We start from the raw sequence: 56328 nt of genomic DNA, 5'->3' as shown, positions 1-56328 counted from the left end.
TGCCGTGCTCGTGGATGCACTCGTAGGCGCCGTGCGACAGGCCGGGGTACATGGTCCAGGCCTGGTTGGCCGAGTTCAGCATCTCGTAGAAGCAGTTGTTGACCACCAGCGGCAGGCCCTGGCCGCCGTATTCCGGGTCGCAGGACAGCGAAGGCCAGCCAGCCTCGACATACTGCTTGTAGGCGGCTTCGAAGCCTGCCGGGGTCTTGACCTTGTGGGTTTCCTTGTCGAGCGAGCAGCCCTCGCGGTCACCGGAATGGTTCAGCGGGAACAGCACCTCGGACGCGAACTTGCCGCCCTCTTCCAGCACCTGGTTGATGATGTCCTTGTCAATCTCTGCGTGCGCAGGCAATTGCTTGAACTCATCTTCCACCTTGAGCAGTTCGTGAAGGACGAACTGCATGTCACGCAAGGGAGCGACGTATTGACCCATGTTATTTCTCCTGACGGCTAGAACGGATTAGGCTGATTTCTTAACAGCGGTTTTGGGGTTCGTTTTTGCAGCCGGCTTGTCGGCCGTTTGCGGATTCGTGTAACTCTTGATCAGGCGTTCGAACCCGACTTCGGCGCGGTTCACGCTGCCGGGCAACTTCAGGAAACGGGCGTCATGGTGCAGGGCGAGGATCAGGCCGTACATTTCGAAGACGAGCTGGTCCGGATCGGTTTCGGCGGACAGGTGCCCCATCTCGACGGTCTGTACCACGCAGCGGCGCAGGGCGTTCTTCCATGCGCGCACCATGCCGGCGAGTTCTTCGCGGATGGCGCCGGGACGGTCGTCATACTCGACCGCGCCGCTGATGTAGATGCAGCCGGACGCAATTTCAACCGACACGCGCTTGACCCAGCGGGCAAACATGGTTTGCAGGCGGGGCAAGCCTCGCGGTTCTTTCATGCTCGGATAGAACACTTCCTGTTCGAAGTGGTGGTGGTACAGCTTGACGACCTCGATCTGCAAATCTTCGCGTGAACCGAAATGCGCAAACACCCCCGATTTGCTCATGTTCATCTTGTCTGCAAGCAGACCGATGGTGAGCCCTTCCAGCCCGTCACGGCTGGCCAGGTCGAGTGCCACGTCAAGAATCGCGGCGCGGGTGAGTTCGCCTTTACGCATCAATTTGGGTGTCGAGTCAGTCATGTTTGTAGCCACAGTAGTGCCCCATCAAAGAATCAAAAAACAGCGCGGTCGAACTGAAGCGAACGCTCGTACTATTATCTACCGCAGTATAAATGTCAAACGGGAACTTAGAGGGTCGATTCTAGTGGCCTCCCAAGGACAACCAGCAGGGAAAGATCGCCTTGTGGAAAGGGCTGGAGAGTGTGTGCACCCCTTTAATAGCGGGGCATGGAGCGCTCTAGAGCTTGTCGATTTGCCGCCTGTCGCGTTTGGTTGGTCGCCCCTTGATCGCTTCGCCTGGCTCCCGGAACAGCTTTCTTTGTTCTGCCTTCTTCTGCCGCTCCGCAATGCTGCGTTCGGTCTCCGTATACAGTGCTTGCGCCACAGTTGCCGAGCCGCGCGTATCCGACAGTCCCTCGACCGTCACTTCCCATTCGGTCGAGCCGTTGTCGATTTCGAGCAGGTCGCCTGTCTTTACGCCGCGTGCGGGTTTGATGCGTTCGCCGTTCAGGCGGACCTTTCCACCATCCACAGCGTCGGTTGCCAACGAACGGGTCTTGAAAAATCGCGCGGCCCACAGCCACTTGTCGATGCGGACGGAATCAGTGCTCATCTGTCAATTTCTGTAACAAGCTCCATTTTATAGTCTGACCGTGCTTTTTCTATCATGCGGTGCAATATAAGTCGTTGTTTTTTCAATTCTCTTGAATGCGGAAGCGAAAAAACTTTCCCGAATTGCAAGCAATTTTCGGTATGGGAATGCACGGCCGTCATGGACAGCGCTGGGCAGCGCTATCGGCGTCATTGTGTCAGGGGGATGGCTGGGGAGAGATGAAGTGGCGCGGTCGCCAGGTGGGAGGACAGCGACCGGGCCTTGACGGGAAAATTCAGGCGCGGCCGGCGCTGTGTCGCGCCGGCCCGTTCTCGCTAGAACTCTTCCCACTCGCCGCCGGAGCCGGCCGGCACTTTCGGCACGCGCCTTTCGGAGGGAACCGTTGCAGCGGGTACCTGCGGCGTCTTCCGCTTCACCGGGGCCGGCGCGCGCACCGGGCTTGGCGATCGGACGACCGCAACGGCGTGCGCGCCCGATATCCGGAATACGCCCACCATCTGCGCCAGATTGCCGGCCTGCTCCTGCATCGATTCCGACGCGGCGGCGGCCTCCTCGACCAGGGAGGCGTTCTGCTGCGTCACCTGGTCCATCTGCGCAATCGCCAGGTTGATCTGCTCGATGCCCGCGGTCTGTTCGTTACTGGCTGCGGCAATCTCGGCCATGATGTCGGTCACGCGCTTGACGCTCTCGACGATCTCTTCCATGGTCGTGCCGGCGCGGTTCACCAGCTCGGCGCCGGTATTCACCTTTTCAACGGAATCGTCGATCAGTGACTTGATTTCCCGCGCCGCCGCGGCCGAACGCTGGGCAAGGGTGCGCACTTCGGCGGCCACGACCGCGAAGCCGCGGCCCTGTTCGCCTGCGCGCGCCGCTTCGACGGCGGCGTTCAGCGCGAGGATATTGGTCTGGAAGGCGATGCCGTCAATGACGCCGATGATGTCGACAATCTTGCGCGACGAGTCATTGATGGCGCTCATCGTGTCGACCACCTGCGCCACGACCGCCCCGCCGCGGCCTGCGACCTCGGATGCGGATGCGGCCAGCTGGTTGGCCTGGCGCGCGTTGTCGGCGTTCTGCCTCACGGTAGAGGTCAGTTCTTCCATCGACGACGCGGTTTCCTCGAGCGAGCTGGCCTGCTGTTCCGTGCGCGAGGACAGGTCCATATTGCCTGCGGCGATCTGGCCCGACGCCGTCGCAATCGTCTCGGTGCTGTTGCGGACTTCGGAAACGATTTTTTCGAGACTGCCGTTCATGTTCTTGAGCGCGGACATCAGACGACCGGTCTCGTCGCGCGTTTCGACGTCGATGCGTTGCGTCAGGTCTCCCGCTGCGATGCTGCCGGCAACGTCGATCGCCTTTTCCAGCGGGCGCGAAATCGAGCGGACCAGCCATGCGCCGACAATCGCCCCGGTCAGGACGCCGAGGAGAATGCCGGCAATCGACAGGTTCCGGATGAAGACGTAGGACGCCTGCGAAGCTTCGTACTCCTTCTTGCTCACTTCAAGCTGCAGCTTGATGAGGCTGTCGATATCATTGCGCACCGGCTGGAAAAGCGCGTTCATCGGGCCATTCAGCAGCTCCGTGGCGCGGCCGGTGTCCTGCGCGCGCAGCGCGGCAATGGCGGGCTGGAGTCCGTCTGCGACGAACTTCTTCCGGCTCTCCGTGAAATGGTCGGCAAGCTGCTTTTCCTCAGGCGTCAGCATGGTGCCCATGTACGCGTCCCACACTTTGCCGAGCTGCTCGATGTTGGCCTCGGCCTCGGCAACCTGCTGTCCGATCTGTTCAGCCTTCCCGGACACCGCCTTGGCGACGGCAAGCTGGTTGCGATTAAGGAGGCGGACGACCTGGTCGAGCTGGCCCAGTGCGACGAGACGGTCGTCGTACATCGACTTCATCGCGTCGTTGGCCGAGCCGAGGCTCGAAATGCCAAGGATGCCGCCAGCGATCAGCTGCACGGACAAGAGGCCAATCACAAAGACCAGCCGGGTTTTGATGGATAAGTTCTTCAGCATTTTCTTTTCCCGAGGATTGGTATGGGCGCCTGTCGGATCGACATCGATCGATGGACGCTTGTTATTGTTGAAATCTGTCTCGCTTCACCCTGCTTCATGCGGCGCCGGGTGAGCGCGCACCCTCCGGGAGGTGGGCTTCCGCCGGGAGCGAGAGCACCGAGCGGTAACTTGCAACGGCAGCGACACGGTTGCGCACGCCGAGCTTCTTGAAGATCGCGTGCACATGGTTCTGCACGGTCAATTCACTACGCGATAATTTTTCCGCAATCGCACGGTTGGACATGCCGGTCGACATCAGGGCAAGAATCTCCTGTTCGCGGCGCGTCAGGCTTGCCGAACGCCGCGTCTCACCGGCGCGATGGAAGACCCGGGTAAAGGTCATGTGCAGGTAAGGCATGAGCATTTCGAGCTTGAATGCATGCCTTCCCGTCAGCCGTCCTGGAATGCCGCCGAAGCTGAAATAAGTGCCGCCCTGTCCTCCGCCGTCCAGGCAGCCGAAGGCCGCCAGATTGGTGACGCCTGCCGTCGCCGCATTCTCGTGCTCCTGGGGCGACAACTGTTCCTGCATGTCGGCGGCGTTGATGATCTGCGCGCGATACTGCGACAGCCAGCGCTTCACGATGCTCCGCTCGCGGCAACTGGTGATTTTGTCAAAACGTTCGATGCAGGCTTGCGGGCAGTTGACGCCAAGAAGATGACGCACACGGATTTCCTCGCCGAAGAGCTGGCCGATGGCGGCGATCATGCTCTGGTGCGGAAAGTAAGCTTTGACGGGACCGGAAATCCAGTCCTCGAAATCGGGAACCGACACGACATTGACGCCGCTCTCCGCTGCGTTCAGCAGGGCGTGTTTTTCAATGTCGTCGAGGGAAAACTGCGCGTAAATCATGTCGAGGAGTGTTGAGGATAAGTTACCGAGCGACAATGAATGGAATCATCTATTTTCGGCGCCGTGTTGCGCGCGCGCGTCGTGCCGTTAGCAAAGGGAAAAGACAGCCTGTTAAAAGGCGTGGCGCAAGGCGAGGTGCGCGCCGAGCAGCAGCAGTCCGGCGAAGAAATAGACACGGAACTGCTCGGCCCGCACGCGCGACCGCACCCACTGCCCCGCCAGCATTCCGGCGATGGCGGGAGCGAGCGCGAACAGTGACGAAGCAGCAACGGCCGGCTTGAAGAAACCACCGGCCAGAAGCACGCTGCCCAGCGCGACCGTTGATACCGTGAATGACAGCCCCAGGGCCTGCACGAGATCGTCCTTGTTCAAGCCCAGCGCCTGCAGGTACGGCACTGCCGGCACCACGAACACACCCGTGGTCACCGCAACGAGGCCGGTTGCGATTCCAACCACCGGCGACCACCAGCGCTCGGCCGAGGGTGGAACGGAAAACTGCTTCGCGCTCAATCCCAGCAGCGCATACGCAATCAGAGCCACGCCCAGCAGCGTTCCCGCATGCGACATCGAACCATGGTTAAGACCGCCGGCGCCGGCCCAAGTTCCAATACAGAAACATAGAAGCATCGGCCACAGGCGCCGGACGAGGGGAAGGAAGGCGGGACCGGCAGCAAGCTGCCAGATATTGGTGACGAGGGAAGGCACGACGAGCAGCGCAGCCGCCTCCGTGGGTGTCATGAACAGCCCGAGCAGGCCAATGGCGACGGTAGGCAGGCCAAGACCGATGACACCCTTCACGAAACCGGCGAGCAGGAAGGTCAATGCGGCAGTCACCGCCAGCACGATGCCAGGCTCGCCCATCGCCGCGCTACCTTTGTGCGCCTGCGGGCTGCGCCGCAGGCGATGCCGTCGTTGCGGCGGGCTTCGCCTTCAGGCGCATCACGCCGAACATAACCAGCGCCAGTCCTGCCAGTTGAAGCAGTGACATCGACTCTCCGAGCAGCAGCCAGGCCGCAAAAACCGTCATGACCGGCCCGAGCGTGCCGATGGCCGCCGCCTGGCCGGCGCCGAGGCGCTGGATCGCGAGCGAGAGCCACCAGACCGGCAGCACCGTGGAGAAGACCGCCATCATCAGCGCATGGCCCCAGACGGCGGCAGGTAGCGCTGCCAGCGAGTGCGGCTGCCCGAACAGAAGGAAGTGCGCGAGGACGAGCACGGATGAGGCGCTGCCGGCCAGTCCGGCAAGACGCGTCGATCCGATGCGCCCGACCATGCTGCCGGTGCCGTGGTAGTACATCGCATAGGTCACGGCGCTGGCAAACACCCATGCCGCCCCCAGCGCCACATCGGAACCGTTTCCACGCTGGCTGAAGTCGTGGACGAACGCAATGGCCAGCCCCGCATAGCAGATCGCCATGGCCTGCCACGCCCGCTTCCCCGGAGGCTGGCGCATCAGCCACGCCTGCAGGAGCAGCACCAGGGTCGGGTAGAGATACAGGATCATGCGTTCCAGGCCGGCGGTAATATAGGTCAGGCCGTAGAAATCGAACAGGCTGGACAAGTAGTAGCCGACACAGCCCAGCATCAGGATGCGAAGCGCATCTGCGCCGCCCAGGCGGGGAGCGCCCTCGCCGCCCGTACGCAGGATCAGCCAGGCGAACAGCGGCAGCGCGAATCCCATCCGCATGGCCAACAGGGTCAGCGCATCCACCGGCGCTGCCGCATAGGCAAGCTTGACGAAGACCGCCTTCATCGAAAACCCGGCGGCGGCGAGCACGGCATACAGCCGTCCGTCGTGCAGCCAGCGCGTGAAATGATCGGAGAGGGTGCGGGTCATGGTGTGGCTTGGATGAAATGCGTTCCTTATTCTGCCGCGAAGTCAAAATGGTTAAAATGCTTACTTCGTGTACTTAGCCTTCGCGAATGGAGAAACCTTGCATTTCGACCTCACCGATCTGCGCCTCATTGTCGCGGTTGCCGACTGCGGGAGCCTGAGCCGCGCGGCGGCGGAATTCCCCATCGCATTGTCAGCGGCCAGCAACCGCTTGCGACTGCTGGAGCAGCGGCTGGGTGTGCGGCTGTTCGAGCGCCACGCCGATGGCATGGCGCCGACGCCGGCCGGCCGGATCGCGCTCGACCATGCGCGCCGCGTTATTGCGGAGGCGCAGCAACTGACCCAGGCGCTGGATGGCCTCGCAGGACGGCAGCGGGTCAGCGTCAGGCTGGCGGCCAATACGGTCGCCAACAGCACCTTCCTGCCGCCGGCGCTCGGCCCTTTCCTCAATGATTACCCGGAAGTCGACCTGCACGTGGAGGAGCGCCCCAGTCAGGACATCCTGCGGGCGGTGCAGGATGGCGACATCGACATCGGCGTCCTGGACGGCAACCTGGCGATGCCGGACGTCGTGTCCTTGCCCTTCCGGCATGACCGGCTCGTCCTGCTTGTGCCGAACGGGCACGCGCTCGCCGCACGCGGACACTGCCTGTTCCGCGACGCGCTCGGCTTTGCCTTCGTCGGCATGCCGTCGGAGCGAGCGATGCAGCGCTTCGTGGAAGAGATGGCCACCCTGCTCGGCAAACCGCTCACGGTGCGCGTGCGCGCACCGAGTTTCTTTGCCATCTCGCAGCTGGTGGCGCAGGACGTGGGCCTCACCGTCCTGCCCGAAGCGGCCGCACAGCGCCACAGCGGCACGCTGCCCGTTTCGATCGTGACGCTCGACGACGGCTGGGCGACGCGCGAACTGCGGCTTTGCGTGCGTTCGCTCGAAGGCTTGACAGCGCAGGGCCGCCAGCTCGTCGCTTACCTTACTGGAGCTTAATGTAGCTGCGAGGGATTGGCGTCCCCGATGTCGTCGATTAGCGCGCCGTTCGAGATCACTTCGCCTATCGTCGCCTCCTGGAACCATGCCTGCACCTGCTGCAGGTGCACCCGCTCTTCATCCAGCGCCACGGAAAAATCCGTGATCAGGGAATTTTGATTCTGGTCTTCCGCCAGCGCGATCAGGAGTTCCCAGCCGGCGTTGTCGGTCATCTCGGCAACGAGAATGGCGTGCAGCGATTGTGCGATCGTGGTGCGCGGATCGGTCACCACCTGCATCAATCCCATCGACTCCACGCCCACCAGGTCGGCGCACGGCGTCTGCGACGTCGGATCGCCGCCCAGCGTCTGGATGGCGTCGGCCACAATGGCGAAGTGTCGTGCTTCGTCCTGCCGGATCTTCTGCAGGTCGGCCAGCGTCATGCTGGTCGACTGGTCCTGCATGGTCTCGAACTTGGTAATCAGCGCATCGTACAAGCGCGTGCCGGTGCGTTCGAAGGCGAGGCGTTCGCCCAACTTGTCCAGCAGCAGTTGCGGCTGGTCGCCGGTCAGCATCGACACGCCGGTGGTCAGCGCACCGCGCACCGTGCCCGGCACAGGGACCGAACCGATCGGATCGGATTCAGCGATATAGGCGCTGCGGATTTCCGCCAGCGCGCTGTCGTCGCCCGGTGTCGCGGGCGTCATCGATGCGGGCGTCCCCGTCATCGCGTTGGCATCGAACGGCGACATTTGCATGCCGGTGCGGTTCATGCCCATGGGGGTCTGCTCTTTCATTGCTGCTCCTTGCTTTCGATTCGATTGCATCACACCGCGACTGCCACTTTGCGGTTGAGTTCGGTGCCGGGATTCCAGACGTAACCGCCGGCGACGGATTCACTGGGAGAACCGTCGGAGTTGATGTGCGTGCGGTAGTCGATCGAGGCCTGGCTTTCCTGCGACTTGTTGACGAACTGCGTGCCTTTGGCGCGCAGGTCGACTTCCTGCGCCAGCACCTGCCGTACGAAATCGCGCTGGCTGGCAAATTGCACCGGTTCCGGCAGGTCGGTCGGGAACAGTTCGGCGGGATCGCGCTTCTCATGCTGCTTGAACAGCTCGGCGACGGTATGGAAATGGCCGAGCTCGTAATCGAGGAAACGTTCCCAGATCGCCTTGATGCGCGGGTTGGTCTCCTGCTGCACGCAGCTGTAATAGTTGTACACCTCCATTGCCTCGTGCATGAGCCATTGTTCGAGCAGCGTTTCATCGGGACTGATGATCGAACCGTATTGCGTCACGTGCTGCTCTTCGATCGAGGCAATTTCCGCATAGAGCTGGCGTGCAACCGGGTCGGCGAACAGCGGACCGATATTCATGTAGTAATCGTGCGTCTGGAACTCCGCCGCGGTGATCATGATGGCGTGCAGCTTGGTCAGCGGCGCAGCCGTCTTGCGGTCGTAAGACTCGCGCACGTCATCCTGCGGATGGCGATGTTCGTCCACGGTCGGACGGCCGGGCAGGATGTCGGTATAGCTCTGCAGGATGTTGTTCGCATCCTTGCCCTCCAGCCGGTCCAGCAGTGCGGAATAGCGGTACAGGTGGTCAAAGTCTTCCAGCAGGCCGAAGCGGTATGCCTGGGCGAAATAGGGGTCGGGTTCGCGCTGTGCAACAGCGGCGGTCACTTCGATTGCCACCTGTTCATAGGCAATCGTCGTTTCCAGCGGCGAATGGTCCGGCCCGAGCAGCCAGTTGATCATCGTGGCCTGGTGCTGTTCGGTCCGGCGGATCTGCGCCAGCTTCAGCCGCAGGTCGCGGCTCATGCGTGCGGCAATGTGCTGGAAGCGCAGGGAATCGAGTTCGATGCCGTTCATGAGGATGATGCGGACACGGGTGAAGGCGTCGTCGTCGAGCTTGCTGATCGGCTTGCCGACCATGTCGCGCCAGGTAAAGCGCTGCTGCTCAAGCGCGCAGCCTTTCGCACTGAATAGATTGAGGGACATTGCGGTACTCCTTTCATGCCTGTCTGGGGGATCGCCCGCGGGGAGCGTGAAGGGGGAGATGTCGCAAATACCGTGCCGGTCGCGGCAGCATGAAGGCGCCGTTATTGACAGCGCCGCCGCGCACATTCTTACATCGGCGCGGTAAGCCTTACAGTCCGTCGCATCCTCACATGACGATCTTGCGGTTGTCGCCGAGTGCGTCGGTATTCCCCGTCAACATGCCCTTGGCAAGGCCATACAGGCGCACCACCGCGCTGCCCGGCGCGGTCCAGTATTCGGCTTCGGTGATCGTCACTTTCAGGAGCACAAGATCGGGATCGTCGACGCCATTCGGGAACCATGGCTTGACCCACGGCGTCCACAGGGCGCGCATCTTTTCCTTGTCGCGCACGATTTCGCAGGTGCCGGAGATGGAGAGGTAATCCTGCTTGTCGGTGCGCGCATAACTGAGGTTGACCTGGTGGTGCTGTTCCGCCTCTTCAATCTTAGGCGACGACAATGCGGTGAAGAACCACAGCGTACCGGATGCATCCATCTGCATCGTCGCCATCGGACGGCTGCGCAACGTACCGTCGGGTTCCTCGGTGGTCAGCATCGCGAACTTGATTTCCTCGACGAGGTCCGCGATTTTCTGCAATTGGTCGAATGCCTGTTCCTGCACGTCCATGATTCCTCCTCGGTCAAAAAAGAAGGGAGGAAAGACGACAAGGAAAGTTCCGGAGCGGCGCTACGTGGGAATGGAAACCGGTTCGGGCGTGAGCATGTTGGCGTCGCGCACGATGACCCAGCCCGACTCCGGATTTTTGCGCAGGATGGAGAGCGCATTGCCCGAGCGGCGCATGGGCAAGCCTTCCCGGTGCGGCGTGACCGTGACGGTCAGTTGCGTCCAGCAATAGGCGAGGTCGTTTGCGATCTGCAACTCCTTGATTTCGCCCCGCGATTCGATGCGGTAATGTTTCATGCCTTCCCGGAAGGCATCCATGTAGGCTTGTCTTCCGCGCATGGGCGCTTGCCCCGGCATGAGGAAGATGACGTCTTCCGCCATCAGTTCGGCCAACCGTTGCAGGTTGCCTTCGGCGGACGCGGTCTGCCATTCGTGGACCAGCATGCGGATCACCTGTTCATCGTTTTGCATGGAAGTACTCCCTCCAGGGCGGACGTGGATGCGGCCAGGCTCAACCAACCTGCGGCCAGGCCGCCTTCAGCAGCGCGGGCAGGACCTCGCCCGCCTTGCCGCGCAAGACGTACTGCGCAATCTCATCATGACTGGTGAGTTCCGGATTGATCTGAATCACAGTGCGGCCGCATGAGCGCGCATAACGCGGCAGGCTGGCGGCCGGTTCGACCAGGCTGGAGGTGCCGATGCAGAAAAACACGTCCGCTGTTTCCAGGACCTCCGCCGCGCGCGTCCATGCCTGCGTCGGCAATGCCTCGCCGAACCAGACGACGCCGGGACGGATCTTGCCCTTGCAGTGGGGGCAGACCGGCGGAGTGTCTGCACTCAGTTCAGACTCCGGAACAGATGTGGCGCAATCCGTGCACCGGTTGTGCCAGATATTGCCATGCAATTCGATGACTTCGCTGCTGCCGGCCTGGACATGCAGGCCGTCCACGTTTTGGGTGATCACCGTCACTCTTCCAACCAGCCGCTCCATGGCGGCGATGGCGAGATGGCCTGGATTCGGCCGCACCGCTCGCATCAGGTCGCGCCGCCATGCATACCAGTTCCAGACGGTGACCGGATCGCGGCGGAAGGCTTCGGGCGTTGCCAGGTCTTCCGCGCGGTACTTCGCCCACAGCCCGGTTTGCGCATCCCGGAAAGTCGGGATGCCGCTTTCGGCCGACACGCCTGCCCCCGTGAACGCCGCGATATGGCGCGCGTTGCGCAGGATGTCCAGCAGTTCGGGATCGAAATCCATGTCGGCGCGATTCTGCAGGGAGCAATTTTTCAGTATAGCCGCCAATCAGAAAAGCGAAACGCCGCGGCTCCCGGCGAACAGGAAGACCGCGCCGGCGACCAGCGGCGTCACGGCATAGGCGAGCAGGTGTACGGTGTCGCCGGTCTTTTCGCCGAACAGGTCTTTCATGGCCTGCAGCCGCGACAGTTTCTCGGGGGCGGTACGGCGCAAGGCGATGTTGTAGAGGCCGAACGCGAGCGCGACGCCGCCTACGGCCATGGTGATGGTGTTCATTGGATTCCCTGGCAAGCGTAAAAAGCGGTCATCTTGCCACGGATGGGATTGCTCAGGAAGCAGGCTGGGCGCAGCCTTGATCCGCGATAGCTTCCTGCTTCGGCTTCCTGGCCAGCAGGATGACGGCGGCGAGCACCATCGCTCCGCCGACGAGCTGCCCGGCGCTCGCCGATTCGCCCAGCAGCGCGATGCCCAGGCAGAGCGTGATGACCGGTTCCAGCGTGGAGATGATGGATGCCTGCGATCCGCCGATATGCTTGATCCCGACGAGGAAGCAGGCAACCGCCACCAGGGATGCGAAGGCAATGGCGAGGATCGCCAGCCAGGTCGTCGTATCGACCGGCATCGCGGCGCCACCGGCAAGCGCGAACCCACCATTGCCGATTGCCGCAGCCGCCATGACCACCAGTGTCGCCGAAAGCGGATCGGTACCTTGCGTCAGCCGGCCACCGATTGTGATGTACACAGCATAGATCGCTGCGGCCAGCAGGCCGAGCGTGATGCCCAAGGGCGTTCCCTGCAGGTCACCGCCCAGCATGACAACCATCCCCGCAATCGCCAGCGCCAGCAAGGCGAAGGTGCGACGGTCCAGCCTTTCCCAGCCGATCGCCACCGCCAGCAACGTCACCAGCACCGGATACACGTACAGGAGCAGGCCGACCAGTCCGCTGCTGGCATGCATGAGCGCCGTGAAATAGCTTTGCGACTGGGCGGTATACAGGGCGCCCATCAGTGCAAAACCGGCAAGCGTCCGTCCGCGCGGCAGGCGCACCCTCTTCCACCAAACCACCGGCGCGAGCATCGCGACGGCCAGTGCAAAACGCAGCGTCAGCAGCATGCTCGGCGAGAGGCCGGACGCGTACGCGACTTTCGCGAAGAGCGCCATGCTGCCGAAGCCGAGGGCGGATAGCAACACAAGGACAATGGCAGTGCGGCGGGAAATCGTCATGGCGGCGAGAGCAAAATGGATTGAGGGTAAAAGCAGTGTATTTCCTTGCCCTCATGGTCACAAATCAATATTCTTGGCGGATTGCCCCAATATTATTGAGCCATGACACCCTTTCGCCTGCCGCCGCTTCCTGCCGTTCGTGCCTTTGAGGCTGCAGCACGCCACGGAGGCTTCCAAAGTGCGGGCGAAGAGTTGCACGTCTCGGCCGGTGCCGTCGCGCACCAGGTGAAGCAACTGGAAAACTGGCTGGGCGTCACCCTCTTCCAGCGCCTCGCGCGCGGCGTCGTGCTCACGCCCGCGGGCAGGCAGTACGCCGAGGCATTGCGTCCCCTGCTGAACGGCTTGGCGGAGGCGTCAGAAGCGGTCAAGCGCCATGGCGACGAGCGGGTGGTCACTGTCACCTCCGTCCCCTCGCTCGTCGCGCGCTGGCTGATGCCGCGTCTCGGCCGCCTGCAGGAACAGCATCCGGAAATCGACATGCGCGTGCTGGCGTCGCTGCATCCGGCCGATTTCGCGCGCGAAGGCGTGGACGTGGCGATCCGCATGGGCACAGGTCCTTATCCCGGGCTGAAGGCGGATGTGCTGCTGGAGGAATGGTTTTCGGCGGTATGCAGCCCGGCATTCAAGGCATCGGCCCGGGACTTGCGCGAGCCCGCGGATTTGCTGCGCTATCCGCTTCTGCATGATGAAGTGGAGATGCGCATTCCCGACGAGATCAGCTGGGCGCGGTGGCTGGCGGCGTTCGGCGTGCATTACAACGGAACGGCCCGTCCCAGCTTTTCACACACCTACCTGACACTGGAAGCGGCCGCCAACGGCCAGGGCGTGGCCATCGCGGCGGAACCCTTCATCGAGGAAGATTTGCGCAGCGGCAGGCTGGTCAGGCTGTTCCCGCAACGGGTCCTCGGCCCCTACCGCTTCCACCTGCTGCGCCTGCCGGATGCGGAAACACGTCCGGCAGTGAAGGCCTTCTGCGACTGGATCAAGGCCGAAGCGAGCGCGGTGTCGAGAAACGCCACGTCACAGTAATCCAGGACCCGGTCAGCAACCGCAGAGAATTTCGCTGTTGCCCTGCGTCCCCTTCTCGCCCGCAGTCGGATAACCGTCGCGCTTCCACCAGTCGAGCCCGCCCATCAGCTCCTTGACCTTGAAGCCCAGCTTCGTCATGTTCAGCGCCCCCTTGGTCGATGCGTTGCAGCCGATGCCGTCGCAGTACGTGACGATCACGGCGTTGCGGTCGATATGGCTGGTCGTCTCTTCGCTCATCGTGCGATGAGGGACATTGATCGCACCAGGAATATGTTCGATCGCATAGACTTCCGCCGAGCGTGCGTCGATCACAACGATGTTCTCGTTGGCCGCCAGTGCCGCCTTCAGGTCCGACGAATCGGTTTCATACGCGAGCTTGTCGAGGTAGTGCTGGAGTTGCGCTTGCATCTTTGCTTCCTTTTCCTTTTAGTGATCAATCTGACAAGAAGAATGGTATCGTTGAATGGTTTGCAGAAACAGACCATTTCAAGCGATCCGAACAGACCATTCATGAACACATTGCCCCGCACTGTGACCGGCGCCCTGCTGACCCTGCTGGAGCGGGACGGCGTCCTCCCTGGAACGCTTTCGACGCGCGTCTACCGCGCGATCCGTGCCGCAATCCTAGATTCCACCCTGAAGGCCGGCGACCGGCTGCCTTCCACGCGCACGCTTGCCGCGGACCTGTCGATTTCGCGCAGCACGGCGGAAGCCGCCTATGCCCAGCTCGAAGACGAGGGTTACCTGACGCGCGGTGTGGGCAGCGGCAGTTATGTCAGCGCCGACGCGTCGGCCGGAAGGCACGCACGAAAATCGCGCCTGAATGCCGCTGCTTCCCCCGCCCTGTCGAAGCGAGGTACGCAAATCGCCAGCATGGGCGGCTGCGTCGATGCCCGCGTAGTCCGCGCCTTCTCCGCCGGCATGCCGGCCCTGGAATCCTTCCCGGTCGAACCATGGCAAAAACTGCTTGCCCGCCACGCCAGGCACGACGCATCACGGTGGATGATGTACGGCGACCAGCAGGGTCTTCCTGCACTGCGCGAGGCGATTGCGCAATACCTCTCGCTGTCGCGCGGCGTGCATTGCGACGCGTCCCAGGTCATCGTGCTGACGAGTTCGCAGCAGGCGCTCGGCCTGATCGCCATGTTGATGCTGGACGACGGCGACCCTGTATGGCTGGAAGAGCCTGGTTATCGCGGCGCGCAGACCGCCTTTTCCGGCGGCGGCGCAAGCATCGTCCCCGTGCCGGTCGATAACGAAGGACTGCGCGTGGACGAAGGGCTGCGCCTCCAGCCGCGTGCCCGGCTCGCCTACGTCACGCCCTCGCACCAGTACCCGCTCGGCGTCACCCTGAGCCTGGCCCGGCGGCTGCAGCTGATCGAATGGGCGCGACAGTCCAACGCATGGATCGTGGAGGACGACTACGACAGCGAGTTCCACTATGACAGCCGTCCGGTGTCCGCCATCCACGGCCTGGACCAGCACGAACGCGTGCTGTACGTGGGTACCTTTTCCAAGGTGCTCTTCCCCGGACTGCGCCTCGCTTACCTGGTCGTGCCAAGACAGATGGTGTCCGCCTTCGTGACGGCGCGCAGCCAGGTCGACGGCCATGCTTCCCCCCTGATGCAAGCTGTCCTTGCCGATTTCATGCAGGACGGACACTTCATGGCGCATGTACGCCGCATGCGCGAGCTGTACCGCGCCCGGCGCGACATCTTCATGGAGGAAATCGACCGACATCTTCGCGGACGACTGGTGCCGCTTGCCGCACAGGGCGGAATGCAGACATCCTGCCTGCTGGCCGACCAGCGTCTCTCGGACCAGCGCCTGGCGGGAATCGCCGCGGACGTGGGGATCGATTTGCCTCGTCTGTCGCGGCTTTACCTTGGCGCGGACAAGCGGAATGGTTTCGTGATGGGCTACAGTGCGCTGGCGCCGGCAGACATACGCGAAGGTATCCGGGCGCTCGCCAGAATCCTGTAGCTATTCGGTGTACCTGCCCAGGGTAATGATGCGCAGGATGCCTTTGTAAAGCATCGAAGCGGCCCCGTACCAGGCGCGTTCGTACCACGGGATGTTCACGTAGTCTTCCATCCGCACGACCACGCCTTCGGCGACCGCCGCCTCGATCGTCTTGCGCAGCGTGCGCGCGAATGCGGCATCCTTCACCACAACGTTCGCTTCGTGGTTGATCAGCAGGCTCAAGCCATCCCAGTTGCTGGAGCCGACCGTCGACCATTCGTCGTCGATCACGGCTACCTTGCCGTGCAATTGCGTCTTGCGGTATTCCACGATCCGCACGCCACTTTTCAGTAACTTGGGATAGAACGAATGCGCCACCGCGTCCTGGATGCGGAATTGGCCGACACCGATCAGCAGCGTGACCTTTACCCCGCGCGCGGCAGCCGCAGCCAGCCCGTCGCGCAGCTTGCGTCCCGGCGCGAAGTACGGATTGGCCAGCATCGCCGTCCGCCGCGCATTGCCGAGCGCCTTGAGATAGGTCTTCTGGATGGTGCGCCGGTTGCGCAGGTTGTCGCGCACCACGTAGGCGGCCATGGCCGGACCTTCGCCAAGCGTGTGGCCGGTCTTGCGGCGCTCACGGAACAATTCCCATCGATGACGCAGGCTGAGCCCCTTGAGCATCAGCCATTGCGCCTGCACGTCATGGTAGATCGACGACACGAGCGGCCCGCGAATGCGCACGGCCAGGTCCCAGCGCGGCGCTGGCAGCGGCTCGTTGAAGCCGTCGTCGGAGATGTAATCGTGATTGATATTGAGTCCGCCGAGGAAAGCCACTTGGCGATCCACGACGCAGATCTTGCGATGGCTGCGCGCCAAACCGCGCCTGAACCAGGAATTGAACACGCGGTGGTTGACGCGCCCCGCGTTCAATACTTCGTTGAGGAGCACCGATTGCCGGTGTCCGGTGCCCAGCCAGTCGGTGACGACGTTGACCATGACGCCGCGCTCGGCGGCGCGGACAAGGGCATCCTTGACCGCCTCGCCGGTCAGGTCGAGGGCGAAAATATAGGTTTCGAGATAGAGCTCAAAGCGCGCCTCATCGATGGCGGCAATCAGCGCCGGAAAGAATTCGGCGCCGCAATGAAGAAGCGTGACGTGATTGTGGGCGGTAAACGTTACCGGACGCATAACCGGGAGCACACTCCAGCGATGGTGAAGCTGCCAATTCTACATTGCCGCGGCGAGCTCCCGCGTTTTCATGTCTAGGGAGGCGACGATGGGCGCATGGTCCGACAGGCGGGCCCACATCGGACCGTGCAGGACTTGCGCACTCTCGATCTGAAAGCCGCGGACGTAGATCCGGTCCAGCCGCAACCAGGGCAAGGCGGCAGGGAAGGTGCGGGCGGGTTTCAGCTTCGGCCCGCGTCCGCTCAGGGTACGCAGGTAGGTGCCGAAGCCGCGCGACGGCAGGTTCTCGTCGAACACCTCCGTGACGCCCAGTTCATTGCGCAAACTGTCGCTCAGCTGGTTGGTCCAGTCGTTGAAATCTCCAGCGATGATCAGCGGCGCGCCGGGCGGCGACGAGGTGGTGACCGCCTCGATCAGCGCCTCGGTCTGGCGCTTGCGGCTGCGTGCGAAAAGCCCGAGGTGGATCACGTAGCAATGGAGGTCGCAGGCCGGCGTCTGCACGATACAGTGCAAAATGCCGCGCGACTCGTAGGCATGGTCGGACACGTCACGATTGCTGGACGACAGAACCGGATAGCGGCTGAGCAAGGCGTTGCCGTGGTGGCCGTGGTCGTACACGGCATTCATGCCATATACCGCCTGATGGGAATCACCGGCCAGGAACTGGTGCTGCGCCTGTTCCGGCCAGAGGTTGGCATGCTTCATTGCGTACTTGTCATGCCGGCCCTGCACTTCCTGCAGGAACAGGATATCCGCCTCCATCGAGGCAAGTGCCTGTTTCAGTGCGTGGATGCGCGGCATGCTGCGCAAGGAGCTGACGCCTTTATGGATGTTATACGTCGCGATGCGAAGTTTCATGAATTCATTCTAGACGCTGCGCAACAGATGCGGAAGGCGCGCTTACGAAGTGAGAACACTGACTCTGAGAAGATTGTCGCAGGATAAGTTTCAGGGCAACTGCAGATATTTCGGGAGTTGCAGGACCGCTTCCGCGTTCGATGGCGAAAAGCACTTGTCGGCGGCCTCGCGGTAGTGCAGCCATACGTAATCGACATGCTCGCGCGGCGCGAGCTTGATCGGGACGTCGCGCGGAACCAGCAGGCCGAAGACATGCTCGGTATTCTTTGTCACGCCGGGGGCGTAGCGGTGACGCCAGACCGGATAGATTTCGTAGATATTCGACAGGTGCCAGTCCGTCAGGTTTCGAATCGGGACGGCGTGCCCGATTTGATCAATGTCATCCGAGACGACAATGCCGGTTTCCTCGAACACCTCGCGCACGGCCGTGAGGGCGAACGGTTCATCGGGCGTGTCCTTCGAGCCGGTCACCGATTGCCAGTAACCTGGCTTGTCGGCACGTTCGATCAGCAGGACATCCAGGTCCGCGGTATGAATGACGACCAGGACCGATTCGGGAATCTTGTAGGGTTTGTTCATGGGGCGTGGCAAAACGCAGGGCATGGACATGATAACCGAACGCCGAAAACAAAAAGGGCGCGGAAAACCGCGCCCTTCTCACTCCGTTCAAACGGTTCAAGCCTTGACAGCCGGCTCCACGTTGCGCAGGCGGATGTGCAGTTCGCGCAACTGCTTCTCGTCGACTTCCGACGGCGCTTGCGTCAGCAGGCACTGCGCGCGTTGCGTCTTCGGGAAAGCGATCACGTCGCGGATCGATTCGGCACCGGTCATCATGGTGACGATACGATCGAGGCCGAATGCCAGGCCGCCGTGCGGAGGCGCGCCGTACTGCAGCGCGTCGAGCAGGAAGCCGAACTTCAGTTGCGCCTCTTCCGCGCCGATCTTCAGTGCGCGGAACACTTTGCTCTGCACGTCGGCACGGTGGATACGGACGGAGCCGCCGCCCAGTTCCCAGCCGTTGAGCACCATGTCGTAGGCCTTGGCCAGCGCCTTGCCCGGATTGGTTTCCAGCAGGTCTTCGTGGCCATCCTTCGGCGAGGTGAACGGGTGGTGTGCAGCGACGTAGCGCTGGCCTTCCTCGTCGTACTCGAACATCGGGAAGTCGATCACCCACAGCGGCTTCCAGGTGTCTTCGAACAGGCCGTTCTTCTTGCCGAAATCGCTGTGGCCGATCTTCACGCGCAGCGCGCCGATCGCGTCGTTGACGACCTTCGCCTTGTCGGCGCCGAAGAAGATCAGGTCGCCGTCCTGCGCGCCGGTCTGCTCGATGATGGCTGCGAGCGCGGCGTCATGGATGTTCTTGACGATCGGCGATTGCAGGCCGTCGCGGCCCTTCGCCTTTTCGTTGACCTTGATGTAGGCCAGGCCCTTGGCGCCATAGATGGCGACGAACTGGGTGTAGGCGTCGATCTCGGAACGCGGCATCGCACCGCCGCCCGGCACGCGCAGGCCGACCACGCGGCCGCCTTCCATGTTCGCAGCGCCGGAGAATACCTTGAAATCGACATCCTTCATCACCGCAGTGAGGTCAGTGAACTGCAGCTTGACGCGCATGTCCGGCTTGTCGGAGCCGTACAGGCCCATCGCTTCGGAATACTGCATGACCGGGAACGGGTTCGGCAGGTCGATGTCGAGCGCGTTCTTGAACACGCCACGGATCATGCCTTCGAACATGTCGCGGATTTCCTGCTCGTTCATGAACGAGGTTTCGCAGTCGATCTGGGTGAATTCCGGCTGGCGGTCAGCGCGCAGGTCTTCGTCGCGGAAGCACTTGGTGATCTGGTAGTAGCGGTCGAAGTTGGCCACCATCAGCAGCTGCTTGAACAGCTGCGGCGACTGCGGCAGCGCAAAGAAATTGCCGGCGTTCACGCGCGACGGCACCAGGTAGTCACGCGCGCCTTCCGGCGTGGACTTGGTGAGCATCGGCGTTTCGATGTCGATGAAGCCGTTGGCGTCGAGGAACTTGCGCACTTCCATCGTCACCTTGTAGCGCAGGCGCAGGTTGTTCTGCATCTGCGGACGGCGCAGGTCGAGCACGCGGTGCGTCAGGCGGGTGGTCTCGGACAGGTTGTCGTCGTCGAGCTGGAACGGCGGCGTGACGGAAGCGTTCAGCACTTCGAACTCGTGCGCGAGCACTTCGATCTTGCCCGACTTCAGGTTGGCGTTGGTCGTGCCTTCCGGACGGTTGCGCACGACGCCGGTGATGCGAACGCAGAATTCATTGCGCACGGCTTCCGCGGTCTTGAACACATCGGCGCGGTCCGGGTCGCACACCACCTGCACCAGGCCTTCGCGGTCGCGCAGGTCAATGAAGATCACGCCGCCGTGGTCGCGGCGACGGTGCACCCAGCCGCACAGGCTGACGGTTTGACCGAGAAGCGCCTCAGTGGTGAGGCCGCAATAGTGAGTTCGCATAGACATGATGGATTCCAGTTTCAGATTCTTTGTGGTGACCCCGTTGCCTGCATGCTGTCCGGGTCGGGGCCCTGGTGATTGAAGGACGTTGTCAGACTGGCGGAGGAACGGCCTTCAGGTTCTTTGATGCGGCGACGACATACTCGGGCGCGACGACGCCCATGGAGACGATGTACTTGAGAGCTTCATCGACCGACATGTCGAGCTCGATGGCATCGGCGCGCGGCATCATCAGGAAGAAGCCGGAAGTCGGGTTCGGCGTGGTCGGCACGTAGACGCTGATGTAATCGCCGGTGAGGTGGTTCTTGACGTCGCCGCCGGGCGTGCCGGTCAGGAAGGCGATGGTCCAGGAACCTTGACGCGGATACTGCACCAGCATCGCCTTGCGGAACGCATTGCCCGACGACGAGAACAGCGTGTCCGACACCTGCTTCACGCTCGAGTAGATCGAGCTGACGATGGGGATGCGCGTCAGCGCCTTTTCCCACAGCAGCACGATCTGGTTTCCGATGAAGTTGCGCGTGAGCAGACCAACCAGGAACACGAACAGCACCGTGATGAGCGCGCCCATCCCGGGGATATCCAGGCCGATCAGCACCGCCGGCCGCCAGCGTTCTGGCAGCAGCAGGACCGACTGGTCGAGCGTGCCGATGATCAGGTTCAGCACCCAGAGGGTGATCGCCAGGGGAACCAGGACCAGCAGGCCGGTGACGAAATATTTGCGCATGGTTTTCTTCGGACTGGGAACGTGCTCGTTCGTCGTTACGCCGCGTTGGCCGCGCAACCGCCGGCGCCGCAACCCTCGGCAGCCGGGCAGCTTTCCGCCGCAGCCGTCTTGGTCGCCGGCGCGGACGTGCCGCCGTTGCGGAAATCGGTGGCATACCAGCCTGTTCCCTTCAACTGGAAACCGGCTGCGGTGAGTTGCTTCTTGAAGCTGCTCTTCCCGCAGGACGGGCAGTCGGTCAGCGGCGCGTCGGACATTTTTTGCAGTACATCCTTGGCGAAACCGCATGTCTCGCAGCGATAAGCATAAATCGGCATGGGAAACCTCTCGCAAAAATCATCCAAAACCCTGAATTATAAAGGGTTTCAGGCGAATTTTGCGTGAGTGCAGGAAAGCCGGCGGCGGGAAAGCGAAACGGCCGGCCTCGAAAACGGAAGCCGGCCGCCCAATATTGCAATCAAGTCAATAATTAGCCGTGTGCGCCTTGCACGGAATGATGCGGCTCGTGGCGGTTCTTGAAGATTTGCGGCATCAGCGAACCAACGATCATGCCTGCAAAACCGGCAATCAGGCCCGCGAGCTGCCCGGGGAATTGCTCGCCAAGGTTGGAAATCTGGGGGAAAAACAGGATCCAGGTAGCGATACCGGCACCGACCGAGAAGATGGCGCCCTGGGTGGTCGCGCGCTTCCAGTACAGCCCTATGACCAGCGGTACGAAGGCACCAACCAGTGTTACCTGATAAGCGGTGGAAACCAGCTCATAGATGGAGGTCCCCTGCATGGCGATGGCGTAGGACAGCACCAGCGCGGCAAACACGACCAGCGTGCAGCGCATCGCGAACAGCTGCTGGCGGTCGCTCATGTGCGGTCGCAGGTTCTTCAGAATGTTTTCCACGAAGCTGGTCGAAGGCGCCAGCAGCGTCGCCGACGAAGTGCTCTTGATTGCAGACAAGAGCGCACCGAAGAAGAGGATCTGCATGATCAGCGGCATCTTCGTCATGATGAAGGTCGGCAGCAAGCGCTGGTAGTCGTCCTTGGCAATCGTCAGGGCGCTCTCGCCCATCACGACCACGGCGCTGGTGACGATGAACATCGGCACGAAGGCAAACAGGATATAGCTTGCGCCGCCGATCATGGCGCCGGCGCGCGCAGTGGGCGCGTCCTTGGCTGACATCACGCGCTGGAATACGTCCTGCTGCGGGATGCTGCCGAGCATCATGGTCAGCCCGGCGCCGATGAAGAAGGCGATTTCCTTGAAGCTCGGCTCGGGGAAGAATTTCCAGAGGTCGGTTTGCGCCGCCACGGCGAACACCTTGTCGGAACCACCGGCGAGATCCGCCGAGAACAGTGCAATGATGCTCAACCCGACCACCAGCACGATCATCTGGATGAAGTCCGTCCATGCAACCGCGAGGAAACCGCCGATGACGACATAGATCAGCACGGCCAGCGTGCCGACGATCATGCCCGCGGTCTCGGACATCGCACCGTTCGTCAGCACCGAGAACACGAGGCCGAGCGCGGTGATCTGCGCGGCCACCCAGCCGAGGTAGCTCAGGATGATGGCGACCGAGCAGAACACTTCAATGCCCTTGCCGTAGCGGTTGCGGTAGAAGTCGCCGATGGTCAGCAGGTTCTGCTTGTACAGCTTGGTCGCGAAGAACATGCCCACCAGGATCAGGCAGGTGCCGGCGCCGAAGGGGTCTTCCACGATCGCATTCAGGCCGCCCTGCACGAACTTTGCCGGAATCCCCATGACCGTCTCGGCGCCGAACCAGGTCGCGAACGTCGTCGTGATCACCATGATCAGCGGCAGGCTGCGTCCGGCGACGGCGAAATCCGTGGTGTTCTTGATGCGCGTACCCGCCCATACCCCCAGTGCGAGCGTGCCCAGCAAATACAGCACGACGAAGGTAATCAGTGTGAAGTCCATGAAAGTCTGCTCCGGACGGCAAATGGCCTGTTGAATGAAGATCGTCAGGGGCGCGGCAGGCACTGATTTAGTGCAGGTTTGACCACCCTCCCGGCAAATTTTTCGCGATTATAGCCGCAGAATTCCGCCGGAATACCGCCTGAAAGGAAAAAAGCAACGTCTGTGCGAACTACGCACAATTTCGCCGGCGCCACACCTGCCAGCGCTCTTTTCCGGCAAAAACAGGCAGGGAATCGGCGACGGCCTCATCCGCGATGCGTTCGAAAGAAGGCGTGAGCAACGCATCGAGTTCGGCGGAGGAAATGCCGAAGGGCGGGCCTTTGGGCGCGTCGTCGAAAAAGAAGAAGCCTGCAAGCAGGCCGCCCGTCGGAAGTAGCGCCGCCCAGCGGTCGACGATGGCCTGGCGCATGCGCGGCGGCAATGCGCAAAAGAAGGCGCGTTCGTAGATCAGCTCGACCGGTTTCGCGGGGGAGAAAGTGAAGAAGTCGGCCTCGACGACCCGGTTGCCCAGGGGGCCGAGCACTTTCTGCGCGGTCTCAACGGCGGAGGCGGAAAAGTCGATGGCGGTCACGTCCCAGCCAGCCTGCGACAGACAAGCCACTTCGTAGCCGGTCCCGCAGCCGGGAATCAGGGTGACATAAGGGCGGCCGGATTCCGCGACGAACTGCAGCAGCCTTGCCGGCACGCCGCCACGGTCCCAGGGCATGAATCCCTGCTCGAAGCGCTCCGACCAGAAGCCGGGTGCGGTTGGATCGCGGGTTTCAAAGCTGGGCGTGGAGGACATGGATTTACCACCAGTTGACGAGCTTGTACCAGCGCAGCATCACCTGCGCAAGAATGATTCCCCCGGCAAGGCCGAGGCCGAAGAAGACGATGAAGCCGAGCATCCTGTTCGTGCGCCGCTGTTCATCGACCAGTTGCTTCAGCAAATCGGCATTCTGGCGCGGCTCGTGCGCCTGCATGGACAGTGCGTCGTGCAGCAGGCGCGGGATTTCAGGGATGATCTTGTTGTAGTGGGTAGCCTCTTCCTTGAAGCGCGCGATCATGCCGCGCCAGCCGACCTGCTCGTCCATCCAGCGTTCGAGGTAGGGTTTGGCGGTCTTCCACAGGTCGAGGTCGGGGTCGAGCTGGCGTCCGAGGCCTTCGATATTGAGCAGGGTCTTTTGCAGCAGCACCAGTTGCGGCTGCACCTCCACGTTGAAGCGGCGCGAGGTCTGGAACAGGCGCAGCAGCACCTGGCCGAACGAGATGTCGCGCAACGGGCGGTCGAAGATCGGTTCGCAGCAGGCGCGCACTGCCGCTTCCAGCTCATCGACACGCGTCTCTTTCGGTGCCCAGCCGGATTCGATATGCGCTTCGGCGACGCGCTTGTAATCGCGGCGGAAGAAGGCCAGGAAGTTCTGCGACAGGTAATCCTTGTCGTAGTCGGTGAGCGTGCCGACAATGCCGAAGTCGAGGGCGATGTAGCGCCCGAAGGTCGCGGGATCGATGGACACGAGGATATTCCCGGGGTGCATGTCGGCATGGAAGAAGCCGTCGCGGAATACCTGGGTAAAGAAAATCTCGACGCCGTCGCTCGACAGCTTCTTGAGGTCCACACCCGCTTCGACCAGCTTGTCGAGGCGGGAGATGGGAATGCCGTGCATGCGCTCCATGACGATCACGGAGGTCGAGCAGTAATCCCAGAACATCTCCGGCACGATCAGCAGCTGCGACTGCAGGAAGTTGCGGCGCAATTGACTTGCGTTGGCAGCTTCGCGCATGAGATCGAGCTCGTCGTGCAGGTATTTGTCGAATTCGCCGACGACTTCCTTCGGCTTCAGCCGACGTCCATCGGCCCACAGGCGCTCGACCCAGCCGGCTGCGATTTTCATCAGCGCGATGTCTTCCTCGATCGAGCGCTTCATGCCCGGGCGCAGCACTTTGACGGCAACTTCGGTGCCGTCCTTCAGCTTGGCAAAATGGACCTGCGCGATCGATGCGGAGGCGACCGGCACGCGGTCGAATTCGGCGAACAGCCGATCGGGATGCTCGCCCAGCGATTTGACGATCTGCTCGATGGCGAGGTCGGTGGGAAAAGGCGGTACGCGATCCTGCAGTTTCGCCAGTTCGTCGGCGATATCCGGCGGCATCAGGTCACGGCGAGTGGACAGCACCTGGCCGAACTTCACGAAGATCGGTCCAAGATCCTCGAGCGCCTGTCGCAGGCGCACCCCGCGCGGCGCGGAAATATCGCGCCAGAAGAAAAGCGCGTCGATCAGCCGGCTGATGCCCGGCCGGTCCAGCGTGGAAATGGCGATATTGTCGAGGCCGTAGCGGATTGCAACACGAGTGATCTTAAAGAGCCGCAGGAACTTGAATAACATTTAGCGGCTTTCCTTCAGTTTTTCGATGCGTTTCGCAAGACGCTCGACATCGTCGCGCAGTCGTGTAACGTCGCTGGAAAAATCGGCCACCGCCTGCGGCCTGACCAGCACGGGATTTTCTTCGAGGAAGTACTCGGCAACGTTCTCGATGATCTTTTGCTGCGTCGTTTTTGCCGCATCGAACGCGTTGCGCGCCGTGCCGACGAGACGTACCGCCGCCGCATCGCCGACCAGCGTCGCAAGATCCTCTTCCGCCTCCCAGCGCAGCGTTTCGCTCAGTTGGGAAATCGTATTGGCGAAATCGGCGTCGCCGTCGATCTTCACGTAAGAAAAGGCGTGTTCGCGGTTCTGCAGGATGAGCGGCAGGTCGGACAGATTGACGCGGATGGTGACGTTCTGCGGCTCGTCCGCAGTAGCGGCCTCGACCATGCCGTCGGCGGCTGCCTTGAGTCGCAACGACATGACGCCGGCATCGAAAAGCGCAACTTTTCCGGCGTGGCGGGCGAGCTTTTCCCGCGCCCAAGGTTCACGGGCGAGCAGATGGTTGATCGCGGCGGAGACAGGTGAAATCATGTTCACAAAATAAAACCGCCCGTGACGGTCCACGGGCGGCTTAAGTTTACCAGTTTGAGGGGGGTGTTTCAGGATAATTGTTGAATGCCGGCAAGCACCCAGCCACCTTGACCTGAAACAGGTTTATTCAGGTTCCAGACCTCGTCGAAGCGCTCGGCCGGTGCGTTTTCCGCCTCCTTGATCATGCCGGAGAACTTCACGCTGGCGTGGTACTGGTCACCGACCTTGTCAAAGGCAAGAAGGCCCGCATCCAATGACACCACGTCGGTGTGGTTGGGCGAAGCACCGCGTTCCTGCAATTGCAGGCGCAGCTCGGCAAACAGCTCCGGCGTCGTGAATTCACGAATGTCGTTGATATCTGCCCTGTCCCACGCCGCCTGCAAACGGATGTAGTAGGTTTTTGCATGACGAAGGAAAGCCGGTACATCGAAATCAGCCGGCACATCGAGCGTGCTCGCACCAGCGGCCAACGGCTCGGCCTGGAACGCCGCGGGCTGCGCCGGCGCATCGAGGCGCGAACCGATTTCCGGCGTGCGCATGACGGGATTGCCGCCGGCATAGGCGGGCTGCGCCCCCTGCGAGCCGCCATTCTTGCCGCGCACCAGGCGGAGGATGAACATCACGGCCAGGGCCAGCAACGCGATCATCAGGATGGTGCTGATGATGCTTGCGAAGGCGCCGCCGATGCCGAAATGGGACAGCAGCGCACCGAGACCCAGACCGAGCAGCGCGCCGCCAAGGATATTGCGCCAAGGGCTGGCCGGTTTCGGCGGCGTTGCCTGCGGTGCCGCTGCCGGCGCAGCAGGACGCGCCTGGCTCGGATTGGCTGCCTGGTTGGGCGACTGCATTGGCGTCTGGCGGCTGATGCCCTGCGACTGGCGGCCGATCGATCCGCCGCCGCCGAGACGCTTGGCTTCCGCTTCGGACACCACCATGGAGGCGGCGCTGACAGCGACCAGCAAGGCAACGAGGAATTTCTTCATGGCACTCTCCTACAGTTTGATCCCGGTGTGCAGCGCGGCCACACCGGCCGTCAGGTTGTAATACTCCACGCGCTCCAGTCCGGCATCCTGCATCATGCGCTTCAGGGTTTCCTGGTCCGGATGCATGCGGATCGATTCGGCGAGGTAGCGGTAGCTTTCGGAATCGTTGGCAACCGCCTTGCCCAGCCACGGCAGGACCGAGAACGAATAGACGTCGTACGGCTTTTGCAGCGGCTCCCATACCTTGGAGAACTCCAGCACGAGAAGTTTCCCGCCGGGCTTCAGCACGCGCTGCATTTCCGCCAGCGCCTGGTCCTTGTGCGTCATGTTGCGCAGGCCGAAGGCGACCGACACGCGATCGAAATAATTGCTCGGGAACGGCAGCTTTTCAGCGTCGCACAGCAGGGTCGGCGTGACCATGCCCTTGTTGAGCAGACGGTCGCGGCCGACGCGCAGCATCGATTCGTTGATGTCCGTGAGCCAGACTTCGCCCGTCGGTCCGGCCTGCTTCGCGAAGGCCTTCGCCAGGTCGCCGGTACCGCCGGCGATGTCGAGCACCTTGAAGCCGGGGCGCACGCCAGCCTGGGCAATGGTGAACGTCTTCCACAGGCGATGCAGGCCGCCCGACATGAGGTCGTTCATCACGTCGTACTTGGAAGCCACGGAATGGAAGACCTGGGCGACCTTTTCGACCTTCTGTTCTTCGGGAATGGTTTCGAAACCGAAATGCGTTGTATTCGTCATGGGAACGGCCTTGTTTGTCCAAGCCGCATTATACAAGTGCAGACAGGACAGTCTGGAAAGTGTTCCCTTGGGACGGGGCGATTTTCTTGCCCCGCATCAACCGGTCAGTGGCCGCAGCCAGACTTGCCCTCGGCAAGCATCGGCGCGTCACGGCCGGTTTCTCGGGTAAATCCGGCCGCCTCAAGACGCTTCAGGTAATCCTCCCAAAGCTGCGGCTGGTTGGCCCCGAGCCAGTACAGGTAATCCCAGGTGTAGATACCTGTGTTGTGCGTGTCGGAAAAGTGCAGCTGGACGGCATAGTTGCCCACTGGCTCGACGGCGGTGATCAGTACATCCCGTTTGCCCGTCTGCAGGACTTCCTGGCCGGCGCCGTGACCCCGCACTTCAGCCGAAGGCGAATAGACGCGCAGGTATTCGAACGGCAGCGAGAAATTCTCGCCGGAGTCGAAACCCATCTCCAGCACGCGGGACTGCTTGTGCACGGTCAGCGCGGTCGGCATCGCATCCGACTTCTTCATTTCGGCCATGTCAGGACTCCGGCAAGGGGTTACAGCAGGGATTGCTCGAAGCGTTCGAGCAGTTTTTCGCGCAAGCGGGGAACGAGCCCGCTCCGCCTGGCAAGCTCCGCCGAAGCGGGCGTACGCTTGACTTCACCCCAGATGGGATTGGGGAAATGCGCGTCGTTCTCGTAACGCGGGATGACGTGCCAATGCACATGGGGCACGACGTTGCCGAGGCTGGCGACGTTGATCTTGTCGGGCTGCATCACTTCGCGCACCGCCTCCTCCACCTGCCAGACGGCGGCGATCAGGATGGCGCGCTCGGCCGTGGACAGGTCGGTCATTTCGCGCTGGTGTGCGTTCCAGATCACGCGGCAAAAGCCAGGATAGCGCTCGTCGTCAACCAGCACGATGCGATAGTTGTCATCCCGGTAGATCACTTCGCCACCGGGATGCATGCACAGTTCGCAGGCGTCTTTTGCCATCGCTTATACCAGTATGCGTTCGATGCCGCCGGCATTGGCCTTGGCCACGTAGTCCGGCATCCAGTTCTCGCCGAGCAGGTGCTTGGCCATTTCGATCACGATGTAGTCGGCCGTCGTACCCGCATCTTCGTTGTAGCGCGACAAGCCCTGGAAGCAGGACGGGCAGGACGTCAGGATCTTCACGTCGCCGTTGAAACCGTCCGCACGCAGCTTGTCCGCGCTCTTGCGCATTTCCTCTTCCTTGCGGAAGCGGATCTGCGTGGAAATGTCCGGACGGCTCACGCCGAGGGTGCCGGATTCGCCACAGCAGCGTTCGTTCTTCTCGACCTTCTGCCCGTCCGCCATCGTGATCAGCGCATTCACCGTTTTCATCGGGTCCTGCTGCTTCATCGGGCTGTGGCAGGGGTCGTGGTACATGTAGCGCACGCCGCCGACACCTTCGAGCTTGACGCCCTTTTCGAGCAGATATTCGTGGATGTCGATGATCCGGCATCCGGGGAAGATCTTCTCGAATTCATAGCCTTCCAGCTGGTCGTAGCAGGTCCCGCACGACACTACGACCGTCTTGATGTCGAGGTAGTTCAGGGTGTTGGCGACGCGATGGAACAGCACGCGGTTGTCCGTCATCATCTTCTCGGCCTTGTCGTACTGGCCGTTGCCGCGTTGCGGATAACCGCAGCAGAGGTAGCCCGGCGGCAGCACGGTCTGCACGCCGACGTGCCACAGCATCGCCTGCGTTGCCAGGCCGACTTGCGAGAACAGGCGCTCGGAGCCGCAGCCCGGGAAGTAGAACACGGCTTCGGTATCGGCCGTGGTCTTCTGCGGGTCGCGGATGATCGGCACGACCTTGTCGTCCTCGATATCGAGCAGTGCACGCGCGGTCTTCTTCGGCAGGTTGCCCGGCATCTTCTTGTTGATGAAGTGGATCACCTGCTCCTTGACCGGCGGCTTGCCATGGGTCGCCGGCGGCGCCTTGGTCTGCTTCTTCGCAAACTTCTTGAGCACGTCATTGGCCAGGCGCTGCGCCTTGTAGCCGAGTCCGGTCATCGCCGCGCGCGTGGCGTTGATGGTGGACGGGTCGGTTGCGTTCAGGAAGAACATCGCGGCGGCCGTGCCGGGATTGAAGGACTTCTTGTCCATCTTGCGCAGCAGGTTGCGCATGTTCATCGATACGTCGCCGAAGTCGATGTCCACGGGGCACGGCGTCACGCACTTGTGGCAGACCGTGCAGTGATCGGCGACGTCTTCGAATTCTTCCCAGTGCTTGATCGACACGCCGCGGCGGGTCTGCTCTTCGTACAGGAAGGCTTCGACCAGCAGCGAAGTCGCCAGGATCTTGTTGCGCGGCGAGTACAGCAGGTTGGCGCGCGGAACATGCGTTGCGCACACCGGTTTGCACTTGCCGCAGCGCAGGCAGTCCTTGACGCTGTTTGCAATGGCGCCGATGTCGCTCTGCTGCATGATCAGCGACTCGTGGCCCATCAGGCCGAAGGACGGCGTGTAGGCATTGCGCAGGTCGGACGGCATGGCCGGGTCGTTGAGCAGCTTGCCCTTGTTGAAACGGCCTTCCGGGTCGACGCGCAGTTTGTAGTCGCGGAAATCGCGGATCTCGTCTTCGGTGAGGAATTCCAGCTTGGTGATGCCGATGCCGTGCTCGCCGGAGATCACACCGTTCAGCGAACGTGCGAGCGCCATGATGCGCGCCACTGCGGCATGCGCATCCTGCAGCATCTCGTAATGGTCGGAGTTGACCGGCAGGTTGGTGTGCACGTTGCCGTCACCCGCGTGCATGTGCAGCGCTACGAACACGCGGCCGCGCAGCACGCGCTTGTGTATGGCATTGCACTCGTCGAGGATCAGCTTGAATGCGGCGCCGTTGAAAATCTGGCGCAGTTGCGCGCGCACTTCCGCCTTCCAGGACACGCGAATGGTGCGGTCCTGGACGACGTTGAAGACGTTGGCTTCCGGCTGGCGCTGCAGGCGTTCGTCGAGCCAGGTGGTCGAGACGCCCAGCGCAGCGAGCTCGTCCCGCGCCTCGCGCAGCGGCTTGTCGAGGCTGGCCAGCAGGTAGGACCAGCGCGCATGCGTCGCTTCGATCATCTGCGTTGCCTGCGCGACGCGGTCGCCCAGCAGCTCTTCCGGCGGGATGTCGCTGTCGGCATCCTCGCTCTTGCCGAGCGGCAGATGGGGCGATGCAAAGAAGCCGCGCAGTTCGCCGAGGAACTGCAGCTTGTTCTTGATCGACAGTTCGATGTTGATGCGCTCGATGCCGTCGGTGTATTCGCCCATGCGGTCGAGCGGAATCACGACGTCTTCGTTGATCTTGAATGCATTGGTGTGCTTGGCGATCGCGGCGGTACGCGCACGGTCGAGCCAGAATTTCTTGCGTGTTTCCGGGCTGACGGCGACGAAGCCTTCGCCGACGCGCGTGTTCGCCATGCGCACCACTTCCGACGCAGCGCGTGCAACCGCTTCCTCGTCGTCGCCGACGATGTCGCCGAACAGCGCCATCTTCGGCAATACGCCGCGCTTGGATTTGGTCGCGTAGCCGACCGCGCGCAGGTAACGCTCATCGAGGTGCTCGAGGCCGGCGAGAATCGCCCCGCCCTTCTTCGCCTCGGCATCGAGGTAATCCTTGATCTCAACGATCGACGGGATCGCATCGCGCGCCTGGCCGAAGAATTCGAGGCAAACGGTGCGCGCAAACTTCGGCATCCGATGCAGGATCCAGCGCGCCGAGGTGATGAGACCGTCGCAGCCTTCCTTCTGGATGCCGGGCAGGCCGGCGAGGAACTTGTCCGTCACGTCCTTGCCCAGGCCCTCCTTGCGGAAGCGGCGGCCTTCGATCTCGAGATATTCCGTCTTGAACGGCTTGTTGCTCTTGCCCTTGTCGGCAGGATGCGTCCATTCCAGCTTGAACTTCGCCACCGGCGCGTCATGGATCTTGCCGAGGTTGTGGCCGATGCGGGTGACTTCCAGCCAGTCGCCGTTCGGGTCGACCATGCGCCAGCTCGCCAGGTTGTCGAGGGCGGTGCCCCAGAGAACGGCTTTCTTGCCGCCGGCGTTCATCGCGATGTTGCCGCCGATGCAGGACGCTTCCGCGGAGGTCGGGTCAACGGCGAATACGAAGCCTGCCTTGTCGGCGGCGTCGGACACGCGCTTGGTCACCACGCCGGCGCCGGTGTAGATCGTCGCGTACTGACGATCCACTTCCGGAAGCGTCGTCATTTCGACCGGGCCGAGCTGTTCGAGCTTTTCGGTATTGATGACGGCCGACAGCGGCGTCAGCGGAACTGCGCCGCCGGTGTAGCCGGTGCCGCCTCCGCGCGGGATGATGGTCAGGCCGAGCGAGATGCAAGCCTTGACCAGGCCGGCCATTTCGTCCTCGGTATCCGGCGTCAGCACAACGAACGGATACTCGACGCGCCAGTCGGTCGCATCGGTGACGTGGGAGACGCGTGACAGGCCGTCGAACTTGATGTTGTCCTTGGCAGTGTAGCGGCTCAGTTCACGGGTTGCGCGCCTGCGCAGGTCATACGTCTTGCGGAATTCCTCGCCGAAATCGGCGACCGCCTTGCGCGCGGCCTTGACCAGGACTTCGACATTGGCACTGCGGCGGCGGGCCTGCGCATCGCCGGCATCGGCCAGGCCGGTGGCCAGGCGACGCTTTTCGACTTCCATCAGGCGGTGGTTGAGCGCGTCGATCAGCGCCTGCCGCCGTTTCGGATTGTCCAGCATGTCATCCTGCAAGTACGGATTGCGCCGCACCACCCAGATGTCGCCGAGCACTTCGTACAGCATGCGCGCGGAGCGTCCCGTCTGGCGTTCGCTGCGCAGTTCGTCCAGGATGCGCCAGGACTCCTCGCCGAGCAGGCGAATCACGATTTCGCGGTCGGAAAAGGAGGTGTAGTTGTACGGAATTTCGCGCAGGCGGGTTGGAACGATGTCGCTGGGCGCGTCGGAAAGAAGTGCGTGGATTTGTGCGGGGGCGTTCATCAGAATGTCAAGACAGACCCTTAAAGGTGCATTTTAGCGTATTGCATTGCACCAGGCGGCAACAGCCTTACTTGGCGTACGGCCTAATTTGAGGATTTGCGGGCAGGATTTCAGGAAAAAGTTTCAATTGCGCAACAATCAGAACAAATTGGCGAGCGCGCGCCAGAAGCCGTCGGGCACATAGAGCAGCAATGTGGTCATCGTCAGGTAACGCAGGAATTTGCCGATTGCCATATACAGGACGCAGGGCCAGAACGGCAGTTTCAGCCAGCCGCCAAGCGTGCAGAGTGGATCACCGACCGCGGGAAGCCAGGCGAGCAGCATCGCTTTCGCCCCGAAGCGCTCAAGCCAGCCGAACCAGCGGGATTGGCGCTCTTTCGCGAACGCCTGCTTGGCCCCGTACCCCATCCAGTAATCGATGATCCCGCCGATGGTATTCCCGAGCGTTCCCACGGCGATGGCCGGCCAGAACAGCGCGGGGTTGGCCTTGACGACGGCGAAAACCGCCGGCTCCGAACCGAGGGGAAGCAAGGTGGCCGACACGACGCTGATGATGAAAACTGAGGACAGCCCGACGTCGGGAATGGCGAGAACAGAAAGTAGCCAGCGAATTGCAGATTCGATCATCGATTGAACAATGGGCGCCCCGTCAAGCTGAGACGGGACATATCAGATATATAAGCAGGAGAAGCCAGGCATGGAAGATTCGCCGGAGGCGTCCATTATAATGGCGGGCTGCGTGCGCATTGGGGAATGCATGCAGCCGACATCGAACCTATGACTACCGACTACCTACAGAAAATCCTGACCGCCCGCGTCTATGACGTCGCGGTCGAAACGCCGCTCGAACTCGCGCCCACGCTGTCCCAGCGCACGGACAATCGCATTTACTTCAAGCGTGAGGACATCCAGAGCGTTTTCAGCTTCAAGATTCGCGGCGCGTACAACAAGATGGCCCACCTGACGCCGGCCCAACTGAAGCGTGGCGTGATTTGCGCTTCGGCCGGCAACCATGCACAGGGTGTCGCACTGTCCGCGACCCGCCTCGGCTGCCGTGCCGTGATCGTCATGCCGACGACGACTCCCCCGGTAAAAATGGAAGCCGTGCGCGCGCGCGGCGGCGAAGTCGTGCTGTTCGGGGACTCCTACACCGATGCATACAACCACGCGCTGACGCTGGAAAAGAAGCTCAAGCTGACCTTCGTCCACCCGTTCGATGACCCGTATGTGATCGCCGGCCAGGGCACGATCGGCATGGAAATCCTCCGCCAGCTATCCGAACCCATCCATGCGATCTTCTGTGCCATCGGCGGCGGGGGCCTGGTTGCGGGCGTGGCCGCCTACGTCAAGGCGGTCCGCCCCGATATCAAGGTCATCGGCGTGCAGACCACGGATTCCGATGCCATGGCACGCAGCCTGAAGGCCGGCCGCCGCGTCACCCTCGGCGATGTCGGCCTGTTCTCCGACGGCACCGCGGTCAAGCTCGCGGGCGAGGAAACCTTCCGTCTGGCCAAGCAGTATGTGGATGAAGTCATCCTGGTCGACACCGACGAGGTGTGCGCCGCCATCAAGGACGTCTTCCAGGACACCCGCAGCATCCTGGAACCGGCGGGCGCGCTGGCTGTCGCCGGGGCGAAGGCTTACGTCGAGCGTTCGAAGGCCGGCAAGAAGCCGATCAGCGGTCAGAACCTGGTGACCGTCACCAGTGGCGCCAACATGAACTTTGACCGTCTGCGCTTCGTGGCCGAAATGGCCGAAGTGGGCGAAGCACGAGAAGCGCTTTTCGCCGTCACCATCCCCGAAGAGCGCGGCAGCTTCAAGCGTTTCTGCGAACTGGTCGGTCCGCGCAACGTTACCGAGTTCAACTACCGCATCAGCGATGCGAAGGTCGCCCACGTCTTTGTCGGCATCCAGATCTCCAAGCGCGACGAATCCGAGAAGATCTCGAAGAACTTCGAAAAGCACGGCTTCAAGACCCTGGACCTGACGCACGACGAACTGGCCAAGCTGCACGTGCGCCATCTCGTCGGCGGCAAGAGCCCGCTCGCGCACGACGAGTTGCTGTACCGATTCGAATTCCCGGAGCGTCCGGGCGCGCTGATGCGCTTCCTCGACAGCATGGCGCCGAACTGGAACATCAGCCTGTTCCATTACCGGAACCAGGGCGGCGACGTGGGCCGCATCCTCGTCGGCCTGCAGGTGCCGAAGAAGGAAATGAAGTCTTTCCGCACCTTCCTGTCCAGCCTCGGCTATCGTCATTGGGACGAAACCGACAATCCGGTCTATAAACTGTTCCTGTAAGAAGCATGCGGCGGCCGAACCGAGGGGGCCGGCCGCTGTCTCATTGACATCACAGCCCTCTCGGACGTTTTTCACGGCTTCATGCCGCGCCGCGTATGACCATCTCCAACCAGCCGGAAGCCTCGCCGCTCGGCAAACCGACCTCCTACCAGGCCGAGTACACGCCCTCCCTGCTCTTCCCGATCCCGCGCGAACAGAAGCGCCTGGAAATTGGCGTTTCGGGAACGCTGCCTTTCTTCGGCGTCGATATCTGGAATGCCTACGAACTGTCCTGGCTGAACCCGCGCGGCAAGCCGCAGGTCGCGATCGCCACGTTTACCGTACCGGCCGATTCGCCGAACATCATCGAATCGAAGTCGTTCAAGCTCTACCTGAATTCCTTCAACCAGACGCGCATCGAATCGCCGGAAGCGCTGGCCGCCATGCTGCGCACTGACCTGTCGAATGGTTTCGGATCGTCTGTGCAGGTCAAGCTCACGACGCCCGATGCGTTTTCAGCGGTGGAAATGGGGGAACTAGAGGGCTTGCTCCTCGACCGCCTTGATATCGAGGTCAGCGAATACAGTCCCAACCCGGCGATCCTCAAGGCAAACCTCGAGGAGGCAATCGTCGAAGAGACGCTGGTGTCCCATCTCCTCAAATCGAATTGCCTCGTCACGGGCCAACCGGACTGGGGAAGCGTGCAGATCCACTACGTCGGGCCGCAAATCGACCAGGAGCACTTGCTGCACTACCTCGTCGGCTTCCGTAACCATAACGAATTCCATGAGCAATGCGTGGAGCGCATCTTCATGGACATCATGCGCCAGTGCAAACCGCAGAAATTGTCGGTATATGCACGGTATACACGCCGCGGAGGTCTTGATATCAACCCATGGCGGACCAACTTTAGTACTGGACAGCGCCCTTCGAACCGGCGCAATGCGCGGCAATAACCGTTGTTTATTTGCCTCGCGAAGGATGATGCTTTGTGCCGGAAAAAACAGTGCCTGCCGGAAACCATTTTTACCAAGGACTGTCTGACGCAATGCGCATGCGGCATGCTGACAAATGTTGAATGATGGGCAACCGTTTCCTGCTTACTATCAATGTAGTTTCTTCAGGCAACCCTAAGCTAAGTCATTGCACATCCCCGGAAGAGGCCTATAATGCGACACAAAATAACGCATTGTGCGGTGCAGCATACCGTTTTGTAACATGACCAACCTTTCAAAAATCCTGTCGGCCAACAACGTGGTTCTGGATCTCGAGGTTTCGAGCAAGAAACGCGCATTCGAGCAGGCGGGATTGATCTTCGAGAACAACTGCAGCATCGCGCGCTCCGTTGTGTCGGACAATCTGTTTGCCCGCGAGCGCCTTGGTTCGACCGGGTTGGGTCATGGTGTGGCCGTGCCGCACGGCCGCATCAAAGGGTTGAAAGCGCCGCTGGCCGCCTTTGTCCGCCTGAAGGAGCCGATTCCCTTTGAATCGCCGGACGGCCATCCGGTCAAGCTGCTGGTATTCCTGCTGATCCCCGACCATGTGACGCAGCAGCATCTCGAAATCCTGTCCGAAGTCGCCGAGATGTTCTCCGACGAGACTTTCCGCAATCAGCTAGCGACCGATCCGGACGCCGCCTCGGTCCATTCGCGCATTATTGCGTGGGAACCGAGCGTGCATGCATAATCGGAACTCATGTGGGAGGGCGTTCCCTCCCATCACATTGAGTTCCGCCCATGCCCACACAAACCAACCTTTCGATCCAGCAGCTCTACGACGACACCCGCGAAGCATTGCAATTGGGCTGGTTTGCCGGCTTTCCGGGCGGTGAACGCCGCATCTCCGGCGATGCCACTTCCGCCGCCGACCAGGTCGGCCACCTGAACCTCATCCACCCTGGCCGGCTGCAGGTCTTCGGCCACCAGGAAATCCAGTACTACAACAAGCTCTCCCCCACTTCGCGCAAATACCAGACGGAAGAACTGGTCAACGGCGAGCCGCCCGCCTTCATCATTGCGCAGGGCCTGGAAACACCGCCCTACATCCTGCAGGTGTGCGACGAGCGAAACATCCCGTTGTTTTCCACCCCGCTGCCCGCCGCGCAAGTCATCGATTATCTCCGCGTCTACTTGTCCAAGGAACTGGCGCAGCGCGTGACCATGCACGGCGTGTTCATGGACGTACTGGGCGTCGGCGTGCTGATCACTGGCGAATCCGGGCTCGGCAAGAGCGAACTGGGCCTGGAACTGATTTCCCGCAACCACGGCCTCGTGGCTGACGACGCGGTCGAATTCTCCCGCATCGCCCCGAACATGATCGAAGGCCGCTGCCCGCCGCTGCTGCAGAACCTGCTGGAAGTGCGCGGCCTGGGCCTGCTGGACATCAAGACGATCTTCGGCGAAACCGCCGTGCGGCGGAAAATGCGGCTGAAACTCATCGTCCACCTCGTCCGCCGCAAGACCTTGGAAGAAAACTACGAGCGCCTGCCCCTGCACTCCCAGACCGAGGAAGTGCTCGGCCTGCCAATCCGCAAGGTCATCATCCCGGTGGAAGCCGGCCGCAACCTCGCGGTGCTGCTCGAAGCCGCGGTACGCAATACCATCCTCCAGCTGCGCGGCATCGACACCTTGAAGGAGTTCATGGAGCGGCAGCAGAAGGCGATGGGCAATGACTAATGCGGTATGATTACCGCCTATGCGCATCATTCTCATCACTGGCATTTCCGGCTCGGGAAAATCGGTCGGACTGAATGCACTCGAAGACGCGGGTTACTTTTGCGTCGATAACCTGCCGCCCAAATTATTGCGCCAACTCGTCGAGACCCGGCTGGAAGAAGGCGCGCAAAACCTTGCAGTAGCAATGGACGCGCGCAGCGCCGACTCCCTGGCCGGACTTCCCGCCGACATCCAGAAATTGAAGGATGAAGGCCACGACGTCAAAGTCCTGTTTCTCTCGGCGAAGACGGAATCCCTGATCGCACGCTTTTCCGAAACGCGCCGCAGCCATCCGCTCTCGCATCGTTTCCGCCCGGCTCCCGGCGGCGACCAGCCGACCCTGACTGAATGCATCCTGCGCGAGCGCGAAATGCTGTCCGCCGTCGAAGGCATCGGCCATGTCATCGATACTTCCGGCCTCTCCGCGAACAAGCTGCGCGCCTGGATCAAGGACCTGGTGGAGACCGAACGCACGCCGCTCACCCTGCTGTTCGAATCATTCGCCTTCAAGTTCGGCGTGCCGCTCGACGCGGACCTCGTGTTCGACGTCCGCGTGCTGCCCAATCCCTTTTACGACCTGCGCCTGCGTCCGTACACCGGACGCGACGAACCGGTGATCGCCTTCCTCGACGTCCAAGCCCACGTGGCGGAACTGCTTGCCGACATCCGCACCTTCGTCGAGAAATGGCTGCCGGCATTCAAGAATGACAACCGCAGCTACCTCACCGTCGCCATCGGCTGTACAGGCGGCCAGCATCGTTCGGTGTACATGGTCGAGAAGCTGGCAAGGCATTTCCGGGCCTCCGAGCGCGTGCTCGTCCGTCACCGCGAGTTGAACTGATTTCCCTGGCATTCCATGCGCGCGACTGACTCCTGGCTCCCGCTGTTTCCACTGAAGACGGTCCTGTTCCCTGACGGCGTCCTTCCGCTGAAGGTCTTTGAAGCACGCTACATCGACATGGTCCGGGAATGCATGAAAGACAACGTCCCGTTCGGCGTCGTCCTCATCAAGAGCGGACAGGAAGTCGGCGCTGCGGCCGAACCGGAGGAGGTCGGCTGCCTTGCGCACATCACCGGGTGGGACATGGAGACGCTCGGCGTCATGATGCTGCGCACGCAGGGCGGCGAACGCTTCCGCATTCGTGAAACCCGCGTGCTGCCCGACCAGCGCCTTGAAGCGCGTGTCGACCTGATCGCACCCGACAGCACGGTGCCAACGAGTGACATCCACGTGACCTGCGCGAAGACGCTCAAGATGGTCATCGACGATGTCAACGCGAAGGGCCGTGTCGAACGGGGCAGCGACTTCATCAGTCCGTTCTCGCAGCCGATACGCCTCGACAGCGCGAGCTGGGTTGCCAACCGCTGGTGCGAGATCCTTCCGATCCCGCTCAAGGCGAGGCAAAAACTGCTGGAACTGCTCGACGTGGAAAGCCGTCTCTCCATCATCCATCAGTATCTGGTTCAGCATCAGATCGTCTGATTAAAACAAAGACAAGAATCTGGTGTGCATCGCCGCCCGGTGATGTGACATTTGCGAGAATCACTCGCACGCCAAGCTTCTCCACCGCATTTTTTGTCCCCGGTTTGTTACCGCGCAAAATCGCGGCATGGCATTCGTAGGATAAATGGCTGGTCACTGCCGTATCGGCAAACTTTCCCCGCAACCAGGAAGCATTTACCCGCACACATTGAGCGCTAATCCCATGCTATTGGACGACGCACGCGAAACGATGCGATCTGACACGATCAACCGTCGCAAGAATATGCTGCCCGTCCGCATTCCCCAGATTTCGCCGATCGGCCTGATTTCGCTGCTGTACGCGCTTAGCCTGTACATCTTCTATCGGCAGGGATTCATCAGCGGCCTGACGTTCAGCGGCGCGGCCGTGGCGGTCGTCGTGGTTGTCGCGCTCTTCCATGGCATCATCCGCTTCGGTCTGAATCAACGCTTCCATGAACCCAGCCTGATGCTGCCGCAACTGATGACGTCGCTGCTGATCATGCTCGGGGTTGCCTACCTCGAACGCTCAACCCAGGTTGCGCTGGTGCCGTTCGTCCTGATTGCGTTTTCGTTCAGCATCTTCCGGCTTTCCACCGCATCACTGATCCTGCTCTCCATCGGCTGCATGGCCGCCTACCTCGGCATCATTCTTGTACGCGCCCAGGCCGAGGGCTACCACTTCGGCTTCCGCGCCGACATGGCGCAATGGTTCGTACTCGCGCTGACGCTGCCGGGCATGATCATCGTCGGCAAACAGATCCAGAACATGCGCCAGCTGCTGCGCGCGACGCGCTACCAGCTTGAGCACTATGAAGAAAAATCCGTCCGCGACGAACTGACCGGCCTTTACAACCGCCGCCAGCTACAGTCCGAACTGGAACAGGCCAAGCTGCAGGCCGACAGCTGCGACATCCCGTTCACCATCTGCCTGATCGACATCGACAGGTTCAAGGAAATCAACGACAACAACGGGCACCTCGTGGGCGACACGATCCTGAAGGAATTTGCGCGCGTCGCGCGAGACAGCATCCGCGACACCGACGTCCTCGGACGCTATGGCGGCGACGAATTCATGCAGATCCTGCCCGACACCGATGTGAAAGGCGCCGTGATGCACGCGGAACGGCTGCGCGTCTATGCACACTTCCTCGATTTCCAGAAGATCCTGGCGCAGAAGCACATTTCGCTGTCGATCGGCGTTGCCCAATACCGGCACGGAGAAAAAATCACCGACCTGATTTCGCGCGCCGATTCCGCGCTCTACCAGGCCAAACAGCTCGGGCGCAACCGGGTCGAATGGATCAACGATTAGCGAGCAGGTCCGGCTCGCGGAAAACCGCAAGCAGCAGCTTTTTCACCGGCGCCGGTAACGGCGCGTCCGCCAGGCGTTCGCCGGGGTACCAGACATGACTCGACTGCCTGGCTGCGTCCTTGCGTCGGGAGAGCCGGATCCGGTACGGCGAGACATGCAATTTGAAATGGGTGAACGTGTGGGAAAACGGCGTAAGCTTCTCGCTGGATTCCGGTTCCCCGAAAGGCGCTGCCGCCGAAAACGCGTCATCGGAGTCTTCGGCGATTTCAGGCAGCGACATCAGTCCGCCCCAGATACCGGAATCCGGGCGCTGCTCCAGCAAGACATGACCATCGTGGGTGATGACCAGCATCGCAGTGGATTTTTCCGGAACTGCCTTTTTCGGACGCCGCTCCGGCAGCAGGTGCACGCGTCCGCTTTCATAAGCAACGCAACGCTCGACCAGCGGGCATTGGTTGCACGACGGACTGCTGCGCGTACACAAGGTTGCGCCAAGATCCATCAACCCCTGCGTATACGACTCGATATCCTGGGCCGGGAGGAGCGCGACCGCGCGTTGCCACATCCTGTCTTCGACCGGCTTTGCTCCCGGAAAGCCCTCAATGCCGAATACCCGCGCGAACACGCGCTTGACGTTGCCATCCAGGATGGCCGCCCTGGCGCCGTAGGCAAAAGCGGCAATGGCAGCCGCCGTCGAGCGACCGATGCCCGGCAAGTCGGCGAGCTGCGCGGGATCGGCGGGAAAGACGCCGCCGAACTCCGACACCACGCGCTGTGCGCAACGGTGAAGATTGCGCGCGCGCGAGTAGTACCCGAGCCCGCTCCAGTGCGCCATCACCTCTTCGGAAGGCGCTGCCGCTAGCGAGGCGACATCGGGAAATCGTTCAAGAAAACGGAGATAGTAGGGAATGACCGCCGATACCTGGGTTTGCTGCAGCATGATTTCCGACAGCCAGATGCGATAGGCATCCGTCGTGTTCTGCCATGGCAGCGTGTGACGGCCGTGCTGCTTTTGCCATCGGATGACGGCCTGCGAAAACGATGGGTCGGAAAGCGCCGAACCGGCACCCGCAGCCTGCGCTGCCGGCGCCCCTGCAACCCGCTTCATCTATGCAGCCGCCTTGAGTGCGGACAGCTCTGCGGCAATTGCGCCTTTCAGTTCCGCCTCCAGCGTCTGGAGGGCTTTCTTCTGCGCCTCGATCTCGGATTGCATTGCTTCCAGCGCCTGCACCTTTTCTTCCAGGCTGTCGGTAGCAAGATGGATACGTTCGATCGATTGGCGGCGCTTCTTCAACTGCGAGCGGTGTTCCCAGATCTGCGCTTCGAGCGGCGCCATGACGACCTTCAGCCATGCCTCGACGTCGCGATTCGCCTGCAGGAAGCTCTGCTTGACGCGCGATGCGATCGAGTCGAAGAACTTGGTCATCAGGGCGACTTGCGGCATCGTGAGGATCGCCGCCGTGCCGAACTGCTTGTGGTAAACGGTCTCGATCAGCTCGATTTCCTTGAGATACTTCTCGAGCGAGAACGGCATCGGCGTAGAGAGCGCAAGGCCATGCTCGGTGGAGAATTTCCGGTACATCACCGTCATCATTTCGGTGATCTCGTCGGTCTTCTGTCCGGACTGCACGAGGTTGTTGCGCACATGCGCAAAGAAATCCTTCACCGCGGAACGCAAGCCGGCGGAGAATTTGCTCTTTTCCATGGAGTCCCGGGTCTTGCGGATTTCCGTCTTCAGGATATCCATGCCCAGGCTGGTGAAGACCTCGCTCGACAGACGCGTAAAAACGGCGCGCGTGCCCTGAAGCTTCAGCAAGCTGCCGTCGAACTCCTTCTTCTCGAGGTCGACGCGCTTCATCATGTGTTCGATGATCGACTGGTTCTTGCCGCGCAGGCTCTTCAGTTCAACCAGCTGCTCCACGATGTTGCGGCTGCGCGAAGCGAGCAGTGCTTGCTTGGCCGCGGTCAGCTCATTGACCTCCGTCTCGAGCTGGCCGCGAACGATTTCCCGCTTGCTGGGAATAAGCTCTTCCGACAGTGCGGATTCAAGTGCGGGCAAACGGCTCTTTTCCAGCAATTCAGCGTCACGATTGACCTTGCCGACCAGGCCCTTTTGGGCGGAGATCGGAAATACCTGGTGGGAGGACAAGCTGAGCGTATGGGCGACGGTCGCCACCTGCTTTTCGATCTGTTCTTCGATTTCTTCCGCAGTGCGCAGCTCATCCCACATGCTGTCGATCTTGTTGAGCACGACGAGGCGGGCGGGACCGCCGCCGATATGGTCGCGCCAGACGTCGATGTCGCTCCTGGTGACGCCGGTATCGGCCGCCAGGATGAACAGCACGGCATGTGCATTCGGGATCAGGTTCAGCGTCAGTTCCGGCTCGGTGCCGATGGCGTTCAGCCCCGGCGTATCGATGATGACCAGTCCCTGCTTCAGCAGCGGATGCGGGAAATTGACGATGGCATGACGCCACTGTGAAATCTCGACAAGGCCGTCGTCGCCCACGGACAGCGACGCATCGGGATCGTCTTCATGGTACAGGCCGTAGCGCTTCGCCTCCTCGACCGGAACGCGCTTGGTCAGGCTGACTTGCTTGAATGCATCCAGCATGCCTTCGCCCGACGTAATATCGAGCGGCAGGACGGTCCATACATGGTTGTTGTCCTTGTAATCGCTGGTCGATGCTGCTTCCGCGCGGGTTTCGATCGGCAGCAACCGGATCGAGGGCGGAAAGGTTTCGTCGTACAGTAATTCCGTCGGGCACATGGTGGTACGCCCGGCGGAAGAAGGCAGGATGCGCTGTCCGTAATCGGCGAAGAAGATCGCGTTGATCAATTCCGACTTGCCGCGGGAGAATTCCGCCACAAAGGCAATCGAAAGCTTGTCGTCGGTCAGCCGGGCTTTCAGGCGCGAGAAATGCTGGTCGCTGACCGGGTCGGCGAGGTCCGTCGCCCCAACGCAAGCGCGATAGCGCTCGAGCGCGGCCATGACGTTGTTACGCCAACCACTGTACTCCTGGAACTTTTGTACCAGATTGCTCACAATTTCCCCAAGCTAACACTGTATGAATGTACGAATCTAGCACCCGGACTCATTTTTGACAATTTGGGCAGTAGAAGGTCGATCGCTGACCTTGCTTGATCGCCCGGACTGTCGTCTGGCATATCCGACATGGTTCACCGGCGCGATCGTAGACAAAATAACTTTGCTGGAAGTATCCGGGCTGGCCGTCGGCGGCCATGAAATCCCGCAGTGTGCTGCCGCCTTTCTCTATGGCAGCGGCGAGCGTTTCACGGATGGCTGCCGCCAGTCTTTCATATCGGACAAGACCGATGCGATGCGCTGGCGTACGTGGATTAATCCCCGCCTTGAAGAGACTTTCGGATGCATAGATATTGCCGACACCAACGACAATGTCTCCGGCGAGCAACACCTGCTTGATCGGAGCGCTTCGCCGGCGGGTCATCCTGTACAGCAACGTGGCGTCAAACGCCGGCTCCAGCGGTTCCACACCCAGTCCCCGCAACAGGAGATGCTCATCGACCACCCCCTCGCTGTTTCCATGCCAGAGGACGGCGCCGAAGCGGCGAGGATCGGTCATCCGCATGAGCTGGTCACCAACCTCGAGGTCGAAATGGTCATGCTTTTCAGGCGGAGTGCCGCGCGGCAGTATGCGCAGATGGCCTGACATGCCCAAGTGAACAATCAGCGTGCCGTGGTCGAACCCGATCAGGAGATATTTACCGCGTCTTCCCGTCGAACGGATGCGCTGACCGCGCAGGAGTTCGGCGAGTCCTTCGGGAAAAGGCCATCGAAGGCCGGTGTGGCGAAGTGCGACGCCGACAACCACCTGCCCGTCCAGATGGGGAGCGACACCTCTGCGCGTTACTTCAACTTCGGGTAGTTCAGGCATCGTTGAGATAATTTTTTGCAGAATGACAAATTTGACGCATGACAAATGTGGTATCAATGGAGCGGTCTGGATACGGCGACGACGATGTCGGCAAGGGCGATGAATCGGCTTCGCAGCCCTGTATTACCCTCGCGCATAGCGTCCCCGTTGGGCGTAAAATGACTACTGCCTGATTAGCCGGGAATCTTCCTTGAAAAACACTCTTCTCATTGTAACTCTGCCGATCGTGTTGTCCGCGTGCGCGACCAGAACCATCCAGCCTGCGCAGCCCGTGATCGCGGCCGCGCCGGCCGCCGTGGCCAACGCGGACGAGTCGGTCGTCAGGAAGACATTGCCGGCCTCTCCGCACAAGCGCTCCGGCTCCGGCGAGCAGAAACCGGAAGATCCGCTCCCCTCGGTCGAGCTGACGGACGAATTGGTCTACAAGCTCGTTACCTCGGAAATCGCATTCCAGCGGGGTGACTGGCAAACCGCCTACGTGACGCTCCTCTCCCTCGCCCAGCAGACGCGCGATCCGCGCGTGGCACGGCGCGCGGCGGAAATGGCCCTGACCGCGAAACAGGCCGATGAAGCATTGGCCGCGGTACGCCTGTGGCGGACTCTCGCCCCGAACTCCGACGAAGCCACCCAGTATTACCTGAGCTTCGTCATCCTGAGCGACAACCTCGACGAAGCGCAACCTGTCCTCGAGGAGCGCCTCAAGGAAGCGCGGCCGCAGACCCGCGGCCTGCTCGCCTTCCAGATGCAGCGCCTGCTCGCCCGGGCCAAGGACAAGAACGCCGCGTTCGCCATGCTGGAACGCATCCTCCAGCCCTACCTCGATCTGCCTGAAGCAAGGCTGGCTCTTGCGCAGGGCGCCTATGCGCGCGGCGACACGCAGCGCGCGCGCGAGGAAGCCGAAACGGCACTGAAAGCCAAGCCGGATTCCGAGCTCGCGATCCTTGCGCTGGTACAGGTGACGCAGGACAGAGCGGAGTCCTTAAAACTGCTCGGCGATTTTGTCGCCAGCTACCCCAAGGCGCGCGATGTGCGCATGGCCTATGCGCGCATGCTGATCGACCAGAAGCAATACGCAAAGGCACGCGGGGAATTCGAAGCCCTGCTGAAGGACCAGCCGCAAGACTTGACTTCGCTGTACGCGCTCGGCGTACTCGGCATGCAAACCAACGACCTGAAGGCGGCCGAGCAATACTTGACATCGTACCTCAATCTCTTGTCGGCGAAGCCGGATGACGAGCGTGACCCGTCCCAGGCCTTGCTGCTGCTCGCGCAGATTGCCGAAGAGCGCAAGGACAGCGACGGCGTCCTCAAATGGCTGGCGCAGATCGAACCTGGCGAAGCCTACCTAAATGCACAAATCAAACGCGCGCAGGTGATCGCCAAACGCGGCGACATGGCAGGCGCTCGCAAGCTGCTGCACGAACTGAGCGTCAGCGGTGACCGCGAGGAAGCCCAGATCGTCATCGCCGAAGGCCAGCTCCTGCGCGACGCCAACCAGCTGCCGGAAGCGCTGAAAGTCTTCAAGACAGGACTTGCGCGCTTCCCCACCAATACCGACCTGCTCTACGACTACGCGATGGCTGCGGAGAAGAGCAGCCAATGGGAGGTGATGGAATCATCGCTGCGCAAGATCATGGAACTGGCGCCCAACAACCAGCATGCCTACAACGCCCTCGGCTATTCACTGGCGGAGCGGAATGTGCGATTGCAGGAAGCGCTTTCCCTGATCGACAAAGCCCTTCAACTGGCTCCGGACGATCCCTTCATTATGGACAGCATGGGCTGGGTGCAATTCCGGCTTGGCAACCTGAAGGAATCCGAAGCACTGCTTCGCCGCGCCTACGAGCTGCGCCCGGACGTCGAGATCGCCGCTCACCTGGGCGAAGTACTCTGGGTAAAAGGCCAGAAAGATGACGCGCAGAAGCTGTGGCGTGACGCGCAGACCAAGGACCCGCAGAACGACACATTGAAGAGCACGCTTGCGCGCCTGAACGTCAATCTATGAGTCTTTGCCTTGCCCGGGCAATCGCAATCGCGTTGCCATTGCTGCTGGCGGGGTGCGCCACTGTGCAGCCGCCAACTCCTGGATCGGCGGTACAGGCGCCACAACGGGACTTCCACGAGACGATCGACATCGCTGGGCGTCTATCCGTGCGCTACCAGGCCAACAGCAGGGAAGAAGCCCTGCACGGCAGCTTCGCCTGGTCGCAGACCCCCGCTCAAACCACCGTCACCCTGTTGTCGCCGCTGGGCCAGACAGTGGCAGTCATCGACGTCAATGCCGAAGGCGCGGCACTCAGGCAGGCAGGACAGCCGGCAAAGAGCGCCGCCAACGTCGACGCGCTGACTGCAGAAACACTTGGATGGCCATTGCCGGTCGCCGGCCTGCGAGAATGGCTGCAGGGTTTCGCTGTCGATTCCGCCGGCAAACGCGTCATTGCCAACCCGCCCGAAACGCGCATCGATTCGCGCGACGGCTGGCGTATCCACTACGCCAGCTGGCTCGAGGAAAATCCGTCGTCCCAAAATCGTCCCAAACGCATCGACCTTGCCCGCCACACCGAGCAGGCAGGCGACGTTTCTCTTCGCATCGTCATCGACACATGGCAACCACGCTGAACAACTGCCCGGCACCCGCCAAGCTGAATCTGTTCCTGCACGTCACCGGACGCCGTCCGGACGGCTACCACCTGCTGCAAACCGCATTCCAGTTGCTGGACCATTCGGACCTGCTGCATTTCACCGTGCGCAGCGATGGCGCGGTACGCCGCCTCACTGACGTTCCGGGCGTACCGGAGGACTCCGACCTGATCGTACGTGCCGCGAAGCTGCTCAAAGCCGCAGCCACCTCGGGTGCGGCACTGGGTGCGGACATTGCCATTGAAAAAAAGCTGCCGATGGGCGGCGGACTTGGCGGAGGCTCTTCGGACGCGGCGACCACGCTGATTGTGCTCAACCATCTGTGGCAGACCGGGCTGACGCGCAATGAACTGATGAAACTCGGCCTGCGGCTAGGCGCCGACGTGCCGTTCTTCATCTTCGGCCAGAATGCTTTTGCGGAAGGCGTTGGCGAGGATCTGGCAGCTGTCGACACCCCGAAATGCTGGTATGTTGTCATTGAACCGGGGGTTTCCGCACCGACTGCAGCAATATTTTCAGATCCGGGTTTGACAAGAAACACAAACCCCGTCAAAATATCGGACTTTTCCAAGGCATCCAATTGCTTCGGAAAGAACGACCTGCAAGTCGTGGCAACAAGACTTTTCCCGCCGATTGCTGAAGCCGTCAAATGGCTGCGACAATTTGGCGATGCAAGGATGACGGGTTCCGGTGCTTGCGTGTTCTGCGCTTTCGGGCAGGAGCATGAAGCTGATGAAGTGCTGAAAGCGGCACAGAAAACCGGACAGATCCAGTGGAATGTCTGGAAAGCCAAAGCGATCGAGCGGCACCCGCTCTCGCACTTGCTGACGACGTAGTACAGAATTCGTTTGACGTTGCATCATGCGACGGCAGACAACAGGTTGAGTAGGGGAATCGCCAAGCTGGTTAAGGCACCGGATTTTGATTCCGGCATTCCAAGGTTCGAATCCTTGTTCCCCTGCCATTAAATACAAGAAGAACCCAAAGCCGCCAACGCGAGACACACAGTCATGCCTTGGCGGCTTTTCATCCTTTTAACCCGCAATTTCCTAGGTGTCCCATGGCGCTTGAAAACCTGATGGTCTTTACCGGCAACGCAAACCCGGAGCTGGCCGCAGGGGTGGTCAAGCACCTCGGCATCCCCCTCGGCAAGGCTGTCGTGTCGAAATTCTCCGACGGCGAAGTCATGGTGGAAATCAACGAGAACGTGCGCGGCAAGGATGTCTTCGTCCTGCAATCGACCTGCGCGCCGACCAACGACAACCTGATGGAAATCATGTTGATGGTCGATGCACTCAAGCGCGCTTCCGCCGGCCGCATCACCGCCGCCATCCCCTATTTTGGTTACGCCCGCCAGGATCGCCGTCCGCGTTCCGCCCGCGTTGCGATTTCCGCGAAGGTCGTTGCCAACATGCTGCAGCAGGCCGGTGTCGGCCGCGTCCTGATCATGGACCTGCACGCAGACCAGATCCAGGGCTTCTTCGACATTCCGGTGGATAACATCTACGCATCCCCGATCCTGCTGACGGACCTGATCAAGAAAAACTACGACGACCTGCTGGTCGTGTCGCCGGACGTCGGCGGCGTGGTTCGCGCACGCGCGCTGGCCAAGCGCCTGAACTGCGACCTGGCCATCATCGACAAGCGCCGCCCGAAGGCGAACGTGTCGGAAGTCATGCACATCATCGGTGAAGTCGAAGGCCGCAATTGCGTGATCATGGACGACATGGTCGATACCGCCGGCACGCTGACCAAGGCGGCCGAAGTGCTGAAGGAGCGCGGCGCCAAGAAGGTGGTCGCCTACTGTACGCACCCGGTGCTTTCCGGCCCGGCAATCGACCGCATCACGACCTCGCCGCTGGACGAACTGGTTGTCACCGACACCATTCCGCTGACCGCCGAAGCCAAGGCCTGCCCGAAGATCCGCCAGCTCACCGCCGCGGACCTGCTGGCAGAAACCTTCAAGCGCATCACCAAGGGCGACTCCGTCAGCTCGCTGTTCGTCGACTAAGTTTTCGGTTTTCCCTTCTTTCTTCGGGAAGAAGGTTTTCACGTCCCCTGGTCGCGGGGGACTTATCGCAAGCTTGCTTGCACTTTTGGAGCTAAAAAATGAAAGTTATCGCATTCCCACGCACTGAGCAGGGGTCCGGAGCGAGCCGCCGCCTGCGCAATGCGGGCCAGACGCCGGCCATTATCTATGGCGGCACGAACGCTCCGGTCGCCATCGCACTGGACCACAACGCGCTGTACCACGCGCTGAAGAAGGAAGCTTTCCACTCTTCGATCCTCGACATGGAAATCGACGGCAAGGTCGAGAAAGTCCTGCTGCGCGACTTCCAAGTACACGCATACAAGCAACTCGTTCTGCACGCTGACTTCCAGCGCGTCGACCCGAACCAGAAGATTCACGTCAAGGTGCCGCTGCACTTTGTGAACGCTGAAGTTTCCCCGGCAGTGAAGCTGGGTGGCGCGATCATCAGCCACGTGATGAACGAACTGGACGTCAGCTGCCTGCCGGGCGACCTGCCGGAATTCGTCGAAGTCGACCTGTCCAAGGTTGAGGCCGGCGCATCCGTCCACCTCGCAGACATCACCCTGCCGAAGGGCGTTACCGCAGTTGCACACGGCGACAACAACCCGACCATCGCGATCGCAAGCGTTCCGGCTGGCCAGGTGTCCGCTGACGACGCAGCAGCAGGCGCAGCAGAGACGAAGTAATTTGTCTTTCGCCGGCAGCAATGCCGCACTAAAAACCCCGTCCATGTGACGGGGTTTTTTGTTTCCAGCGCCGGATTGGACGCGAAACCGCAACATCCACGATAATCATTCCTTTTCCGCGGCAACAATCAAGAACGCATGCCCATCCGTCTCATCGTCGGCCTTGGCAATCCAGGCCCTGAATACGAACAAACGCGCCACAACGCGGGCTTCTGGCTGGTCGACAATCTTGCCGGCAGCCGGCTTGTGCGCGAGTCCAAATACAATGCGCTCGCGGCGAAAACCGTCATCGCCGGTCAGGAAGTCTGGCTGCTGGAACCGCAAACTTACATGAACCGTTCCGGCCAATCGGTTGGCGCGCTTGCCCGCTTCTTCAAGATCCCGCCCGACGATGTCCTCGTCGTGCATGACGAACTCGACCTGCAACCGGGCGTGGCGAAGATCAAGAAAGGTGGCTCGTCCGGCGGACACAATGGCTTGAAGGACATCACTGCCGCACTGGGCACGCAGGACTACTGGCGACTGCGCATCGGCATCGGCCATCCGCGCACCGCGAACCTGCAGCAGCCTGTGGCGGATTTCGTCCTGCATCGCCCCCGCAAGGAAGAACAGATCCTCATCAATGACGCCATCGACAAGAGCCTGGATGTCATTCCCATGCTCTGCGAAGGCAAATTCGAAGCAGCGATGATGAAGCTGCATTCAACTGCAAAATGACGGAAGGGATTCGATGAAGGCGCTGGCGATCCATGCCGGGCCGAAAGCGCTGAAGCACATCCGGGAACACGGCCTGCGCGCGCAAGACATCGCGATCATCCCTGCCGCTGCAGGCGGTCCGAAGGGTTTGATTTTCCAGAAGATGGACCAGTGGCTATTCGGCAGCTGGCTGCCATCCGCACCGCGCGAGCGCACACTGATCGGCGCGTCGATCGGCGCCTGGCGCATGGCTGCGGCGTGCCAGGCGGATCCAGTAGAGGCGTTCCGGAAGCTTGGCGACCTCTATTGCGAGCAATGCTATCCGCGCAATCCGACGCCGCGATTCGTGTCTGATTCCTGCGAGCGCTTCCTTGCCGAATTCATCACCGGGCACGAGCAGCACATGGTGGCGCATCCCTATCATCGCCTGCAGATCCTGGTATCGCGCGGACGCAAGCTACTCAAAGCGCCCACGCGCAATCTATCCGTTACCGCGGGTTTTGGACTCGCCGCGCTCGGCAACCTCGTATCGCGCTCCCAGCTCGCCAACCACCTGTCGCGCGTCGTCGTCGGCGATGAACGCGATCCCGCTTTCTGGTTGAAGGCCAAATTCGACGCCTTCGACACCAGTTTCATGCCGCTGTCCGCGAAGAACCTCAGCGGCGCACTGCTGGCGTCGGGCACGCTGCCCTTCATCATGGAGCCGGTGCGCGACATTCCGGGTGCGCCGGCAGGTACCTTTTGGGACGGCGGACTGATCGATTACCATCTTGCCCTCCCCTATTCGCGCGTCAGCGGCAATCCCGAGGGAGGCCTCGTCCTCTACCCGCATTTCGGCGAGCACATCGTGCCCGGCTGGCTGGATAAATCCCTGCCGTGGCGGCGCGCCAATATCGGTCGCAACAGCAGCTGGCTCGACAACGTTGTCGTCCTGTCGCCCACACGCACCTTCCTGCAAACCTTGTCCAGAAGCAAACTCCCGGACCGGAACGACTTCCTCTACTACGGCGACAACAACGATTTCCGCATCCTCAACTGGAAGCTGGCGATCAGCGAAGGCGTCCGCCTGCGGGACGAACTCGCGGAATTTGTCGAAAATCCCGACCCGGCACGCGTCAAGCCGCTCTGATCCGCCCTGCCGCTACGGTAAAATAGCGGGTTAATTCATACACTTAGCAAAACAAATACCATGAGTCTCAAATGCGGCATCGTCGGCCTGCCTAACGTCGGCAAATCCACCCTGTTCAACGCGCTGACCAAGGCCGGGATCGCGGCGGAAAACTACCCCTTCTGCACGATCGAACCGAACGTCGGCATCGTGGAAGTGCCGGATCCGCGCCTGAAGGCGCTGGCCGACATCGTCAAACCCGAGCGTGTGCTGCCATCGGTCGTTGAATTCGTGGATATCGCGGGACTGGTGGCCGGCGCGTCCAAAGGCGAAGGACTGGGCAACCAATTCCTGTCCCACATCCGCGAGACCGATGCAATCGTCAACGTGGTGCGCTGCTTCGAAGATGACAACGTGGTGCACGTGGCCGGCAAGGTCGACCCGCTTTCCGACATTGAAGTGATCCAGACCGAACTGGCGCTGGCCGACATGGGCACGGTCGAAAAAGCGATCCATCGCGAAAACAAGAAAGCGCGTTCAGGCGACAAGGATGCCGCCAAGCTGGTTGCGCTGCTGGAACGCCTGATGCCGCATCTGAACGAAGCGAAGCCGGTACGCGCATTGAAGCTGGATGCGGAAGAAATGGCATTGATCAAGCCGCTGTGCCTCATCACGGCAAAACCTGCCATGTATGTCGGAAACGTGTCGGATCACGGCTTCACCAATAACCCCTTGCTGGACAAGTTGGCTGCGTATGCGGAATCGCAGAATGCGCCGATGGTCGCCATTTGCGCCGCGATCGAAGCGGAAATCGCCGACCTGGAAGAGGAAGACAAGACGGTGTTCCTGGCCGACATGGGCATGGAAGAACCCGGACTGGACCGTCTGATCCGCGCCGCTTTCAAACTGCTCGGCCTGCAAAGCTATTTCACTGCCGGCGTGAAGGAAGTGCGCGCATGGACCATTCACGTCGGCGACACTGCCCCGCAAGCCGCGGGCGTCATTCACACCGATTTTGAACGCGGCTTCATCCGCGCCCAAACCATCGCCTATGAAGACTTCATCGCGTTCAAGGGCGAGCAAGGCGCAAAGGAAGCCGGCAAGATGCGTGCGGAAGGCAAGGAATACGTCGTCAAGGATGGCGATGTGCTGAACTTCCTCTTCAACGTTTAACCCCTTCCAGCGACGCGGCATGGCACTCCTGACCGAACTGAACCTGTACCCGATCAAATCCTGCGGCGGCATCTCGCTGCGTGAAGCGACGCTGACCAGCGCTGGACTGATGTATGAGAACATCTACGACCGCGAATGGATGGTCGTGGACACGAAGGGCGAGTTCATGACCCAGCGCGACTTCCCGAAAATGGCGCTGATCACGCCGCGCATCAAGGCGGATACGCTCGAATTGCGCGCGCCCGGCATGCTGCGTCTGGAGATCCCGCTCGGCCTGCCCGATCCGGAAGAGGAAAAAACGCTGCAGGTTCGCGTCTGGGAAGACGCGGTGCAAGCCTATGACTGCGACGAGGTGACGGCTACCTGGTTCACGAACTTCCTCGGCACGCCCTGCCGCCTGGTGCGCTTCCATGCGGAGGCGAAACGACTGGCGAGCGGCAAGTGGACCGGGGATGTGGAAGCGCCGACGCTGTTTGCGGATGCTTTCCCCATGCTCGTGATCTCCGAAGGCTCGCTCGCCGACCTCAACGGCAAGTTGAAGGCACAGGGCCGCGAGGCATTGCCGATGAACCGCTTCCGCCCGAACATCGTGATTGGCGGGATCGAGGCATTCGAGGAAGATTTCGCCGAGTCCCTGCGTATCGGTGAGGCAAAGCTGAAACCGGTCAAGCCCTGTTCGCGCTGCAATGTCCCGTCGGTCGACCAATCGACCGGCGTGCCGGGCCCCGACCCGCTGGACATCATGCAAAGCTACCGAGCCAACCCGAAACTCGACGGCGCCCTCACCTTCGGCATGAATGCCATCGTGCTCGAAGGTGAAGGACAAGTCCTGCGCGTGGGGCAGGACATTGGTGTCGATCTCGCATTCTGACCCCGGTCAACGCATTCGGGCCTGCGGTTGCAGGCTCGTAATGCGCCATGTAGTATTTGCCGATCGTTTTTGACTTCGTTCGGGACACCCATCCATGTCGCACGATCTGGCGCGGGAAAATCGGCAATTGCGCGATCAGTTGGCGCAACTGATTGCCAACGCCCAGAAAAACCAGCAGATCCTGCAGCGGCATCAGCAGCTCGACCTTCAGTTCATCTCCGCCGACAGTTTCCAGGCGTTGATCGACACCCTGTTCACGACCTTTCCCGATACCGCCGGCCTGGACCTTGTGACACTCGGCCTCCTCGACGGCCAGTACGACATCCGCCGCATCCTGGTCCAGCTCGAAATCAACCTGTCCGAGCTGCCGCAACTGCTGTTCCTGCAGGAGGAAGCCGAGTTCGGCGACCTGGCGGGAAAGTTGTCGAAACCGGTGCTGGGCAAGTACACCGAAGAACGGTTCGGCGCGCTGTTCCCGGAACCGCTGACGCCGCCCGCCAGTGCCGCCGTGGTTCCGTTATTGCGCCATACCCGCCTCATCGGGACGCTGAACCTCGGCAGCAATGATCCGGCGCGTTTCATGCCGAACATGAGCACGGATTTCATTGAGCACATGGCGTGCATCGTCGCCATCTGCGTCGAAAACGTGATCAACAACGAGCGGCTCAAGCACATCGGCCTGACCGACCCGCTCACCGGCGTCAACAATCGCCGCTATATCGAGCGCCGCCTGCTGGAGGAAATCGGCCGCAGCCGCCGGCAGAAGACGCCGCTGTCCTGCATGTACATGGACATCGACCATTTCAAGCAGATCAACGATAAGATCGGTCACCAGGCAGGTGACGAGGTGTTGCGCGGCGTTGCCGGGCGTATCAAGGCGGAACTGCGCCTGAGCGATTCGCTGGGCCGCTTCGGGGGAGAGGAATTTGTCGTCCTGCTCACCGATACGGAGCGCGAGGACGCGGTCAACGTCGCTGAACGCATCCGGCAGAGCATTGCGGAGCAGCCGCTGGTGCTGACGAGCGGGGAAAAACTGAACGTGACGATCTCGGTTGGCGTAGCCGGGCTGCAGCCTGCCATAGGGGAAGAAGCGGTCGAGACGACGTCACAACACCTGGTGGCGCGCGCCGACCACGCGCTTTATGAGGCGAAGGCGCTAGGCCGGAACCGCGTCGTTCCGGCGAACTGACGCTCAGGATTGCTGCTTTTCAGCCTGCAGCCGTTCGTACTTGGCCTGCAGCTCTTCCTTGCTCTCGCGCCAGGCGGGATTGAAGGGGATGCAATCGACCGGGCAGACCTGCTGGCACTGCGGCTCGTTGTAGTGGCCGACGCATTCGGTGCACTTGTTGGGATCGATCTCGTAAATCACCGGTCCCATGTAAATCGCGTCGTTCGGGCACTCGGGCTCGCACACGTCGCAATTAATGCATTCGTCCGTAATCATCAACGCCATAACAACCTCTAAACCGCTCTTTTACTTGCTGACTGCAGCCAGCTTATCCTTGAGCCAGCGCTCGACGGAAGGGAATACGAATTTGGACACATCGCCGCCCAGCGTGGCGATTTCACGGACAATGGTGCCGGAAATGAACTGGTACTGGTCGGACGGGGTGAGGAACAGGGTTTCGACGTCCGGCAGCAGGTAGCGGTTCATGCCGGCCATCTGGAATTCGTACTCGAAGTCGGACACCGCGCGCAGGCCGCGCACGATCACCCTGGCATCGTGCGTGCGCACGAAATCCTTCAACAGACCGGAAAAACTCTCGACCTGGACATTCGGATAATGGCCGAGAACCTCATTGGCGATCGACAGGCGCTCATCCAGGGAAAAGAAAGGGCGCTTGTTCTTGCTGTCGGCCACACCCACGATCAGCTTGTCGAACAGGCCGGACGCGCGGCGCACCAAATCTTCGTGCCCACGCGTAAGCGGATCAAACGTTCCAGGGTAAACAGCTGTAACCATCGGGGCTCCCTGCCTAAGAGAAAGTTTCCGGAACGCGCATTATGCCTCAAATTTCCTCAACGGCATTGCGGTGCAGCAAGTGGTAAAAAACCATGCCGGCCTTGTCGGCACGCGCAACTTCCCAGCCCTTCATCCAGTCCGGTGCCGTTTCGCCGTCCAGCGGCACTTCAGCTTCAGCATATACCAAGCCGCCATCCGCCAATAGCCGTTCACAGAGGGGCAGTATTTTTACGAGCCAGTCCTGATGGTAGGGCGGGTCGAGGAAGATGACTTGAAATCCCTTCGCCGTGCTGGAAACAAGGCCGGACGCGGCGGCAAAGGCATCACCGCGCAAGATGTCGACATTGTCCGCTTTCAGCTTCTCCTTCGTGGCCTGCAATTGCCTGACCGCGGCACCGTTGCCCTCCACCATCACCACTTTGGCGGCACCGCGGCTCGCCGCTTCAAACCCGAGCGCCCCGGTTCCAGCGAACAAATCCAGGCACCGCGCCTGCTCCCAGCCGCGATCCAGAAGGTGGTTGAGCCAGTTGAACACCGTCTCGCGCACGCGATCGGGCGTGGGACGCAATCCTTCGGCGTCAAGCACGGCCAGCGGCGTGCGCTTCCATTGCCCCCCAATGATGCGCACCTGGTGCGGCGGTCGTTTTCCCTGTGCGGCTTTGCCGGGGCGGTTTCTTTGCATGTTCTTATTTTGCATTGCCAACAATCACGGTGGACATCCGGTCGAGCGCCAGTTTGCGCTGGAAAGCAGCCTTGACGTCGGCGATCGTCACTTTTTCGATCTTTGCGGTCCAGGTATCAAGGTAATCGAGCGGCAGGTTGTAGAAGCCGATCGCGGCGATGTTATCCAGGATCTTGCGGTTGTTATCGATACGCAGCGCAAAGCCGCCGATCAGGTTGTCCTTTGCCGCCTTCAGCTCCTGCGGCGTGGGGCCGTCGCGCAGGAAGGTCCCAATGGTATCGCGCACGACCTTCAATGCCTCGTCGGTTTGCTCCTTCTGCGTCTGCAGGCCCGCCTGGAAGGGCCCCGGCTGCGCCATCGGGTTGAAA

At 61.4% G+C, this 56328-nt stretch carries 58 protein-coding genes and 1 tRNA gene (2 of these 59 only partly in view); 21 read left to right on the top strand and 38 right to left on the bottom strand.

The window, feature by feature from the left end; all coding sequences use genetic code 11:
- The 7 genes from ACNOHI_RS02485 to ACNOHI_RS02455 all read right to left on the bottom strand — a co-directional run.
- Positions 1-433 carry the beginning of an acyl-CoA dehydrogenase C-terminal domain-containing protein gene (locus ACNOHI_RS02485; protein WP_420473045.1) on the bottom strand. It extends 1358 nt beyond the left edge of the window, so the window shows 433 of its 1791 coding nt (coding positions 1-433); the start codon lies at positions 431-433; its stop codon lies beyond the left edge, outside the window.
- Positions 434-460: 27 nt separating this feature from the next.
- On the bottom strand, positions 461-1111 hold the full coding sequence (locus ACNOHI_RS02480; protein WP_420473242.1) for a TetR/AcrR family transcriptional regulator: 651 nt from the start codon (positions 1109-1111) through the stop codon (positions 461-463).
- Positions 1112-1352: 241 nt separating this feature from the next.
- Positions 1353-1727, bottom strand: coding sequence for an RNA-binding S4 domain-containing protein (locus ACNOHI_RS02475; RefSeq protein WP_420473044.1), 375 nt, complete (start codon positions 1725-1727; stop codon positions 1353-1355).
- A gap of 314 nt (positions 1728-2041) precedes the next feature.
- Positions 2042-3739, bottom strand: coding sequence for a methyl-accepting chemotaxis protein (locus ACNOHI_RS02470; RefSeq protein WP_420473043.1), 1698 nt, complete (start codon positions 3737-3739; stop codon positions 2042-2044).
- A gap of 94 nt (positions 3740-3833) precedes the next feature.
- Positions 3834-4628, bottom strand: coding sequence for a helix-turn-helix domain-containing protein (locus tag ACNOHI_RS02465; protein ID WP_420473042.1), 795 nt, complete (start codon positions 4626-4628; stop codon positions 3834-3836).
- Between the two features lie 111 nt (positions 4629-4739).
- Complete coding sequence (locus ACNOHI_RS02460) at positions 4740-5489, bottom strand: sulfite exporter TauE/SafE family protein (protein WP_420473041.1); 750 nt, start codon at positions 5487-5489, stop codon at positions 4740-4742.
- Positions 5490-5496: 7 nt separating this feature from the next.
- On the bottom strand, positions 5497-6465 hold the full coding sequence (locus ACNOHI_RS02455) for a DMT family transporter (protein WP_420473040.1): 969 nt from the start codon (positions 6463-6465) through the stop codon (positions 5497-5499).
- 97 nt (positions 6466-6562) lie between these two features.
- On the opposite strand from ACNOHI_RS02455, the gene ACNOHI_RS02450 reads away from it, so the two are divergent.
- Positions 6563-7447 carry a LysR substrate-binding domain-containing protein gene (locus ACNOHI_RS02450; protein ID WP_420473039.1) on the top strand — a complete coding sequence of 295 codons (885 nt, stop codon included), beginning with the start codon at positions 6563-6565 and terminating at the stop codon, positions 7445-7447.
- On the opposite strand, the gene ACNOHI_RS02445 is transcribed toward ACNOHI_RS02450, so the two are convergent.
- From ACNOHI_RS02445 to ACNOHI_RS02415, 7 genes are all read right to left on the bottom strand, one after another.
- The gene (locus ACNOHI_RS02445) at positions 7444-8223 is read right to left on the bottom strand and encodes a ferritin-like domain-containing protein (RefSeq protein ID WP_420473038.1); all 780 of its coding nucleotides are present in this window, start codon (positions 8221-8223) and stop codon (positions 7444-7446) included. The two genes, ACNOHI_RS02450 and ACNOHI_RS02445, sit on opposite strands and share 4 nt — an antisense overlap.
- 29 nt (positions 8224-8252) lie before the next feature.
- Positions 8253-9425, bottom strand: coding sequence for a hypothetical protein (locus ACNOHI_RS02440; protein ID WP_420473037.1), 1173 nt, complete (start codon positions 9423-9425; stop codon positions 8253-8255).
- 166 nt (positions 9426-9591) lie between these two features.
- Positions 9592-10092 carry a pyridoxamine 5'-phosphate oxidase family protein gene (locus tag ACNOHI_RS02435; RefSeq protein ID WP_420473036.1) on the bottom strand — a complete coding sequence of 167 codons (501 nt, stop codon included), beginning with the start codon at positions 10090-10092 and terminating at the stop codon, positions 9592-9594.
- A 60-nt stretch (positions 10093-10152) separates the two neighbouring features.
- A complete protein-coding gene (locus ACNOHI_RS02430) occupies positions 10153-10560 on the bottom strand; it encodes a YybH family protein (RefSeq protein ID WP_420473035.1) in 408 nt (135 codons plus the stop codon).
- A gap of 40 nt (positions 10561-10600) precedes the next feature.
- Positions 10601-11344, bottom strand: a complete 744-nt coding sequence (locus tag ACNOHI_RS02425) for an SIR2 family NAD-dependent protein deacylase (protein ID WP_420473034.1) — start codon at positions 11342-11344, stop codon at positions 10601-10603.
- Positions 11345-11389: 45 nt separating this feature from the next.
- Positions 11390-11617 (bottom strand): hypothetical protein, encoded by a 228-nt coding sequence (locus ACNOHI_RS02420; RefSeq protein ID WP_420473033.1) that lies wholly within the window; start codon positions 11615-11617, stop codon positions 11390-11392.
- A gap of 52 nt (positions 11618-11669) precedes the next feature.
- Positions 11670-12566 carry a DMT family transporter gene (locus tag ACNOHI_RS02415; RefSeq protein WP_420473032.1) on the bottom strand — a complete coding sequence of 299 codons (897 nt, stop codon included), beginning with the start codon at positions 12564-12566 and terminating at the stop codon, positions 11670-11672.
- A 102-nt stretch (positions 12567-12668) separates the two neighbouring features.
- Here ACNOHI_RS02415 and gcvA point away from each other — a divergent pair, with 102 nt between their 5' ends.
- Positions 12669-13595, top strand: a complete 927-nt coding sequence (gene gcvA, locus ACNOHI_RS02410; RefSeq protein ID WP_420473031.1) for a transcriptional regulator GcvA — start codon at positions 12669-12671, stop codon at positions 13593-13595.
- A 12-nt stretch (positions 13596-13607) separates the two neighbouring features.
- Here gcvA and ACNOHI_RS02405 read toward each other — a convergent pair whose 3' ends face one another.
- On the bottom strand, positions 13608-14003 hold the full coding sequence (locus ACNOHI_RS02405) for a rhodanese-like domain-containing protein (protein ID WP_420473030.1): 396 nt from the start codon (positions 14001-14003) through the stop codon (positions 13608-13610).
- Positions 14004-14105: 102 nt separating this feature from the next.
- Between ACNOHI_RS02405 and ACNOHI_RS02400 the strand changes: the two genes are divergently transcribed.
- Positions 14106-15578: a PLP-dependent aminotransferase family protein gene (locus tag ACNOHI_RS02400; protein WP_420473029.1), complete on the top strand. Its 1473-nt coding sequence runs from the start codon at positions 14106-14108 to the stop codon at positions 15576-15578.
- Here the strand turns inward: ACNOHI_RS02400 and ACNOHI_RS02395 are convergent, their stop codons facing one another.
- From ACNOHI_RS02395 to ACNOHI_RS02320, 16 genes are all read right to left on the bottom strand, one after another.
- Positions 15579-16745 (bottom strand): phospholipase D-like domain-containing protein, encoded by a 1167-nt coding sequence (locus ACNOHI_RS02395; protein WP_420473028.1) that lies wholly within the window; start codon positions 16743-16745, stop codon positions 15579-15581.
- 39 nt (positions 16746-16784) lie between these two features.
- Positions 16785-17603, bottom strand: coding sequence for an endonuclease/exonuclease/phosphatase family protein (locus tag ACNOHI_RS02390; RefSeq protein ID WP_420473027.1), 819 nt, complete (start codon positions 17601-17603; stop codon positions 16785-16787).
- Positions 17604-17693: 90 nt separating this feature from the next.
- A complete protein-coding gene (gene nudB / locus ACNOHI_RS02385) occupies positions 17694-18182 on the bottom strand; it encodes a dihydroneopterin triphosphate diphosphatase (RefSeq protein ID WP_420473026.1) in 489 nt (162 codons plus the stop codon).
- Positions 18183-18278: 96 nt separating this feature from the next.
- Positions 18279-20084, bottom strand: a complete 1806-nt coding sequence (aspS, locus tag ACNOHI_RS02380; protein ID WP_420473025.1) for an aspartate--tRNA ligase — start codon at positions 20082-20084, stop codon at positions 18279-18281.
- An 85-nt stretch (positions 20085-20169) separates the two neighbouring features.
- Positions 20170-20805, bottom strand: coding sequence for a DUF502 domain-containing protein (locus ACNOHI_RS02375; RefSeq protein WP_420473024.1), 636 nt, complete (start codon positions 20803-20805; stop codon positions 20170-20172).
- A gap of 35 nt (positions 20806-20840) precedes the next feature.
- Complete coding sequence (locus ACNOHI_RS02370) at positions 20841-21119, bottom strand: FmdB family zinc ribbon protein (RefSeq protein WP_420473023.1); 279 nt, start codon at positions 21117-21119, stop codon at positions 20841-20843.
- A gap of 152 nt (positions 21120-21271) precedes the next feature.
- Complete coding sequence (locus ACNOHI_RS02365) at positions 21272-22735, bottom strand: sodium:solute symporter family protein (protein WP_420473022.1); 1464 nt, start codon at positions 22733-22735, stop codon at positions 21272-21274.
- A gap of 169 nt (positions 22736-22904) precedes the next feature.
- Positions 22905-23519, bottom strand: coding sequence for a methyltransferase domain-containing protein (locus tag ACNOHI_RS02360; protein WP_420473021.1), 615 nt, complete (start codon positions 23517-23519; stop codon positions 22905-22907).
- Positions 23520-23523: 4 nt separating this feature from the next.
- Positions 23524-25101, bottom strand: coding sequence for a ubiquinone biosynthesis regulatory protein kinase UbiB (gene ubiB / locus ACNOHI_RS02355; RefSeq protein WP_420473020.1), 1578 nt, complete (start codon positions 25099-25101; stop codon positions 23524-23526).
- Positions 25102-25674, bottom strand: coding sequence for a ubiquinone biosynthesis accessory factor UbiJ (locus tag ACNOHI_RS02350; RefSeq protein WP_420473019.1), 573 nt, complete (start codon positions 25672-25674; stop codon positions 25102-25104).
- A gap of 68 nt (positions 25675-25742) precedes the next feature.
- Positions 25743-26657, bottom strand: coding sequence for a Tim44 domain-containing protein (locus ACNOHI_RS02345; RefSeq protein WP_420473018.1), 915 nt, complete (start codon positions 26655-26657; stop codon positions 25743-25745).
- A 9-nt stretch (positions 26658-26666) separates the two neighbouring features.
- On the bottom strand, positions 26667-27401 hold the full coding sequence (gene ubiE / locus ACNOHI_RS02340) for a bifunctional demethylmenaquinone methyltransferase/2-methoxy-6-polyprenyl-1,4-benzoquinol methylase UbiE (RefSeq protein ID WP_420473017.1): 735 nt from the start codon (positions 27399-27401) through the stop codon (positions 26667-26669).
- Positions 27402-27505: 104 nt separating this feature from the next.
- Positions 27506-27928 carry a gamma-butyrobetaine hydroxylase-like domain-containing protein gene (locus ACNOHI_RS02335; RefSeq protein ID WP_420473016.1) on the bottom strand — a complete coding sequence of 141 codons (423 nt, stop codon included), beginning with the start codon at positions 27926-27928 and terminating at the stop codon, positions 27506-27508.
- 20 nt (positions 27929-27948) lie between these two features.
- Positions 27949-28386 carry an HIT family protein gene (locus ACNOHI_RS02330; protein WP_420473015.1) on the bottom strand — a complete coding sequence of 146 codons (438 nt, stop codon included), beginning with the start codon at positions 28384-28386 and terminating at the stop codon, positions 27949-27951.
- 3 nt (positions 28387-28389) lie between these two features.
- The gene (locus ACNOHI_RS02325) at positions 28390-32382 is read right to left on the bottom strand and encodes a DUF3683 domain-containing protein (protein ID WP_420473014.1); all 3993 of its coding nucleotides are present in this window, start codon (positions 32380-32382) and stop codon (positions 28390-28392) included.
- 138 nt (positions 32383-32520) lie between these two features.
- The gene (locus ACNOHI_RS02320) at positions 32521-33009 is read right to left on the bottom strand and encodes a YqaA family protein (RefSeq protein ID WP_420473013.1); all 489 of its coding nucleotides are present in this window, start codon (positions 33007-33009) and stop codon (positions 32521-32523) included.
- A gap of 150 nt (positions 33010-33159) precedes the next feature.
- Here ACNOHI_RS02320 and ilvA point away from each other — a divergent pair, with 150 nt between their 5' ends.
- From ilvA to ACNOHI_RS02285, 7 genes are all read left to right on the top strand, one after another.
- Complete coding sequence (gene ilvA, locus ACNOHI_RS02315; protein ID WP_420473012.1) at positions 33160-34683, top strand: threonine ammonia-lyase, biosynthetic; 1524 nt, start codon at positions 33160-33162, stop codon at positions 34681-34683.
- Positions 34684-34778: 95 nt separating this feature from the next.
- Positions 34779-35618, top strand: a complete 840-nt coding sequence (gene queF, locus ACNOHI_RS02310) for an NADPH-dependent 7-cyano-7-deazaguanine reductase QueF (protein WP_420473011.1) — start codon at positions 34779-34781, stop codon at positions 35616-35618.
- 262 nt (positions 35619-35880) lie between these two features.
- Entirely contained in the window at positions 35881-36348 is a 468-nt protein-coding gene (locus ACNOHI_RS02305) for a PTS sugar transporter subunit IIA (protein WP_420473010.1), read from the top strand.
- Between the two features lie 50 nt (positions 36349-36398).
- Complete coding sequence (gene hprK, locus ACNOHI_RS02300; protein WP_420473009.1) at positions 36399-37337, top strand: HPr(Ser) kinase/phosphatase; 939 nt, start codon at positions 36399-36401, stop codon at positions 37335-37337.
- 19 nt (positions 37338-37356) lie between these two features.
- A complete protein-coding gene (gene rapZ, locus ACNOHI_RS02295) occupies positions 37357-38217 on the top strand; it encodes an RNase adapter RapZ (RefSeq protein ID WP_420473008.1) in 861 nt (286 codons plus the stop codon).
- Between the two features lie 15 nt (positions 38218-38232).
- Positions 38233-38859 carry an LON peptidase substrate-binding domain-containing protein gene (locus tag ACNOHI_RS02290; protein WP_420473007.1) on the top strand — a complete coding sequence of 209 codons (627 nt, stop codon included), beginning with the start codon at positions 38233-38235 and terminating at the stop codon, positions 38857-38859.
- Between the two features lie 250 nt (positions 38860-39109).
- A complete protein-coding gene (locus tag ACNOHI_RS02285) occupies positions 39110-40192 on the top strand; it encodes a GGDEF domain-containing protein (RefSeq protein WP_420473006.1) in 1083 nt (360 codons plus the stop codon).
- Here the strand turns inward: ACNOHI_RS02285 and mutY are convergent.
- Genes mutY through mutM form a run of 3 tightly spaced genes read right to left on the bottom strand, consistent with a single transcriptional unit; the run spans position 40182 to position 44109 of the window.
- Positions 40182-41300 (bottom strand): A/G-specific adenine glycosylase, encoded by a 1119-nt coding sequence (gene mutY, locus ACNOHI_RS02280; RefSeq protein ID WP_420473005.1) that lies wholly within the window; start codon positions 41298-41300, stop codon positions 40182-40184. The two genes, ACNOHI_RS02285 and mutY, sit on opposite strands and share 11 nt — an antisense overlap.
- A complete protein-coding gene (locus tag ACNOHI_RS02275; RefSeq protein WP_420473004.1) occupies positions 41301-43238 on the bottom strand; it encodes a dynamin family protein in 1938 nt (645 codons plus the stop codon).
- Between the two features lie 49 nt (positions 43239-43287).
- A complete protein-coding gene (gene mutM, locus ACNOHI_RS02270; protein WP_420473241.1) occupies positions 43288-44109 on the bottom strand; it encodes a bifunctional DNA-formamidopyrimidine glycosylase/DNA-(apurinic or apyrimidinic site) lyase in 822 nt (273 codons plus the stop codon).
- 190 nt (positions 44110-44299) lie between these two features.
- On the opposite strand from mutM, the gene ACNOHI_RS02265 reads away from it, so the two are divergent.
- The 11 genes from ACNOHI_RS02265 to ACNOHI_RS02215 all read left to right on the top strand — a co-directional run bounded on the left by ACNOHI_RS02265 (position 44300) and on the right by ACNOHI_RS02215 (position 54504).
- Positions 44300-46114 carry a tetratricopeptide repeat protein gene (locus tag ACNOHI_RS02265; protein WP_420473003.1) on the top strand — a complete coding sequence of 605 codons (1815 nt, stop codon included), beginning with the start codon at positions 44300-44302 and terminating at the stop codon, positions 46112-46114.
- Positions 46115-46176: 62 nt separating this feature from the next.
- Positions 46177-46728, top strand: coding sequence for a lipoprotein insertase outer membrane protein LolB (gene lolB / locus ACNOHI_RS02260; RefSeq protein ID WP_420473002.1), 552 nt, complete (start codon positions 46177-46179; stop codon positions 46726-46728).
- A complete protein-coding gene (gene ispE / locus ACNOHI_RS02255) occupies positions 46713-47585 on the top strand; it encodes a 4-(cytidine 5'-diphospho)-2-C-methyl-D-erythritol kinase (RefSeq protein ID WP_420473001.1) in 873 nt (290 codons plus the stop codon). The genes lolB and ispE overlap by 16 nt, the downstream gene beginning before the upstream one ends.
- A gap of 51 nt (positions 47586-47636) precedes the next feature.
- Positions 47637-47713, top strand: a tRNA-Gln gene (locus tag ACNOHI_RS02250).
- Between the two features lie 96 nt (positions 47714-47809).
- Positions 47810-48760 carry a ribose-phosphate pyrophosphokinase gene (locus ACNOHI_RS02245; protein ID WP_420473000.1) on the top strand — a complete coding sequence of 317 codons (951 nt, stop codon included), beginning with the start codon at positions 47810-47812 and terminating at the stop codon, positions 48758-48760.
- 98 nt (positions 48761-48858) lie between these two features.
- The gene (locus ACNOHI_RS02240) at positions 48859-49467 is read left to right on the top strand and encodes a 50S ribosomal protein L25/general stress protein Ctc (protein ID WP_420472999.1); all 609 of its coding nucleotides are present in this window, start codon (positions 48859-48861) and stop codon (positions 49465-49467) included.
- 138 nt (positions 49468-49605) lie between these two features.
- On the top strand, positions 49606-50184 hold the full coding sequence (pth, locus tag ACNOHI_RS02235) for an aminoacyl-tRNA hydrolase (protein ID WP_420472998.1): 579 nt from the start codon (positions 49606-49608) through the stop codon (positions 50182-50184).
- A 13-nt stretch (positions 50185-50197) separates the two neighbouring features.
- Positions 50198-51292 carry a patatin-like phospholipase family protein gene (locus tag ACNOHI_RS02230; protein WP_420472997.1) on the top strand — a complete coding sequence of 365 codons (1095 nt, stop codon included), beginning with the start codon at positions 50198-50200 and terminating at the stop codon, positions 51290-51292.
- 60 nt (positions 51293-51352) lie between these two features.
- The gene (ychF, locus tag ACNOHI_RS02225; RefSeq protein ID WP_420472996.1) at positions 51353-52444 is read left to right on the top strand and encodes a redox-regulated ATPase YchF; all 1092 of its coding nucleotides are present in this window, start codon (positions 51353-51355) and stop codon (positions 52442-52444) included.
- A 19-nt stretch (positions 52445-52463) separates the two neighbouring features.
- Positions 52464-53315, top strand: coding sequence for an MOSC domain-containing protein (locus tag ACNOHI_RS02220; protein WP_420472995.1), 852 nt, complete (start codon positions 52464-52466; stop codon positions 53313-53315).
- Positions 53316-53409: 94 nt separating this feature from the next.
- Entirely contained in the window at positions 53410-54504 is a 1095-nt protein-coding gene (locus ACNOHI_RS02215; RefSeq protein WP_420472994.1) for a DUF484 family protein, read from the top strand.
- A gap of 3 nt (positions 54505-54507) precedes the next feature.
- On the opposite strand, the gene ACNOHI_RS02210 is transcribed toward ACNOHI_RS02215, so the two are convergent.
- The 4 genes in view from ACNOHI_RS02210 to ACNOHI_RS02195 are tightly spaced (at most 46 nt apart) and all read right to left on the bottom strand, a layout consistent with a single transcriptional unit that may run on beyond the window.
- The gene (locus ACNOHI_RS02210) at positions 54508-54768 is read right to left on the bottom strand and encodes a YfhL family 4Fe-4S dicluster ferredoxin (protein WP_420472993.1); all 261 of its coding nucleotides are present in this window, start codon (positions 54766-54768) and stop codon (positions 54508-54510) included.
- Between the two features lie 21 nt (positions 54769-54789).
- Positions 54790-55278 (bottom strand): pantetheine-phosphate adenylyltransferase, encoded by a 489-nt coding sequence (gene coaD, locus ACNOHI_RS02205; protein WP_420472992.1) that lies wholly within the window; start codon positions 55276-55278, stop codon positions 54790-54792.
- Between the two features lie 46 nt (positions 55279-55324).
- Entirely contained in the window at positions 55325-55960 is a 636-nt protein-coding gene (gene rsmD, locus ACNOHI_RS02200; protein WP_420472991.1) for a 16S rRNA (guanine(966)-N(2))-methyltransferase RsmD, read from the bottom strand.
- Between the two features lie 4 nt (positions 55961-55964).
- Positions 55965-56328, bottom strand: partial view of a M16 family metallopeptidase gene (locus ACNOHI_RS02195; protein WP_420473240.1) — the 3' portion only. The gene runs 959 nt beyond the window's last position; 364 of the gene's 1323 nt are visible here — the last part of the coding sequence; the start codon falls outside the window, past its right edge; its stop codon occupies positions 55965-55967.

Origin of the sequence: Noviherbaspirillum sp. ST9 (assembly GCF_048799745.1) — a bacterium.
Lineage (GTDB): Bacteria > Pseudomonadota > Gammaproteobacteria > Burkholderiales > Burkholderiaceae_D > Noviherbaspirillum.
This window is presented reverse-complemented; position numbering and strand designations above follow the sequence as displayed.

Bases quoted from the DNA above. Each gene is read 5' to 3' on its own strand.
- ACNOHI_RS02460 (WP_420473041.1), bottom strand. From the start codon at position 5,489: ATGGGCGAGCCTGGCATCGTGCTGGCGGTGACTGCCGCATTGACCTTC.
- ACNOHI_RS02445 (WP_420473038.1), bottom strand. From the start codon at position 8,223: ATGAAAGAGCAGACCCCCATGGGCATGAACCGCACCGGCATGCAAATG.
- ACNOHI_RS02345 (WP_420473018.1), bottom strand. From the start codon at position 26,657: ATGAAGAAATTCCTCGTTGCCTTGCTGGTCGCTGTCAGCGCCGCCTCC.
- ACNOHI_RS02360 (WP_420473021.1), bottom strand. From the start codon at position 23,519: ATGTCCTCCACGCCCAGCTTTGAAACCCGCGATCCAACCGCACCCGGC.
- ACNOHI_RS02480 (WP_420473242.1), bottom strand. From the start codon at position 1,111: ATGCGTAAAGGCGAACTCACCCGCGCCGCGATTCTTGACGTGGCACTC.
- ACNOHI_RS02245 (WP_420473000.1), top strand. From the start codon at position 47,810: ATGGCGCTTGAAAACCTGATGGTCTTTACCGGCAACGCAAACCCGGAG.
- ACNOHI_RS02210 (WP_420472993.1), bottom strand. From the start codon at position 54,768: ATGGCGTTGATGATTACGGACGAATGCATTAATTGCGACGTGTGCGAG.
- ACNOHI_RS02435 (WP_420473036.1), bottom strand. From the start codon at position 10,092: ATGGACGTGCAGGAACAGGCATTCGACCAATTGCAGAAAATCGCGGAC.
- ACNOHI_RS02305 (WP_420473010.1), top strand. From the start codon at position 35,881: ATGACCAACCTTTCAAAAATCCTGTCGGCCAACAACGTGGTTCTGGAT.
- coaD (WP_420472992.1), bottom strand. From the start codon at position 55,278: ATGGTTACAGCTGTTTACCCTGGAACGTTTGATCCGCTTACGCGTGGG.
- ACNOHI_RS02365 (WP_420473022.1), bottom strand. From the start codon at position 22,735: ATGGACTTCACACTGATTACCTTCGTCGTGCTGTATTTGCTGGGCACG.
- ACNOHI_RS02320 (WP_420473013.1), bottom strand. From the start codon at position 33,009: ATGATCGAATCTGCAATTCGCTGGCTACTTTCTGTTCTCGCCATTCCC.
- ACNOHI_RS02430 (WP_420473035.1), bottom strand. From the start codon at position 10,560: ATGCAAAACGATGAACAGGTGATCCGCATGCTGGTCCACGAATGGCAG.
- ACNOHI_RS02350 (WP_420473019.1), bottom strand. From the start codon at position 25,674: ATGATTTCACCTGTCTCCGCCGCGATCAACCATCTGCTCGCCCGTGAA.
- mutY (WP_420473005.1), bottom strand. From the start codon at position 41,300: ATGAAGCGGGTTGCAGGGGCGCCGGCAGCGCAGGCTGCGGGTGCCGGT.
- ACNOHI_RS02400 (WP_420473029.1), top strand. From the start codon at position 14,106: ATGAACACATTGCCCCGCACTGTGACCGGCGCCCTGCTGACCCTGCTG.
- ACNOHI_RS02375 (WP_420473024.1), bottom strand. From the start codon at position 20,805: ATGCGCAAATATTTCGTCACCGGCCTGCTGGTCCTGGTTCCCCTGGCG.
- mutM (WP_420473241.1), bottom strand. From the start codon at position 44,109: ATGCCTGAACTACCCGAAGTTGAAGTAACGCGCAGAGGTGTCGCTCCC.
- ACNOHI_RS02455 (WP_420473040.1), bottom strand. From the start codon at position 6,465: ATGACCCGCACCCTCTCCGATCATTTCACGCGCTGGCTGCACGACGGA.
- gcvA (WP_420473031.1), top strand. From the start codon at position 12,669: ATGACACCCTTTCGCCTGCCGCCGCTTCCTGCCGTTCGTGCCTTTGAG.
- rapZ (WP_420473008.1), top strand. From the start codon at position 37,357: ATGCGCATCATTCTCATCACTGGCATTTCCGGCTCGGGAAAATCGGTC.
- ACNOHI_RS02220 (WP_420472995.1), top strand. From the start codon at position 52,464: ATGGCACTCCTGACCGAACTGAACCTGTACCCGATCAAATCCTGCGGC.
- ispE (WP_420473001.1), top strand. From the start codon at position 46,713: ATGGCAACCACGCTGAACAACTGCCCGGCACCCGCCAAGCTGAATCTG.
- ACNOHI_RS02420 (WP_420473033.1), bottom strand. From the start codon at position 11,617: ATGAACACCATCACCATGGCCGTAGGCGGCGTCGCGCTCGCGTTCGGC.
- rsmD (WP_420472991.1), bottom strand. From the start codon at position 55,960: ATGCAAAGAAACCGCCCCGGCAAAGCCGCACAGGGAAAACGACCGCCG.
- ychF (WP_420472996.1), top strand. From the start codon at position 51,353: ATGAGTCTCAAATGCGGCATCGTCGGCCTGCCTAACGTCGGCAAATCC.
- ACNOHI_RS02290 (WP_420473007.1), top strand. From the start codon at position 38,233: ATGCGCGCGACTGACTCCTGGCTCCCGCTGTTTCCACTGAAGACGGTC.
- ubiB (WP_420473020.1), bottom strand. From the start codon at position 25,101: ATGTTATTCAAGTTCCTGCGGCTCTTTAAGATCACTCGTGTTGCAATC.
- pth (WP_420472998.1), top strand. From the start codon at position 49,606: ATGCCCATCCGTCTCATCGTCGGCCTTGGCAATCCAGGCCCTGAATAC.
- ACNOHI_RS02325 (WP_420473014.1), bottom strand. From the start codon at position 32,382: ATGAACGCCCCCGCACAAATCCACGCACTTCTTTCCGACGCGCCCAGC.
- ACNOHI_RS02390 (WP_420473027.1), bottom strand. From the start codon at position 17,603: ATGAAACTTCGCATCGCGACGTATAACATCCATAAAGGCGTCAGCTCC.
- ACNOHI_RS02335 (WP_420473016.1), bottom strand. From the start codon at position 27,928: ATGGCCGAAATGAAGAAGTCGGATGCGATGCCGACCGCGCTGACCGTG.
- ACNOHI_RS02330 (WP_420473015.1), bottom strand. From the start codon at position 28,386: ATGGCAAAAGACGCCTGCGAACTGTGCATGCATCCCGGTGGCGAAGTG.
- nudB (WP_420473026.1), bottom strand. From the start codon at position 18,182: ATGAACAAACCCTACAAGATTCCCGAATCGGTCCTGGTCGTCATTCAT.
- ACNOHI_RS02440 (WP_420473037.1), bottom strand. From the start codon at position 9,425: ATGTCCCTCAATCTATTCAGTGCGAAAGGCTGCGCGCTTGAGCAGCAG.
- ACNOHI_RS02405 (WP_420473030.1), bottom strand. From the start codon at position 14,003: ATGCAAGCGCAACTCCAGCACTACCTCGACAAGCTCGCGTATGAAACC.
- ACNOHI_RS02470 (WP_420473043.1), bottom strand. From the start codon at position 3,739: ATGCTGAAGAACTTATCCATCAAAACCCGGCTGGTCTTTGTGATTGGC.
- ACNOHI_RS02240 (WP_420472999.1), top strand. From the start codon at position 48,859: ATGAAAGTTATCGCATTCCCACGCACTGAGCAGGGGTCCGGAGCGAGC.
- ilvA (WP_420473012.1), top strand. From the start codon at position 33,160: ATGACTACCGACTACCTACAGAAAATCCTGACCGCCCGCGTCTATGAC.
- ACNOHI_RS02395 (WP_420473028.1), bottom strand. From the start codon at position 16,745: ATGCGTCCGGTAACGTTTACCGCCCACAATCACGTCACGCTTCTTCAT.
- ACNOHI_RS02415 (WP_420473032.1), bottom strand. From the start codon at position 12,566: ATGACGATTTCCCGCCGCACTGCCATTGTCCTTGTGTTGCTATCCGCC.
- ACNOHI_RS02230 (WP_420472997.1), top strand. From the start codon at position 50,198: ATGAAGGCGCTGGCGATCCATGCCGGGCCGAAAGCGCTGAAGCACATC.
- ACNOHI_RS02370 (WP_420473023.1), bottom strand. From the start codon at position 21,119: ATGCCGATTTATGCTTATCGCTGCGAGACATGCGGTTTCGCCAAGGAT.
- ACNOHI_RS02465 (WP_420473042.1), bottom strand. From the start codon at position 4,628: ATGATTTACGCGCAGTTTTCCCTCGACGACATTGAAAAACACGCCCTG.
- ACNOHI_RS02215 (WP_420472994.1), top strand. From the start codon at position 53,410: ATGTCGCACGATCTGGCGCGGGAAAATCGGCAATTGCGCGATCAGTTG.
- ACNOHI_RS02475 (WP_420473044.1), bottom strand. From the start codon at position 1,727: ATGAGCACTGATTCCGTCCGCATCGACAAGTGGCTGTGGGCCGCGCGA.
- hprK (WP_420473009.1), top strand. From the start codon at position 36,399: ATGCCCACACAAACCAACCTTTCGATCCAGCAGCTCTACGACGACACC.
- aspS (WP_420473025.1), bottom strand. From the start codon at position 20,084: ATGTCTATGCGAACTCACTATTGCGGCCTCACCACTGAGGCGCTTCTC.
- queF (WP_420473011.1), top strand. From the start codon at position 34,779: ATGACCATCTCCAACCAGCCGGAAGCCTCGCCGCTCGGCAAACCGACC.
- ACNOHI_RS02285 (WP_420473006.1), top strand. From the start codon at position 39,110: ATGCGATCTGACACGATCAACCGTCGCAAGAATATGCTGCCCGTCCGC.
- ACNOHI_RS02425 (WP_420473034.1), bottom strand. From the start codon at position 11,344: ATGGATTTCGATCCCGAACTGCTGGACATCCTGCGCAACGCGCGCCAT.
- ubiE (WP_420473017.1), bottom strand. From the start codon at position 27,401: ATGACGAATACAACGCATTTCGGTTTCGAAACCATTCCCGAAGAACAG.